The organism is Actinophytocola sp., from assembly GCF_009379765.1.
Taxonomy (GTDB): domain Bacteria; phylum Actinomycetota; class Actinomycetes; order Mycobacteriales; family Pseudonocardiaceae; genus Actinophytocola.
On sequence record NZ_WHTD01000046.1, the window covers coordinates 1 to 50,176 of the forward strand.

55 protein-coding genes and 9 pseudogenes are annotated in these 50,176 nt (G+C 69.6%); 18 read left to right on the forward strand and 46 right to left on the reverse strand.

What is annotated here, in order from left to right; all coding sequences use genetic code 11:
* Nucleotides 1-189, forward strand: a 189-nt coding sequence (locus GEV28_RS16000) for a hypothetical protein (protein ID WP_291412866.1), incomplete at its 5' end; no start/stop codon positions are given.
* A gap of 349 nt (nucleotides 190-538) precedes the next feature.
* Here the strand turns inward: GEV28_RS16000 and GEV28_RS16005 are convergent.
* From GEV28_RS16005 to GEV28_RS16085, 19 genes and pseudogenes are all read right to left on the reverse strand, one after another.
* Nucleotides 539-769: a hypothetical protein gene (locus tag GEV28_RS16005; RefSeq protein WP_291412867.1), complete on the reverse strand. Its 231-nt coding sequence runs from the start codon at nucleotides 767-769 to the stop codon at nucleotides 539-541.
* A 43-nt stretch (nucleotides 770-812) separates the two neighbouring features.
* Nucleotides 813-2,639, reverse strand: a complete 1,827-nt coding sequence (locus GEV28_RS16010) for a phosphoenolpyruvate carboxykinase (GTP) (RefSeq protein WP_291412868.1) — start codon at nucleotides 2,637-2,639, stop codon at nucleotides 813-815.
* A gap of 37 nt (nucleotides 2,640-2,676) precedes the next feature.
* On the reverse strand, nucleotides 2,677-3,012 hold the full coding sequence (locus tag GEV28_RS16015; protein WP_291412869.1) for a helix-turn-helix transcriptional regulator: 336 nt from the start codon (nucleotides 3,010-3,012) through the stop codon (nucleotides 2,677-2,679).
* A gap of 389 nt (nucleotides 3,013-3,401) precedes the next feature.
* Complete coding sequence (locus GEV28_RS16020; protein ID WP_291412870.1) at nucleotides 3,402-3,587, reverse strand: hypothetical protein; 186 nt, start codon at nucleotides 3,585-3,587, stop codon at nucleotides 3,402-3,404.
* A 193-nt stretch (nucleotides 3,588-3,780) separates the two neighbouring features.
* The gene (locus tag GEV28_RS16025) at nucleotides 3,781-4,680 is read right to left on the reverse strand and encodes a hypothetical protein (protein WP_291412871.1); all 900 of its coding nucleotides are present in this window, start codon (nucleotides 4,678-4,680) and stop codon (nucleotides 3,781-3,783) included.
* Between the two features lie 212 nt (nucleotides 4,681-4,892).
* Nucleotides 4,893-5,102, reverse strand: a complete 210-nt coding sequence (locus GEV28_RS16030; RefSeq protein WP_291412872.1) for a hypothetical protein — start codon at nucleotides 5,100-5,102, stop codon at nucleotides 4,893-4,895.
* 169 nt (nucleotides 5,103-5,271) lie between these two features.
* A complete protein-coding gene (locus GEV28_RS16035) occupies nucleotides 5,272-6,819 on the reverse strand; it encodes an NADH-quinone oxidoreductase subunit C (RefSeq protein ID WP_291412873.1) in 1,548 nt (515 codons plus the stop codon).
* On the reverse strand, nucleotides 6,816-8,339 hold the full coding sequence (locus tag GEV28_RS16040) for a proton-conducting transporter membrane subunit (RefSeq protein WP_291412874.1): 1,524 nt from the start codon (nucleotides 8,337-8,339) through the stop codon (nucleotides 6,816-6,818). The genes GEV28_RS16035 and GEV28_RS16040 overlap by 4 nt, the downstream gene beginning before the upstream one ends.
* Entirely contained in the window at nucleotides 8,339-9,001 is a 663-nt protein-coding gene (locus tag GEV28_RS16045; RefSeq protein ID WP_291412875.1) for a hypothetical protein, read from the reverse strand. Before GEV28_RS16045 ends, GEV28_RS16040 begins: the two co-directional genes overlap by 1 nt.
* A gap of 21 nt (nucleotides 9,002-9,022) precedes the next feature.
* Entirely contained in the window at nucleotides 9,023-9,970 is a 948-nt protein-coding gene (locus tag GEV28_RS16050) for an NADH-quinone oxidoreductase subunit H (RefSeq protein WP_291412876.1), read from the reverse strand.
* Nucleotides 9,967-11,985, reverse strand: a complete 2,019-nt coding sequence (locus tag GEV28_RS16055) for a proton-conducting transporter membrane subunit (protein ID WP_291412877.1) — start codon at nucleotides 11,983-11,985, stop codon at nucleotides 9,967-9,969. Before GEV28_RS16055 ends, GEV28_RS16050 begins: the two co-directional genes overlap by 4 nt.
* Nucleotides 11,982-12,473, reverse strand: coding sequence for an oxidoreductase (locus GEV28_RS16060; RefSeq protein WP_291412878.1), 492 nt, complete (start codon nucleotides 12,471-12,473; stop codon nucleotides 11,982-11,984). The genes GEV28_RS16055 and GEV28_RS16060 overlap by 4 nt, the downstream gene beginning before the upstream one ends.
* 104 nt (nucleotides 12,474-12,577) lie before the next feature.
* A complete protein-coding gene (locus GEV28_RS16065; RefSeq protein WP_291412913.1) occupies nucleotides 12,578-12,964 on the reverse strand; it encodes a helix-turn-helix transcriptional regulator in 387 nt (128 codons plus the stop codon).
* A 622-nt stretch (nucleotides 12,965-13,586) separates the two neighbouring features.
* A complete protein-coding gene (locus tag GEV28_RS16070; RefSeq protein WP_291412879.1) occupies nucleotides 13,587-13,811 on the reverse strand; it encodes a pyridoxamine 5'-phosphate oxidase family protein in 225 nt (74 codons plus the stop codon).
* A complete protein-coding gene (locus GEV28_RS16075) occupies nucleotides 13,808-14,569 on the reverse strand; it encodes a sigma 54 modulation/S30EA ribosomal C-terminal domain-containing protein (RefSeq protein WP_291412880.1) in 762 nt (253 codons plus the stop codon). The genes GEV28_RS16070 and GEV28_RS16075 overlap by 4 nt, the downstream gene beginning before the upstream one ends.
* Before the next feature lie 141 nt (nucleotides 14,570-14,710).
* The gene (locus GEV28_RS16080) at nucleotides 14,711-14,902 is read right to left on the reverse strand and encodes a hypothetical protein (RefSeq protein WP_291412881.1); all 192 of its coding nucleotides are present in this window, start codon (nucleotides 14,900-14,902) and stop codon (nucleotides 14,711-14,713) included.
* Between the two features lie 74 nt (nucleotides 14,903-14,976).
* Nucleotides 14,977-15,300: pseudogene (locus tag GEV28_RS42310) on the reverse strand (phosphoenolpyruvate carboxykinase domain-containing protein); the annotation flags it as partial.
* Between the two features lie 55 nt (nucleotides 15,301-15,355).
* Nucleotides 15,356-15,692, reverse strand: a pseudogene (locus GEV28_RS42315) (phosphoenolpyruvate carboxykinase domain-containing protein); the annotation flags it as partial.
* 113 nt (nucleotides 15,693-15,805) lie between these two features.
* The gene (locus tag GEV28_RS16085) at nucleotides 15,806-16,036 is read right to left on the reverse strand and encodes a hypothetical protein (RefSeq protein WP_291412917.1); all 231 of its coding nucleotides are present in this window, start codon (nucleotides 16,034-16,036) and stop codon (nucleotides 15,806-15,808) included.
* On the opposite strand from GEV28_RS16085, the gene GEV28_RS16090 reads away from it, so the two are divergent.
* Entirely contained in the window at nucleotides 15,935-16,408 is a 474-nt protein-coding gene (locus GEV28_RS16090; protein WP_291412914.1) for a wax ester/triacylglycerol synthase domain-containing protein, read from the forward strand. The genes GEV28_RS16085 and GEV28_RS16090 overlap by 102 nt on opposite strands.
* Nucleotides 16,409-16,465: 57 nt before the next feature.
* Here the strand turns inward: GEV28_RS16090 and GEV28_RS16095 are convergent, their stop codons facing one another.
* The 4 genes from GEV28_RS16095 to GEV28_RS16110 form a co-directional block, all read right to left on the reverse strand.
* Nucleotides 16,466-16,987: a 2-oxo acid dehydrogenase subunit E2 gene (locus GEV28_RS16095; protein WP_291412882.1), complete on the reverse strand. Its 522-nt coding sequence runs from the start codon at nucleotides 16,985-16,987 to the stop codon at nucleotides 16,466-16,468.
* Nucleotides 16,988-17,070: 83 nt separating this feature from the next.
* Nucleotides 17,071-17,271, reverse strand: coding sequence for a hypothetical protein (locus GEV28_RS16100; protein ID WP_291412883.1), 201 nt, complete (start codon nucleotides 17,269-17,271; stop codon nucleotides 17,071-17,073).
* Nucleotides 17,268-17,612, reverse strand: a complete 345-nt coding sequence (locus GEV28_RS16105) for an HPF/RaiA family ribosome-associated protein (protein WP_291412884.1) — start codon at nucleotides 17,610-17,612, stop codon at nucleotides 17,268-17,270. Before GEV28_RS16105 ends, GEV28_RS16100 begins: the two co-directional genes overlap by 4 nt.
* Complete coding sequence (locus tag GEV28_RS16110) at nucleotides 17,609-18,352, reverse strand: PhoU domain-containing protein (protein WP_291412885.1); 744 nt, start codon at nucleotides 18,350-18,352, stop codon at nucleotides 17,609-17,611. Before GEV28_RS16110 ends, GEV28_RS16105 begins: the two co-directional genes overlap by 4 nt.
* A gap of 240 nt (nucleotides 18,353-18,592) precedes the next feature.
* Here GEV28_RS16110 and GEV28_RS16115 point away from each other — a divergent pair.
* The 4 genes and pseudogenes from GEV28_RS16115 to GEV28_RS16130 all read left to right on the forward strand — a co-directional run.
* A pseudogene (locus tag GEV28_RS16115) lies at nucleotides 18,593-18,803 on the forward strand (AMP-binding protein); the annotation flags it as partial.
* 76 nt (nucleotides 18,804-18,879) lie between these two features.
* Nucleotides 18,880-19,092, forward strand: a complete 213-nt coding sequence (locus tag GEV28_RS16120) for a hypothetical protein (protein ID WP_291412918.1) — start codon at nucleotides 18,880-18,882, stop codon at nucleotides 19,090-19,092.
* Between the two features lie 111 nt (nucleotides 19,093-19,203).
* Nucleotides 19,204-19,476 carry a hypothetical protein gene (locus GEV28_RS16125; RefSeq protein WP_291412886.1) on the forward strand — a complete coding sequence of 91 codons (273 nt, stop codon included), beginning with the start codon at nucleotides 19,204-19,206 and terminating at the stop codon, nucleotides 19,474-19,476.
* Between the two features lie 145 nt (nucleotides 19,477-19,621).
* Nucleotides 19,622-20,257 (forward strand): hypothetical protein, encoded by a 636-nt coding sequence (locus tag GEV28_RS16130; RefSeq protein ID WP_291412887.1) that lies wholly within the window; start codon nucleotides 19,622-19,624, stop codon nucleotides 20,255-20,257.
* A gap of 326 nt (nucleotides 20,258-20,583) precedes the next feature.
* On the opposite strand, the gene GEV28_RS16135 is transcribed toward GEV28_RS16130, so the two are convergent.
* A complete protein-coding gene (locus tag GEV28_RS16135; protein WP_291412888.1) occupies nucleotides 20,584-22,038 on the reverse strand; it encodes an AAA family ATPase in 1,455 nt (484 codons plus the stop codon).
* Between the two features lie 166 nt (nucleotides 22,039-22,204).
* On the opposite strand from GEV28_RS16135, the gene GEV28_RS16140 reads away from it, so the two are divergent.
* On the forward strand, nucleotides 22,205-22,795 hold the full coding sequence (locus GEV28_RS16140; protein ID WP_291412889.1) for a hypothetical protein: 591 nt from the start codon (nucleotides 22,205-22,207) through the stop codon (nucleotides 22,793-22,795).
* A 666-nt stretch (nucleotides 22,796-23,461) separates the two neighbouring features.
* The gene (locus GEV28_RS16145; RefSeq protein WP_291412890.1) at nucleotides 23,462-24,109 is read left to right on the forward strand and encodes a response regulator transcription factor; all 648 of its coding nucleotides are present in this window, start codon (nucleotides 23,462-23,464) and stop codon (nucleotides 24,107-24,109) included.
* Here GEV28_RS16145 and GEV28_RS16150 read toward each other — a convergent pair whose 3' ends face one another.
* The 6 genes and pseudogenes from GEV28_RS16150 to GEV28_RS16170 all read right to left on the reverse strand — a co-directional run bounded on the left by GEV28_RS16150 (nucleotide 24,110) and on the right by GEV28_RS16170 (nucleotide 28,139).
* On the reverse strand, nucleotides 24,110-25,831 hold the full coding sequence (locus tag GEV28_RS16150) for a GAF domain-containing protein (RefSeq protein WP_291412891.1): 1,722 nt from the start codon (nucleotides 25,829-25,831) through the stop codon (nucleotides 24,110-24,112).
* A gap of 111 nt (nucleotides 25,832-25,942) precedes the next feature.
* A complete protein-coding gene (locus GEV28_RS42320) occupies nucleotides 25,943-26,110 on the reverse strand; it encodes a universal stress protein (RefSeq protein ID WP_367115110.1) in 168 nt (55 codons plus the stop codon).
* Between the two features lie 131 nt (nucleotides 26,111-26,241).
* A pseudogene (locus GEV28_RS42325) lies at nucleotides 26,242-26,790 on the reverse strand (universal stress protein); the annotation flags it as partial.
* Between the two features lie 64 nt (nucleotides 26,791-26,854).
* On the reverse strand, nucleotides 26,855-27,046 hold the full coding sequence (locus tag GEV28_RS16160) for an Hsp20/alpha crystallin family protein (protein ID WP_291412892.1): 192 nt from the start codon (nucleotides 27,044-27,046) through the stop codon (nucleotides 26,855-26,857).
* 489 nt (nucleotides 27,047-27,535) lie between these two features.
* A complete protein-coding gene (locus GEV28_RS16165) occupies nucleotides 27,536-27,883 on the reverse strand; it encodes a CBS domain-containing protein (RefSeq protein WP_291412893.1) in 348 nt (115 codons plus the stop codon).
* Nucleotides 27,884-27,923: 40 nt separating this feature from the next.
* On the reverse strand, nucleotides 27,924-28,139 hold the full coding sequence (locus GEV28_RS16170) for a CBS domain-containing protein (RefSeq protein ID WP_291412894.1): 216 nt from the start codon (nucleotides 28,137-28,139) through the stop codon (nucleotides 27,924-27,926).
* A gap of 48 nt (nucleotides 28,140-28,187) precedes the next feature.
* On the opposite strand from GEV28_RS16170, the pseudogene GEV28_RS42330 reads away from it, so the two are divergent.
* Nucleotides 28,188-28,631: pseudogene (locus GEV28_RS42330) on the forward strand (hypothetical protein); the annotation flags it as partial.
* Nucleotides 28,632-29,304: 673 nt separating this feature from the next.
* Nucleotides 29,305-29,586: pseudogene (locus tag GEV28_RS16180) on the forward strand (respiratory nitrate reductase subunit gamma); the annotation flags it as partial.
* Here GEV28_RS16180 and GEV28_RS16185 read toward each other — a convergent pair.
* From GEV28_RS16185 to GEV28_RS16235, 12 genes and pseudogenes are all read right to left on the reverse strand, one after another.
* Nucleotides 29,562-30,002, reverse strand: coding sequence for a wax ester/triacylglycerol synthase domain-containing protein (locus GEV28_RS16185; protein WP_367115108.1), 441 nt, complete (start codon nucleotides 30,000-30,002; stop codon nucleotides 29,562-29,564). The pseudogene GEV28_RS16180 and the gene GEV28_RS16185 overlap by 25 nt on opposite strands.
* Nucleotides 29,990-30,622: a hypothetical protein gene (locus tag GEV28_RS16190; protein ID WP_291412919.1), complete on the reverse strand. Its 633-nt coding sequence runs from the start codon at nucleotides 30,620-30,622 to the stop codon at nucleotides 29,990-29,992. The genes GEV28_RS16185 and GEV28_RS16190 overlap by 13 nt, the downstream gene beginning before the upstream one ends.
* A complete protein-coding gene (locus tag GEV28_RS16195) occupies nucleotides 30,600-32,162 on the reverse strand; it encodes a putative PEP-binding protein (protein ID WP_291412896.1) in 1,563 nt (520 codons plus the stop codon). Before GEV28_RS16195 ends, GEV28_RS16190 begins: the two co-directional genes overlap by 23 nt.
* A gap of 405 nt (nucleotides 32,163-32,567) precedes the next feature.
* On the reverse strand, nucleotides 32,568-33,029 hold the full coding sequence (locus GEV28_RS16200; protein WP_367115109.1) for a CBS domain-containing protein: 462 nt from the start codon (nucleotides 33,027-33,029) through the stop codon (nucleotides 32,568-32,570).
* 52 nt (nucleotides 33,030-33,081) lie between these two features.
* Nucleotides 33,082-33,150: pseudogene (locus GEV28_RS42335) on the reverse strand (signal transduction protein); the annotation flags it as partial.
* 16 nt (nucleotides 33,151-33,166) lie between these two features.
* Nucleotides 33,167-34,069: a universal stress protein gene (locus GEV28_RS16205; protein WP_291412897.1), complete on the reverse strand. Its 903-nt coding sequence runs from the start codon at nucleotides 34,067-34,069 to the stop codon at nucleotides 33,167-33,169.
* Nucleotides 34,066-35,010: a universal stress protein gene (locus GEV28_RS16210; protein ID WP_291412898.1), complete on the reverse strand. Its 945-nt coding sequence runs from the start codon at nucleotides 35,008-35,010 to the stop codon at nucleotides 34,066-34,068. The genes GEV28_RS16205 and GEV28_RS16210 overlap by 4 nt, the downstream gene beginning before the upstream one ends.
* Nucleotides 35,007-36,002 carry a nitroreductase family protein gene (locus GEV28_RS16215; RefSeq protein WP_291412899.1) on the reverse strand — a complete coding sequence of 332 codons (996 nt, stop codon included), beginning with the start codon at nucleotides 36,000-36,002 and terminating at the stop codon, nucleotides 35,007-35,009. The genes GEV28_RS16210 and GEV28_RS16215 overlap by 4 nt, the downstream gene beginning before the upstream one ends.
* The gene (locus GEV28_RS16220; protein ID WP_291412900.1) at nucleotides 35,999-36,991 is read right to left on the reverse strand and encodes a nitroreductase family protein; all 993 of its coding nucleotides are present in this window, start codon (nucleotides 36,989-36,991) and stop codon (nucleotides 35,999-36,001) included. The genes GEV28_RS16215 and GEV28_RS16220 overlap by 4 nt, the downstream gene beginning before the upstream one ends.
* Before the next feature lie 154 nt (nucleotides 36,992-37,145).
* Nucleotides 37,146-37,592, reverse strand: coding sequence for a hypothetical protein (locus GEV28_RS16225; protein WP_291412901.1), 447 nt, complete (start codon nucleotides 37,590-37,592; stop codon nucleotides 37,146-37,148).
* 632 nt (nucleotides 37,593-38,224) lie between these two features.
* Nucleotides 38,225-38,956: a CBS domain-containing protein gene (locus GEV28_RS16230; RefSeq protein WP_291412902.1), complete on the reverse strand. Its 732-nt coding sequence runs from the start codon at nucleotides 38,954-38,956 to the stop codon at nucleotides 38,225-38,227.
* Nucleotides 38,925-39,614 carry a CBS domain-containing protein gene (locus GEV28_RS16235; RefSeq protein ID WP_291412903.1) on the reverse strand — a complete coding sequence of 230 codons (690 nt, stop codon included), beginning with the start codon at nucleotides 39,612-39,614 and terminating at the stop codon, nucleotides 38,925-38,927. The genes GEV28_RS16230 and GEV28_RS16235 overlap by 32 nt, the downstream gene beginning before the upstream one ends.
* 263 nt (nucleotides 39,615-39,877) lie before the next feature.
* Here GEV28_RS16235 and GEV28_RS16240 point away from each other — a divergent pair, with 263 nt between their 5' ends.
* The 3 genes and pseudogenes from GEV28_RS16240 (at nucleotide 39,878) to GEV28_RS16250 (ending at nucleotide 42,684) form a co-directional block, all read left to right on the forward strand.
* Nucleotides 39,878-40,234 carry a hypothetical protein gene (locus tag GEV28_RS16240; RefSeq protein WP_291412904.1) on the forward strand — a complete coding sequence of 119 codons (357 nt, stop codon included), beginning with the start codon at nucleotides 39,878-39,880 and terminating at the stop codon, nucleotides 40,232-40,234.
* A gap of 63 nt (nucleotides 40,235-40,297) precedes the next feature.
* Nucleotides 40,298-41,614 (forward strand): annotated as a pseudogene (locus tag GEV28_RS16245) (phosphoketolase); the annotation flags it as partial.
* A complete protein-coding gene (locus GEV28_RS16250) occupies nucleotides 41,602-42,684 on the forward strand; it encodes an acetate/propionate family kinase (protein ID WP_291412905.1) in 1,083 nt (360 codons plus the stop codon). The pseudogene GEV28_RS16245 and the gene GEV28_RS16250, both read left to right, overlap by 13 nt.
* A 343-nt stretch (nucleotides 42,685-43,027) precedes the next feature.
* Here the strand turns inward: GEV28_RS16250 and GEV28_RS16255 are convergent, their stop codons facing one another.
* The 4 genes from GEV28_RS16255 to GEV28_RS16270 form a co-directional block, all read right to left on the reverse strand.
* Nucleotides 43,028-43,798 (reverse strand): ESX secretion-associated protein EspG, encoded by a 771-nt coding sequence (locus GEV28_RS16255; RefSeq protein WP_291412906.1) that lies wholly within the window; start codon nucleotides 43,796-43,798, stop codon nucleotides 43,028-43,030.
* A 73-nt stretch (nucleotides 43,799-43,871) separates the two neighbouring features.
* Entirely contained in the window at nucleotides 43,872-45,077 is a 1,206-nt protein-coding gene (locus GEV28_RS16260; RefSeq protein ID WP_291412907.1) for a hypothetical protein, read from the reverse strand.
* Complete coding sequence (locus tag GEV28_RS16265; RefSeq protein WP_291412908.1) at nucleotides 45,077-45,730, reverse strand: DUF3558 family protein; 654 nt, start codon at nucleotides 45,728-45,730, stop codon at nucleotides 45,077-45,079. Before GEV28_RS16265 ends, GEV28_RS16260 begins: the two co-directional genes overlap by 1 nt.
* 4 nt (nucleotides 45,731-45,734) lie before the next feature.
* A complete protein-coding gene (locus tag GEV28_RS16270; RefSeq protein WP_291412909.1) occupies nucleotides 45,735-46,118 on the reverse strand; it encodes a hypothetical protein in 384 nt (127 codons plus the stop codon).
* Between the two features lie 286 nt (nucleotides 46,119-46,404).
* Here GEV28_RS16270 and GEV28_RS16275 point away from each other — a divergent pair, with 286 nt between their 5' ends.
* The 5 genes and pseudogenes from GEV28_RS16275 (at nucleotide 46,405) to GEV28_RS16290 (ending at nucleotide 49,984) form a co-directional block, all read left to right on the forward strand.
* Nucleotides 46,405-46,764: a hypothetical protein gene (locus tag GEV28_RS16275; RefSeq protein WP_291412910.1), complete on the forward strand. Its 360-nt coding sequence runs from the start codon at nucleotides 46,405-46,407 to the stop codon at nucleotides 46,762-46,764.
* Between the two features lie 5 nt (nucleotides 46,765-46,769).
* The gene (locus tag GEV28_RS16280) at nucleotides 46,770-47,816 is read left to right on the forward strand and encodes a hypothetical protein (RefSeq protein WP_291412911.1); all 1,047 of its coding nucleotides are present in this window, start codon (nucleotides 46,770-46,772) and stop codon (nucleotides 47,814-47,816) included.
* Nucleotides 47,817-47,827: 11 nt separating this feature from the next.
* Nucleotides 47,828-49,102 carry a PQQ-binding-like beta-propeller repeat protein gene (locus GEV28_RS16285; RefSeq protein WP_291412912.1) on the forward strand — a complete coding sequence of 425 codons (1,275 nt, stop codon included), beginning with the start codon at nucleotides 47,828-47,830 and terminating at the stop codon, nucleotides 49,100-49,102.
* A gap of 356 nt (nucleotides 49,103-49,458) precedes the next feature.
* Nucleotides 49,459-49,515, forward strand: a pseudogene (locus GEV28_RS42340) (hypothetical protein); the annotation flags it as partial.
* A gap of 292 nt (nucleotides 49,516-49,807) precedes the next feature.
* Nucleotides 49,808-49,984 carry a TetR-like C-terminal domain-containing protein gene (locus GEV28_RS16290; protein WP_291412916.1) on the forward strand — a complete coding sequence of 59 codons (177 nt, stop codon included), beginning with the start codon at nucleotides 49,808-49,810 and terminating at the stop codon, nucleotides 49,982-49,984.
* Nucleotides 49,985-50,176 lie beyond the last annotated feature (192 nt).

The window sequence follows — 50,176 nt, forward strand, 5'->3', positions numbered from 1 at the left end:
CTGCCGCTCATCCAAGTGCGGCAGGATCGTCCCGAACTTCGCCGCCAGGACCTGCTCATCGATCTCCACGACCATGGCCATACCAGAACCATGACAGAACAATCACGACATGTACAAGTTAATTTGAGACAATTCCTAAGGGGTTCCGGTGAGGATGACGACGCGTTGGTAACCGCCACGGTGATGTGATGGTCGTGGACGGTGGCGACGAGTTGTGCTCGATGTCGGTGTCGATGGGTAAGGACACCGCCGGGACGGTAGACACAGTGGGGACGGGGGGTGGTCATGAGGCCGCAGGCGGTGCCGGCGGCGGCTTGATGCAGGCGGGCTCGGGTGCCGCATCGGCCGGCAAGCAGGGGTGGTGCTCGGTGTCGCGGTGGAATGCGAGCTTGGCCAGTGTGTCCACGTCAGACCCGATGCCGACAAGTCGGCCGGTGGCGTTCGATCAGGGTGGCGGTGAGTCACTAGACGGAGGGTCGAGGGAGGCGGTGAAACGCGGTGCGGGTCGTGACGGTGGCCACGGCGGGCTCGGGCATGGTCAGCTTCCGGTGAAGCTGTTGCGCTGGTCGAGCCGGGTGTTGATCCATCGGTAGAGGCGCTCGACGGTGCGGGTGTCACGGCAGGCGCGGGCGGCGCGCAGGTGGGTGGCCGCGGTGGCGAGCGCGGCGTCGAGTTCGGCGATGGGGTCGCTGGTGACGAGCATGTCGAGCCGGTCGGGGATGAGCAGCCGGCGGCTAGTGTCGGGCTGGGCGTGTGACGGTGGGGCCATGTGGCTGCCCCCTGGTGTGCGGGCGCGCGGTGGAGTCGGTCCGTTAGCGGTCCGAGGGTTGGGTGAGGCGGTGGGTGAGTCTGTCGAGTTCCTGGCGTAGGGCAGCAGGGAGCGTGTCGCCGATCGTGGCGAACCACTGGTCGATCCGGGGTAGCTCGGCGCGCCACTCGTCGGGGTCGACGGTGAGGGCGGCCTGGATGTCCTCGATAGGGGTGTCCAGGCCGTCGAGGTCGAGGGCGGCGGCGGGGGGCACCCAGCCGATGGGGGTGTCGACGCCGGGGGCGGTGCCCTCGACCCGCTCAATGGCCCACTTCAGTATCCGGGAGTTCTCGCCGAAGCCGGGCCAGAGGAACCGCCCGTCGTGGCCGCGGCGGAACCAGTTGACGTAGAAGATTTCCGGCAGCTGAGCCGGGTCGGCCCGGCTGCCGGTGCCGATCCAGTGCCGCAGGTAGTCCGCGACGTGGTACCCGATGAACGGCAGCATGGCCATCGGGTCGCGGCGCACCACGCCGAGGGCGCCGTCCGCGGCGGCGGTGGTCTCCGAGGAGAGGGTGGCGCCGAGGAATACCCCGTGCCGCCAGTCACGAGCCTGGGTCACCAGCGGCATGGTGGTGGCCCGCCGGCCGCCGAAGAAGATCGCCGAGATCGGCACCCCGTGCGGGTCGTCCCACTCGGGGGCGAGGGTCGGGCACTGCGCCATCGGGGTGCAGTAGCGGGAGTTGGGGTGCGCGGCCGGCTCGCCGGAATCCGGCCGCCAGTCCTGCCCGATCCACGAGGTGAGGTGTCCGGGCGGCTCGCCCATGCCCTCCCACCAGATGTCGCCGTCGTCGGTGAGCGCGACATTGGTGAACAGGGTGTTGCCCTGGGCGATGGTGCGCATCGCATTGGGATTGGTGTGCCAGTCGGTGCCCGGGGCGACCCCGAAGAACCCGAACTCGGGGTTTACTGCGTAGAGCCGCCCGTCAGCGCCGAACCGCATCCAGGCGATGTCGTCGCCCAGCGTCTCCACCGTCCAGTCGGGGATGGTGGGTTGCAGCATCGCCAGGTTGGTTTTGCCGCACGAGGACGGGAACGCGGCGGCGATGTAGTGCACGGTGTTGTGCGGAGAGGTGAGTTTGAGCACGAGCATGTGCTCGGCCAGCCAGCCCTCGTCCCGGGCGATCACCGACGCGATCCGCAGGGAGTAGCACTTCTTACCGAGCAGCGCGTTGCCGCCGTAGCCGGAGCCGTAGCTCCAGATCTCCCGGGTGCGTGGGAAGTGCGCGATGTACTTGGTGGTGTTGCACGGCCACGGCACGTCGGACTGACCGGGTTCGCGTGGTGCGCCGACGGAGTGCAGGCAGGGCACGAAGTCGGCGTCGTCACCGAAGGCGGCCAGTGCCGTGGTGCCCATACGGGTCATGATGTGCATGGACACCACGACATACTCCGAGTCGGTGATCTCCACCCCCAGCATGGGGTTCTCCGCGCCCAGCGGGCCCATGCAGAACGGGATCACATACATCGTGCGCCCGCGCATGCACCCCTGGAACAGCCCGGTCAAGGTCTCTTTCATCGCGGCCGGCGCCATCCAGTTGTTGGTCGGTCCGGCGTCAGTTTCGTTCTCCGAGCAGATGAAGGTCCGCTGCTCCACCCGGGCCACATCCGACGGGTCCGAGGCGCACCAGAACGAGTTCGGCTTCTGCCGCAACCGCACCAAAGTTCCCGCCTTGACGAGCTGGACGGTAAGCCGTCGCCACTCGTCGTCGGAGCCGTCGCACCACACCACCCGCTCCGGGGTGGTCAGCTCGGCTACCTCGCGTACCCAGGCGCACAGCCGGGGGTGGGTGGTGGGGGCCTGGTCCAAGCCGGGAACAGTCATCGCGGTCATTGTGGCTCCTCGCATGCGGTCCGGGCTGGGTTGGGGGTCACGACGCCTTCTCGGTGCGCAACTCGGCGAGCAGCTCGGTCTGGTTGGTCAGCATCTCGGTGAGGATGCGGCGGGCAACCCGCAGCAGGTCGGCCACCTCAGGGGCGCGCAGCGCGTACTCCACGCTGCCGCCAGCGCGGTGGGCGCCGACCAGGCCGGTCCGCCGCAGCACCGCCAACTGCTGGGACAACCGGGACGCACCGATCGGGAGCTCGGCCAGCAACGACCGGACCGGACGGGGACCGTCCTGCAACAGTTCGAGCACCCGGATCCGCACCGGATGCCCGATGGTACGGAAGAACTCGGCCTTCGCCTCGTAGAGCGGGACGGGCATGGTCAGTCCTCTCGCAGCGTCATCAGGACCACGGGATCGACCCAAGGTCCGGGTATCCACCTCGGTCCGGTCGGCGAACTCCAGCAGGTCTGTCAGCCGCGCCCCATGCAGCTGCGCTTTCTTGGGTTGCCCGGCCGCATGCGCGGTCAGAAGCGCCGTCATCAGCGCGCGCTGAGCCTGCTCGATCCAGCCCCCGCAACGTCGTCACGAACTCACTCATCTGCGCCTGCCCTGCCCACCTAGGAGCACGTGCGTCTCATCGAAACTAGCAAACCCATCATGTCCATACTTTACAAACTCTGCAACTCTTTCGGTGGTGGGGTTGGTCACGTACCCGGTCTCCGCCACCGGGTGATCCGGTACGGGGGCTCGTCCGCGGGAGCGACGGGTTACCGCCGGGCGTCGCGGGCCGCGGCGGCCTGGCGACCTACCGCAGTGCCGCACCCAGCGGGGTAGCCATGCTGGGCCAGGCGGGAGTCGACGCCGCCGACCACGACGGTCAGCGTGATGCACAGGCGGACGACTACGCCGAGCAGGATCGCCCCGAGCATCAGCTGCCAGGACCGCCCCACCACGCGCGCACGATGACCACCAGCACGGCCATGGCCGACGCGAGGTGGACCAGTCCCCGCAGCACGACACGCAGAACCAACTGCGGCAGGTGTCGTCGTGCCGCACCCATTCACGGTAGGCGGCCCGGCAGCGTACCGCCGTACTGGAACCACAGCCACAACACCGGGTTGGGTCGCCTGCGGGCCATGCCGACGGCTACGGGGCGAGTGGGCGGTCGCCGCCCGCCTGGCGAGACTCGTGTGCTCGGGCGTGATCCAAGCGTCGCCGGCCTCGGTGGACGGACCGGTGCCACGTGGGGTGATCGAGTTCCCGGACGGCCGCGTCGGCGACGGCACCGGCCAGATCAGCGTCCGTCAGCTCGGGCAGCAGCCGGGCTGGTGGGGTGGCGGCGGTGATAGCGCGCGCACAGCCGTGAAGCACCTCGATGGTCAGAACCGGGTGCGCCGATTCGGTGAGTGCGCGGAGCAGACCGGGCACGGCGAGTAGGTGGTCGTCTGGCTCGTCGGGGGCAATCACGGCCAGCTGCGGGCGATCCGCGGCGGCCCGGGCAATGTCGGTCGCGCCGCCGAGCAGATCGATGATCGCGTCGGCGTCCCGGGTGACGATCGGCAGCGGGAATCCGGTCCGGTCGGCGGGGTTCCAGCTGATGATATCGCCGATTCCGGCGGCCATCAGCAGGTCCGGCAGCGCCGGCATGGTCTGCGCACCGGCGATGACGACCTGACTGGTTCGCGGCGCGCGGTCGACGCGGGCGAGCACGGTGAGCAGCACGGCAGTCAACGTGACCGCGGTGGTGTCCTGCTCGGTCACCACCACAGGCCCGCCGGCGTCGTGCACCGCCTGTTGTGCGGCGCGCGCCCGGGCAGGGTCGGTGTGAGTCAGGTAGATCGCCCCGATGTCGTCGGAGAGTTCCCGCAACCGCGCGGCGAGTTGCCCGCTGTCGTCGGCGTGCACGGGCAGCGGCAGGGCCCGAAGACCGGTCAGGGTGTGCACCATGGCCGCGTAATCACGCAGGAGGGGCCGCACGGATGCCGGGTGCGGATACCGTCCACGGTGGTGCAGCGCGCTGCCGTCACTGGCCACCGCGACCGACACCGCCCCCGGTGATGCCGACTGACACGACCGGTGCGTGCGGGTGGACTGAGGGGGTGATGCGGGCACCGGATGAGCGCGGGCAGCGAGTGTCATAACGATGCCCTTCGTGGTGTGGGTCGGGACGCTGTGCGGCGCGGCGTCAGCGGGTGTGGACACCTGAGGCAGCGTGCGGTGCGGGGCAGCGCAGACCTGGGCTTCGCGCGGCGGCGGCATCACGCGCAGTGTCCCGCCGCGACATCCAGGACGGCCGGTGCTACCCATCCTGTGGTGTTCACGTCGGTGGCCGCGGCGCGATCCAGCAGATCCAGCAGGCGGGCGCTGTGCCGGTGGATCTCGCGGTCATCCCCGGCCTGCCGCGCCAGCGCCAACCCTTGCTGAGCGGCCTCGATGCGGCTGTACAACACGGTGGTGAACTCGGTCATGATCCCACGGCCCTTTCCGTGACCGCGTGCGGAGCTTCTCCCCGCACCAGACATACATACTATCGCAGTTAAAGACTATTGCAAGTCGTCAACTATGCGAGATGGCGCACACTCGGGGCAGAGTGCGGGCCTGCGCAGCAGGGCCGACGTCAGTGGGTTGCCGGCGGGTTTAGAGGTCGTTGCCGGCGTAGGACAGGTTGAAGCTCTTATTGGTGAGGGGGAAGTCGGGGACGATCGTGTCGGTCAGCGCGACCGGCAGCGCCGGCCAGTTGAAGAAGCTGGGGTCGACGATCTTGACCCGGGTGAGGACGCCGTCCGGTGCGAGCTCGACGCGATGCACGATGGTGCCGCGCCAGCCTTCGACGATCCCCACCCCGGAGCGAACCTGCCCGGGTTCGGTGTCCGCGCCGGTGGTGACGGGTTCGCGGGTGACATCAAGGTCGTCAAGGTCGTCGAGCAGTTGGGTGATCATGGCCACCGAGGCCTGGACCTCTTCGGCGCGCACGGTGAAGCGGGACAGTACGTCGCCGTCGGTGTGCGCGTGCTGGGTGCGGGCGAATCCGCGGGAGCAGAACGGGTGGTCGTGGCGGGCGTCCACGGCCAGGCCGCTGGCCCGGGCGACGTAACCGAGCGTGCCCAGGTCGGTGGCCTGCTGGGTGGTGAGCACGGCGGTGCCGGTGAACCGATCCCGCACCACGGAGTGGCCGAGCGCGAGGGTGACGATCTCGGCGATGTCGGCGCCGATCGCGGCCAGCTGCTCGGGGTCGGGCAGCCGCCGGAGACTGGCGCCGCCGAGACGGATGCCGCCGCGGAGCAGCCGGTGTCCGGTTACCATCTCGTTGAGGCGCAGGAGTTGCTCGCGGACGCGCTGGGCGTGGGCGTTGAGGATGCCGTAGCCGACGTCGTTGCACAGCGCGCCGAGGTCGGTGATGTGGTTGTACAGCCGTTCCAGCTCGAGCAGGACCGCGCGGATCCGCTGCGCGTCTTGCGACACGCCCAGGCCCAGCGCGTCCTCCACGGCCTGGCAGAACGCCAGGGTGTGGCCGACCGCGGTGTCGCCGCTGACCCGTTCGGCCAACTCGATGGCGTCGGCGGGCAGGCGGCCCTCGAAGAGCTTCTCGATTCCTTTGTGGACGAACCAGAGTCGGGCCTTGAGGTTGAGGATGGTCTCACCGACCACCGAGAAGCGGAAGTGGCCGGGCTCGATCATCCCCGCGTGCACCGGTCCGACCGGGATCTCATAGACCCCGGGGCCTTCCACGGTGCGGAACGGGAACGGCCCCTCGGTGTCGCCGAACGCGGGCGGGTCGCCCGCGTTCTTGAGCATCGGGTGCCAGCCTTTCGGCCAGTGGAAGTGCCGCACCAGCCGGCGGGGCAGCGGGTGGTCATCCGGAACGATGCCGTACAGGTCACGCATCTCGCGTTCGAACCGGCCGGCCGGGAAGGAGATGGTGGCCAGGCTGGGCAGGTGCGGGTAGGCGCGGCGCAGGGGCACATGCAGCTCGACCCGCCGGTCATCCACAGGTGAGGTGAACAGGTAGATCGCCCGCAGGATGTCCCCGTCGTCGTGCCCGGCCACCAGCGCCACGCGGAACCCGTTGTCCAGCAACGCCGCGGCCTGCCGTTTCAGCGCGGCGCCGGTGACGGTGAGCGCGGTGCGGTGGAACCCGACCGGCTCACCGGACGTGGGGAACCGGGAGTGCGACACGCTGGTCATGATGTTCCCGTGAGGATGTCGGCGGCCAAAGACAACAGATGCAGCAGCGGGCCCGCCGCCACACCGAGCACGGCGCACACGGCCAGCCCCACGGCGAGCGGGACGGTGGTGCTGCGAGCGGTGCGGTCGGGCGCGGTCGCCGCCCCCGGGCCCTGCGCCGGGACCACGGCCGGGGACGGATCACCGAGCAGCATGTGCCCGGCGTGGCCGAGGAGCGCCGCGGTGATCACCAGCACCAGCACCAGCGCGACGCTGGTGGCCCAACCGGTTCCGGCGGCGTAGCCAGCGGTGAAGATACCGAGCTCGCTGGCGAACAGGCTGAACGGCGGGAACCCCAGCAACGCCAGTACTCCCAACCCGACCAGTCCGGCCAGCACCGGCTCCCGCGCGGCCAGACCCCGCACATTGCTGACCAGCCGCGAGCCGGTCAGCTGCAGGATCCGCCCGGAAGACAGGAACAGCACCGCCTTGGCCAACCCGTGACCAAGAATGTGCAGCAGCACCGCGGCCACAGCGACACGGCTGCCGGCGGCGGTGCCGAGGGCGAGCAGGCCCATGTGTTCCATACTGTGATAGGCCAGCATGCGTTTGTAGTCGCGTTGCGCCAGCAGCAGTGACGTGGCCACCGCCAGCGTGGCCAACGCCATCACCAGCAGCAGGGCGCGGACGAACCCGGCGCCCAGCGCGGCGTCGGCGATGACCTTGACCCGCAGGATCGCGTAGAACGCCACCGACAGCAGCACCCCGGACATCAACGCCGACACCGGCGCCGGGGCTTGGGAGTGCGCGTCCGGCAGCCACGCGTGCAGCGGCGCCAGGCCCACCTTGGTGCCGAACCCGACCACCAGCAACGCCACCGCGATCCGGGTCACCCCCGGGTCCAGATCGGCCGCGCCGGCGGCCAGCCGAACCCAGTCCAGCTCGGCCGGAGCAAGGGTTTGCTCCGATGCGTAGTTGAGCAGGATCATGCCGAGGAACGCCAGCGCGATCCCGACCGAGCAGATCACCACGTACTTCCACGCGGCCTCCACCGATGCCCGGGAGCGGCCCTGCCCGACGAGGAACGCGGTGACGATCGTGGTGGCCTCCACGGCCACCCACACCACCCCGAGGTTCGCGGCCAGCACCGCCAGCGCCATCGCCGCGAGGAAGGATTGCACCAGCAGGCTGTGCCGGGCCGCGGTGCGCGCGGTGGCTCGTCCACTGTGGATCTCCGCTTGCAGGAACGCCGGGCTCGCCGCGGTGGCCAGCAGCCCGATCGCCCCGATCACGATGATCATGAACGCGGACAACGCATCCACCCGGACCAACCCACCCGCCGCGATGTGCGGGCCGTCGGCGGCGACCACGATCCCCAGCCCGATACCGCACACGAGGATCCCCGCCGCGCACACCGTGCCCAACCACGTGGTGTCCGGGCGCCAGCCGAGGAGTCCATACAGGACAGCCCCGATGCCGGGCAGCGCCACCGGCCCGACCATCAGCACGGTAGTCAACAAGGTGGTCAACGGGGTGGCCATCAGTCGCGCAGCTCCCGCAGTTCGTCCAGATCCGTGTTACCGAAGGTGGCGCGCATCCGGGTGGTCAGGATCTGCAACACCAGCACCGCGAACAACACATCCAGCGACACACCCAGCTCGACCACCAGCGGCACCCCGCTCGTGGTGAGGAACCCGATCGCGGTGATCCCGTTGTCCATCAACAGGAACCCCACCAGCTGGGACAGTGCGCGGCGGCGGGTGACCAGCACGAACAGCCCGATCAGCACCACCGTCAACCCGACCGGGATCGCGTGCGTGGCCGGGGAGGGCGCCAGCTCCACCAGCGGGCGGGTGACCGCGTAGGCGATCAACGTCAACACCGCGGCCGCCAGCAGCGAGGCGGAGACGTTGACCAGCGGCGCCGTCTCCCGCTGCGCCTGACCAGCCCCGGCCAGAGCGCGGCGCAGCAACAGCGGCAGCACCCCGGCGCGCAACACCACGATCCCGGCCGCGACCGCCGCCAACTCGACCGAACCCTGGTGGGCGGCCAGCACACCGACCAGCCCCGCGAGCGCTACCCCCTGCAGCGCGAACACTCGGATGATCACTGCGAGCTCACGCCGCCAAAGCACCACCACGGCGGCAAGCAGGAACGCCCCGGCCGCCAGGTTCAGCAACTGGATGTAGAACGTCTCGTTCACCGTGCTCCTTCCCAAGACGGCTCAGGCCAGAAAGAACGACGCGGCCACAGCCAGCAACGACAACAGGAACGACCCGGCCAGCAGCTCCGGCACCCGGAACAGGCGCAGCTTGGCCAGGAACACCTCACCCACCGCCAGCAGCACCCCCAACAGGACGACCTTGGCGGCGAACGCCGCGACCCCCACGGCCAACGCCGCCGGAGCGCCGGCAGTGGCGATCCCCCACGGTGCGAACAAGTTGGCCAGCAACCCGAGGAACACGGTCAACCGCATCATCGACGCCAGCTCCACCACCGCGAGGTCCGGGCCGGCGTACTCCAGCACCATCGCCTCGTGCACCATCGTCAACTCCAGGTGGGTGGCCGGGTTGTCCACCGGCAGCCGCCCGGTCTCCGCGATGATCACCACCACCAGCGCCACCGCCGCGAGCAGACTCACCGGGGAGATCACCCGACCCGGGTCATGCAGAGTCGAGGAGACGATCGCGGCCAGGTTGGTGGAGCCGACCCGCACCGACAGCGCCAGGATCGCCACCAACAAAGTCGGCTCCACCAGGGCGATGATCGTCATCTCCCGGCTGGCGCCCATCCCGCCGAACGCGGTGCCGGTGTCCAACCCCGCCAACGCCAGCGCGACCGTGCCCAACGCCAGCAACGCGACCACCGCGAACAGATCCGCCACCGGGTCCAATCCGGACTCCACGGTCACGAACGGGGCCACGACCGCGACCACCAGCGTGGTCGACAGCAGCACGACGGGTGCGTAGCGGAACACCTCGCTGGTGCCGCGCGGGGAGATCGGCTCCTTGCGGACCAGCTTGCGCAGATCCCGCCACGGCTGCAGGATCCCCGCGCCGGCGCGGCCCTCCAGCTTCGCCCGCACCTGCCGCATCACCCCCACCAGCAACGGCGAGCCGCCCACGACGAGCACCGGTTGGGCCACCGCGCCCACCACCGCCAGCGCACTCACCGGGTCACGGCCAAAATAATCAGCAGCGCGGTCACCGCGTAGAAGCCGTAGCCCAGGTAGCGGTGCACACTGCCGGTCGCGAGCGCCCGCGCAGCCCGGCCCCACACCGCCACCAATGCCAGAACTGGTTGGTAAAGGCGACGTTCGACCCGGTCCGGCACCCGACGCCGGTACTCCACCGCCTGCACCAGATAGGCCGACTCCCGGGCGTGGGTAACGTCCACATCCAACTCCGGCTGCAGCACGTCGTCGAAGACTCGTTGCAGCGGCTCGGCGAATGAGGTCGCGGTGTACTCCATCCGCGCGGTCAGCGGGCCCCCGCCGCAGTCCCACAACTGGGCCGTGCGCCGAGCCCGGCGCGTGGCTGCCGCACGCACCCCGCCCACCACCGCCACCACCCCGAGCAGCAGGGCCGCAGCCAGCAGCAACGGCGACAACGAACCCGCCACTGAGGACAGGCGCAGGGTGACCTCCCCATGCACCGCCGGCTCGCCCGATCCGACCAGCCGGCTGGCCGCCGAACCCACCCCGGGCAGCACGGTCGTGGGGACTAGCGCCAGCACCACACAGGCCGCGCCGGCGATGCCCATCCCGGCCAGCATCGTCCGGGGACTCTCGCCCGCCTCGGTCGCGGCCCGGCTGCGGGGTTTGGCCAGAAACCCCACCCCGAACGCCTTGACGAAGGTGGCCACCGCCAACCCGGCGGTCAACGCGATCGCGGCAACCGCCACCGGCAGCAGGATCGCGCTCGGCACCCCACTCGGCGGCAACCCGTGCACCAGGCTCTGCAACAGCAACCACTCGCTGACAAACGCCGCACCCGGCGGCAGCGCCGACGCGGCCAGCGCCCCCACCCCGAACAACCCGGTGGTCACCGGCATCCCCGGTCGCAGCCCACCCAGCGCGTCCAAGTCCCGGGTGCCGGTGGCGTGCAGTACCGACCCGGCGGCCAGGAACAGCAGCGTCTTGAACGCCGCGTGGTTGATCACATGCAGCAGCGCCGCGGCCAGCGCCAACCCGGCCAGCACCCGCTCACCGGAGCCGGCGAACATCCCCGCCGCACCCACCCCGATCAGCACCAGACCCATGTTCTCCGTGGTGGAATACCCGAGCAGCCGTTTGAGGTCGGTGCTGATCGCCGCCTGCAGGATCCCGTACACCGCCGACACCGCGCCCAGCACCAACACCACCGGCCACCACCAGCCGGGGCCACCACCCAACAAATCCAACCCGACCCGCACCAGCCCGTAGATCCCGAGGTTGACCATCGCCGCGGACATCAACGCCGACCCGTGGCTCGGCGCCTCCGGATGCGCCCGCGGCAGCCACGCGTGCAGCGGCACGATCCCGGCCTTCGCGGCGAACCCCACCAACGTCGCCACAAACACCAGCGAGGCCACCCCGCCGGACAGGTGCGCGCCCGCCGCTCGCAGCGCACCGAAGGAGGCGTCGCCCGCGTGCGCGGCGAACACCAGCAGCCCGATCAGGATCGCGATGAACCCGAGATGGGTCATCACCCCGTACCACAGGCCGGCCTCACCGACCTCCGCCCGGCGACGGTGCTCGGCCAGCACCAGCGGCAGCGACGCCACCGCCATCAACTCCCAACACACCAGGAATGTGCCCACACTGTCCGCCGCCGGCACCAGCACCATCGCCACCACGAACACCGGCAGCACCACCTGCGCCGCCCGCCCGTTCAAGCCGTGCCGGGTGTAACCGATCCCGAACACCCCAGCCGCGACCGCCACACCCCCGGTCACCGCCACGAACAATCCACCCAGCGGGTCGATCGCCAGCTGGAAGCCGGCCAGCGGCAATATCCACGGCGCGGCCAGCGAGAACGATTGCCCGGCCATCGCGGCCACCCCGGCCAGCACCGCCGCCGCACCCGCAGCCGCGGTCCCCATCCCGACCGCCGCGCTCCGCCGATCCGCCCGACTCACCAGCGCGGCCACCACCGCCGCCACGGCACACGCCACAGCCAGCCCGATCCCGAATGCCGCCAGGTTCATCGACCGGTCAACCCGCGCAACGCCGCCACAATCTGCTCCGGCCGCGGCGGGCACCCCTCGATCTCCATATCCACCGGCACCACATCACGCACCGCACCGGCCACCCCATACGCCCCGGCGAACACCCCGCAGTTACGGGCGCAGTCACCCACCGCGACCACCACCTTCGGCGTGGGGACCGCGGCGTAGGTGCGCCGCAACGGCTCGGCCATGTTCCGCGTGACCGGCCCCGTGACGAGCAGCGCGTCCGCGTGCCGGGGCGAGGCCACCAGCCGCGCCCCATACCGGTCTGCGTCATACACCGGGCCGAACGCCGACCCAATCTCCACCTCACAGCCGTTGCACGACCCGGCATCCACATGCCGCACCTGCACCGACCCCGCCAACTCCGCCGCGACCGACCCCTGCGCCGGTGTCGCATACGGACGCACCGGCGCCGGCTCGGCCACCCGCCCGGTCCGAAAGATCTTGCGCCACAACCCCGCCACAGCCTCTGCTCACGCCCTTTCCTGGTCCTCGACGTCCATGAGACGTCCATGAATGGAGCGGTCACCCCGCCGGAAGGGGGAGGGGCGGCGGGGCGACCGCAGCTTCACCCGCCGCCCGCCGTCCGCCGCCCGCCCCGCCGGCCAGGCCCGGCCGGCGGGGACGCGTTGGCCACCCGGAGGTCCTCCAGCAGCCCCATCTGCCCGGACAGCACCGAGGTCAAGATCGTGCGCGCCACCGCCAGCAACTCCGCCACCTGCGGGCTGGTCACCGAATAGAAGACCGTTGAACCCTCCTTGCGGGTCACCACCAACCCCGCCCGACGCAACACCGCCAACTGCTGTGACAGGTTCGCCGCCTCGATCCCCACCTCCGGCAACATCTCGGAGACCGCATGCTCCCGCTCACTCAACAACTCCAACACCCGAATCCGCGCCGGATGCCCCAACGTCTTGAAGAACTCCGCCTTCAACTGATATAGAGGTCTACTCACCGCCACCCCCCATCACCCGAACCACCCAGCCGCCCGCGTCACGCACTCGAGCGCTCATCACCATCGCCATCACCCACCGGCCCTTCCCCAACGCCACGAGCACAACCACACGATCGCATGAGTCAATAATTGCGAACCTTAGCAACTCTTGGACACGCCGCCGCCTCCGGGCACGACCCGGGCCCCGGCCACCCACCGGTTCAGCCGGCTTGTAACGTCGGACGGCCTCGCCCACAGTGTCGACAAGGGTGAAACACCGTCCATGCCGACGACCTCGATGCCACGGCGGGCAACACTCCCCACCGGGGCGACCGCCACCATCAAGCGCGATACCCCGCCGGGTGACCACCGCTGGCAGCGGCGATCAGAAACCCGAGGGCCGGTGGAGCCGAACGAAGGTCACCGTACTGAGATCGGCGACACCGGCCGCTGGCACATCACCACGCCGCCGGAATGGTGTCCCGGTGATGATCTCGGGGTGAATGCGGATGACGTGGCCACTGTGCCGATTGACCCAGGGTTGGGTCAATCGTTCGTAGTGGGCCAGGGGTGGCAGGGTCCTGTTCCAGCGTGACCTTGCCGGTGATGATCACGCTCCAGCGCAGCCGGTCGTCGGGTGTGATCAGGTCGACCTCGTAGGCGACGATCTGCCGATCGCGGTCATCACGGCGGCGTCGCTGTGAGTGCGGATGAACACCTCGCCGGCGTCGACGAGGTGGTTGACCGGCCGGATCTGCGGTAAGGCCCGTTCGGTGAACGAGATCCGGCCGAAGGACACGCTGCCGAGCAGGCGCAGCGCCTCGGTGCGGTCCAGTTCCCGGGTTTGGTGGGGGCGGGTTTCGATCATGCCGGGCCGACCTGTCCGTAGTGGCCGTCGTAGCGGCGATACAGCACCGTGCCCCGTCCCGTGTTGCGGTCGCGGAAGAACCGGTACGGCAGGTCGGTACGGCCCAGCGCCCGTGCCGCCTGAGGCGGTGTTTCGGTCGGCACGGGGTGCACGTTGATCGTTAGTGGGACCGTGGTCGGCGTCGTGGGTGGGGCCATCAGGGAGAGCCGGGCGAGGCGGTAGCCGGTCGGGCCGACCCGGTAGACGACGCTGTCCTCGCCGGTGTCGACGTCGACGAACAGGTGGATGTCGTAGTCCATCAAATCCATCGTCAGCGCCGCCTCCTCCACGGTGCAGCACGCCAGCGGGTAGCACTTGCGCCGCACGATCTCCCGCTGTCCTACCGGCTGGACGCGGGCATGCAGCGGCGCGATGTCTTGTGGCCAGCGCCGTGGCTGGCGTGGCCCGGTCAGCAAGGCGATCTGGTCGCGTAGCCGAGCCCGCAACAGGCGGCTGGCCTCTGCGAAGAACGCCGCCGCCACCTGGGCCCGCACCGCACGTCCGCCCAGCTCCAGGTTGGCTTGCACCAACGCCGGCACCGGCGCGCTCGGGCGCGCGAACGCAGTCAGCCGCACCCGCCCCGGCGAGGACGACTCAGACATCTGGTCGGGCAGCCGGTCGGAGAGCCGCCGCACGAAAGTGGCGAGCTGCCGGCGCACGTACTCCCGCGCACTGTCGAGCACCTCACCCCGCGTCTGCACCACGATGGAACCCGACATCCGACCTCCCAAACGCAACAGACTTGCAAGAATCGCCAATTGCTGACTCTTGAAATTCTATGGAGATCATCTTCCCAGTGGTTCGTGTCGCGCGAATAGAGCCCAAAGTCCCCAAGGCGCACTGACGGCGCAGGCTGGTGATCAGGGTGGGCGATGAACCGTCGCGGACCCGCTGCGTTGGTTCAGCCGCGTGTCCACCCATCGGGTGAGGTATTCGACGACACCGGATACACCGCGTTGGTGCGCGGTCCGCAGCTGGGCGGACCCGATATCCAGCGCCGCGTCCAGTTCGGCGACGGGATCGCTGGTGACGAGCATGTCCGGGGTCAGCATGACATGGGGTTGCGGGACGGTGCGGCCCGGGGGATCTCGGTGATCGGGGTGCGTTGCGGTATCCAGTCATGTCCTTATCTCATGAGGGTGTCGTGGCGAGGCGGTGCCACAGGGCGTCCAGTTCGTCCCACAGACCGCTCGAGAGTCGATCGCCGAGGGTGGCGAACCAGGCTCTCGACCAGCGAGACCTCGGCCCGGCCTTCGTCGGTGTCGACCGCGGACGCTGCGGAGACGTCAGCGGGACCGAAGGCCAGCCCGGTGAGGAACAGCGCGGCGGCGTCGGGCACCCGGCCGATCGGCGTGTCGCGGCCGGTCGTGGTGCCCTCGATCCACCCGATGATCCACGCGAGCACGCGTGCGTCGTCGCCGTGGCCGGGCCACAGGAGGCGGCCGGCCGGACCGTGGCGGAACTAGTTCACCCCGAAGATCTTCGGTCGGCAGCACCGCCGGCCGCGTCATGTCGTCGGTGCGGGTGGTCAGCCAGTGGGCGAGGTGGTCGCCGGCGAGGTAGCCGAGGATGTTCCGCCTGGCCATCGGGTCGCGACCGACCACACCAGTGTCGGTGTCGGTGTCGGTAGAGAGGGTGGAGCGGGAGGAACACGCCGTGCCAACAGTCGCGAGTCTCGGTCACCTGCGGGATGGTGGTGGGGCCGCGAGCGCCGACGAGGACGGCGGAGACGAGCACGCCGTTCGGGTCGTCCCATTCCCGAGCGAGGTCGGACAGTGCGTGATCGGGCTGCGGAACCGGGAGTTGGGTGCGCGGCCGGGCCCGCGACATCACGGCCGGCATCGGGGTTGGCTCTGCGGTCGATGTCGGTGGTCCAGTCGCGGCCGGTCCAGTCGCTCCGGTGTCGACCCGGCCTTCCCTCGGCAGTCAGCACCGGCCAATGTCAGGCGCCATGGTCAGACCTGGTCCGCGCCCGACGTCCCAGTCGATGTATCGGTTGGCGTCACGAGAGCGGGATCCACCCAGCCTGCGGTATCCACGTCAGTGCGCGCGGCCAGATCGAGCAGATCCTCCAGCCGCGCATGATGCAGCGACGCCGCGTACCCGTCGCCAACCCGCCTGGCCTCCACGATCGCCTGCTGGACGGCGTCGACACGGTCGCGCAAGGTCGTCTCGAACTGGCTCATCACGAGAACTACCACACCCGGCGCTCGGCCCTGCCGGCACCGGGCGACGACGACGCCCTGTGCCAACCCGTGGGGCGGGTCATGGGTCAGCGGCTGGACCGGGACCGCCCGCTGTGGGAGTGGTGGGTCATCGAGGGCCTCGCCGAGGGCCGCTGGGCGTTGCTGCTGAAGCTCCACCACTGCCTCGCCGACGGCGTGTCGACCGCCCAGCTGTACAACGCCCTGTTCGCCGCCAACGCCGACCCGATGGCCGCCCCTGGCTGGACCGACGAACCGCCACCAGGGCCTGGCGCCCTCGTGCTCGCTGTGCGTGCTCGCCCGCCGCGCCGACCTGGTTCGTGCCGCGCAGCTTCGACCGGATCTCGCTGCTGAGTACGCCGCGGTCGAAGCCGAGATCGGCCACCGCGGACCACACGTGAGGGCCGAGCGCTACGTGCCGGCGGGCTCGAACGCGGCGGGGTCCGCGCAGTACCGGCGGACCGCATCCGCGAGCCGGACCGCTTGGCCGGCGTCGGCGTAGCGGTGGTCGAAGGTGGCGGTCAGGGTGAGCATCGGCCGAGCTGTCACGGCCCCGCCGATGACCACGGGCCTGGCCTGCACGGCGCCAACGAGCACGAGCACCGGCACCCGGTAGTACCGGGCGAGCGGGGAGAAGGCCCGGGTGACGCCCCACATGCCGACAGACGTGATCATGGCACCACCGAAGGCCTGGCGGGACAGACCGAAACGGCTCAGGTCCAGGTTCAGGTCTGAGGTCAGCCAGGCCGCGAGCCGCAACACGGGCCGGACCAGAAGGCGGAGCAGGCGGGCGAGCACGGCCTTGCCGCGCCCGAGTTGGCGGTCCTCACCCCGGCCGAGCTCTGCGACCCGGCCGTTCACCTCGTCCGCGACCTGCCGGACGGACAGCCAGTCCGCTTGCGCCACCTTCACCCCGCTGAGTTCCCCCGCCACCGAGCGATGAAGAAGACGTCGACGTTCTCGCGGGCATGGACGCGCCCAGGGGGCGAGCCGCACGTTCAGCTCCGGCACCTCGGTCAGCGCGAAGGCGACCGCCCGGCCGACCAGGTGGTCACGGTCGCCCGCCCGCCGCTCACGGCCCGCACCTCGTCCAGATAGGACAGCAACGCGGTGGCGTCGATGTCCAGCTCGCCATAGAACTGTGGATCGTCGGGCGGACCCCAGGTGGCACCCGCCAGGCGCCGCCAGCCGGTCGCCAGCGTCGCAGTCGTGCTCACCGCCGCCCTCCGGCGCGCCGGCGGCGCGGGTCGGGCGGGCTGTCGAGCTGTCTCACCAGCCGGTCGACGACCCGGTCGAGAGCGTCTCGCGCACCGTGCGCATCCGCCTCGGCCCGGACCTGCCTCCCGTTGACGTCCAGGGTCACCTCCACGATGACCGGACGTCCGCCCGCCAGGTTCTCGTGCCTGGTGAGCCGGACGTGCATATCGAGCAGCGGCACGTGTGCGTGCCGTGCCACGGGTGCCAGCTTCCGGGTGACCAGCTCGGCGACATCGACCCCGAACTCACCGCGCACGACAATCCGCGGAACGGGCAGCGTGATGGTTGGTCTTGTCCTCATACCTCGACGCTGCCACGCGCGCACTGGCACCGACGACGACCTCGGTCACCTTCATCCGGGTCGTTCGACCCTGTCGATCCGTCACATTCCGGCACGCGGCGCATCCAGCGGGCCGGGTCCCCGCGGGGTAGGCGACCCGACGGGCAAGGCCGAACGCGTGGTCGGCGTAGCGTTCGTAGTACCGGCCGATCAGCGCCACGCCCACCGCACGCTCGACGTCGCGCACCCGCGGCAGGTCGAACAACGTGTGGTAAAAGCTCCTTCTGCAACCGGCCCAGCTCCGCGTCCTCGCGTTCCAGGCCGGTCACGGCGGTTCCGTCGCGGGTCATGACGGCCCGGCCCGCGGCCGCGACGATCCGCTGCGCGTGGTCGACCATCGCCTGCACCGCAGGCCGCAACTCGGCGGGAACCGCGCAGTCCGGCTGGTGTGCCGACGCGATCTCGGCGACGTGCACGGCCAACTTGCCCATCCGACGCAGGTCGACGCTCATCCGCAGGCACGCCACGACGGTCCGCAAATCGGTCGCGACCGGTTGCTGGCGGGCCAGGATGTCCACAGCAATGGCATCCACTTCGGACTGCAGCGCGGCGACCGCGCCGTCGCCGACGACGTCCGCGAGGCGTGCGTCGACGTCGAGCAGCGCCGTCATGGCCCGCCGCATCGCGTCGGCGACGAGGGACGCCAGATCTCCCAGCCGGGTCGCGAGCTGATCCAGCTCCTCGTGAAACTTCTCTCTCATGCACCGGATGGTGCGCCCGAAACGACTTCACCGAACCCGGCAAACGACTGTGGACACCATGGACCTTCGACCCATGACGCCGACTGCGGTCGTGCGCAGGTTCGAGGCATGAGCACCAAACGTGAGTCCAGCACACCACCCCGGCACCCACCGAACACGGCCGACGACCTGCTGCACAACGCGGCGCACCTGCCCGGTCGCGCCGCGTTTGCCCGTCGCACGCGTGACGGATGGCGGTCGGTCACCTGGAAGGAGTTCGCCGAGCAGGCCACCTCGCTCGCCGCAGGGGCTGGTGACCGCCGGCGTAAACCCCGGCGACCGCGTCGCGATCATGTTGGGCACCAGCCTCGAGTGGGACCGCGCGGACTACGCCATCTGGCTGGCCGGGGCGGTGACCGTGCCGATCTACGAGACGCAGGTGGTCTGGATCCTGCGAGACTCGGGGGCGGTGGCTGCGTTGTCGCCGACGACCGCCTCGGACAGCTGGTCGAGGGTGCGTATCGGAGTCCGTGCGCCACGTGTAGCGGATGTCCGAGCCGGACGCCGATCTGCGGCGCGCCATTCAGGCGGTCGTCGACGACGTCAACCGGGAGGTGTCCCAGGCCGAGTCGATCCGCCGCTCCGATGTCGTGGCCGCGGAGTTCCGGGTGAACGAGGAGCTCACGCCCACCGAGAAGGTGCGGCGCGACCACGTGCTGGTGAAGTACTCCGACGTGGTCGAGTCGATGTACCGCACCTGACATGTGCGGCGGCCCGGAGGGTAGAAGAGCCCTGCCGCATCGGGACCCCTCACTACATCGCCGTGTCATTGGTCGGTATCCGCGGCAGGTGAAGCAAACGAGCCTGGGGGTATGACGGACGACGAGCGGATTTCGCGGAACTCGCCCGCCTGGCAGCGGTACCGGGCGGCGCGCACGTTGGCCCATCACGCCACGGACGCTACGGACCTGGCCCGGTTGCTGGACATGCTGGGCCTGTCGGCGGCCGAAGGACGCGAGCCGCCGGAGGAATCGGCTGCTGCCGACCCGACCCCGCATCCCGTGGCGCTCGGCGAGGACAGCGCCGGCCGGTTGAACGGCCTTCTTCGCGAGGCGTATCCCGCCAGACACCGTCGCGCCGGATGACGACCCCCGCCGAGCGCAGGTACGGGTGCCGGGCGCTGCGGGCGTCGACCAGCTGCCGGTGAGTACGGCTCGCAGCACCGAAGAGCGTACGTAGGCACGAGCGGTCTCGGAGGGCTTCACGCAAGATCGAGGCTAGGGTGACTGGGTGTCTGACCAGGATGAGGACGTACCGGCGCCCCTGGAGCCGCGCATCGCGGCGGCAGTCGTCGATGTCCTCGTCTACGTAGTCGTCCTGAACCTCTTCGTGGAGTACTTCCCCCGAGTGCTCAGCGAGACGTTCACCCTTTCCCTGCTCACGGCGGCGTTGCTGAAGGGGATTCTCGAGGTTGTCGTAGCCGCGAAGAACCGGATCAAAGCAAGGTTCAAAGCAGCGTCCACTCCGATCGGCAAGGTGACTGCCGCGGCTATGCTGTGGGTTGTCCTCTTCGGCAGCAAGTTCCTCGTTCCGGAGGCCATCGACCTCGTCTTCGGCGACCGTGTCAGCCTCGGCGGCTTCTTTTCGGTGACACTGCTGATCCTTACCCTCCTGCTGTCACGGCGGCCGTTCAGCGCCTGCTCCAAGCCACCGGTTCCGTGCATAGGTCCTGACAAAGCAAGGATCGAGCGACCAGAGGAACCGGTCCGGATCGCCGGCCGGGTCCCGGTCGCCGCCTCCACCGTGCACCAGCTCACCCGCGCCGCCACGTTCTGCCTTGTCTGTTCGCGTGTGACCGCGTCAGCGACGAACCGGTCCGCCGATATGTACGCACCGGCCCGGGTGAGCTGGTGCATGTCGATGTGAAGAAACACGGCCGGATCCCCGACGGTGGCGGCCACAAGATCCTGGGTCGCGCCGCCGGCCAGAAGCCGGCCGCCAGCAAGCATTCCCCGACTGGCCTGCCCGTGGCCAGCGGCGATCACGCGAGCGCTACGGGAGCGGTTCTCCCCCGGCCAGCTCGACCATGCGCTCGCTCCGCTGCCGCGGTCCCTGGGAGCCGGCCTGCCCGGCGTGCGGGCCAAGCTCGACGAGAGCCATGCCGTCGAGCGGCTCGAGCTCGCCGTCGCCGCACTGACCGAGGCGGTCACCGGCATCGGAAACGGTGACCAGGACAAACGAGGAGCACTGCCTTATGAGGCTTCCAGCGCACGCATCGCCGCCGCCAGCGCCTCTTCCGGCCGTCCCGTCGTGCGGATCGTGGTCGCGTTCGGCCACGGGGCCGTGTCCGCCGCCATGGCGGCCGCGATGGCCGGGTCGGCGTCGGACATCGAGCCCGTTCGGGTTCTGGTCCGGCGGTCGGCGACGTCGGGCGGGATCACGCAGCGCAGCGGGTGGAAGGCGCTGTGGGTGTCGGCCGCGAGCCGCCGGGCCGTCTCACGGGCCCCGGCATCCATCCACGAGGCGTCCAGCACGACCGACTCACCGCGCGCCAGCAGCTCGCCGGCGCGGCGCAGCAGCTCGCCGTAGGTTCGCTCCGTGTGCTCGGGAGCGTAGATGCCGTGGCGATACCCCGCGCGGGCGTGTGCCAGCGGGTCGACGCCGGCCAGCTCCTTGCGCACCCGGTCGCTCGACAGGAGCACCGCGCCGAGCTCATCGGCCAGCAGCCCGGCCACGGTGGTCTTGCCACTGCCCGGTAGCCCGCCGACGAGCACGAGGCGAACCTGCCCGTGGCGCAGGTGGCGCACCGCGATGTCCGCGTAGGCAGCTGCGTCGAGCGCGGCGTCGCGGTCGCCCTGGGCGTGCCGGAGGCAGGCGACCTTGACCCGGACGAACGCGCGGTAGGCGATGTAGTGGTCCCGCAGGGCGGTGGGTGCCGGGTCGGCGGTGTGCTCGGCATAGCGGTCCAGGAGCAGTTCGCCCAGGTCGGGGGCGCCGAGCCGCTCGAGGTCCATGGCGAGGAACGCGATGTCGTCGAGGCCGTCCAGGCGGCGCAGCTCGTCGTCGAACTCGAGGCAGTCCAGCACCCGCGGCCCGTCGTCGAGCAGGAAGATGTCGTCGGCCAGCAGGTCGCCGTGCCCGTCAAGGATGCGCCCACCGTCCACTCTGGAACGGAACAGCGGTTCGCGCCCGGCCAGGAAGTCGCGGTTGAGTGTCTCGATCTCGGCCAGGACCTTGGCGTCGAGCGCGTCGCCGCGTACCGCCTCGGCCTGCGCGAAGCTCGCCTCCCACCGGCTGGTGAGCGCCTCCCGCGTGCCCTCCGCGTCGATGTCGGAGCCGCGGGCCGCGGTCGTGTGGAAGGCGGCGACCGTCCGGGCGAGCGTGGCGATGTGGTCGGCCAATGGCGCGCCGGAGCGCACCAGCGTGCTGAGCCGGCGGTCGTCCGGCATCCTGCGCATCACCACCAGCGGCTCACGGGGCGCGCCATCCACATCGGACAACTCGGCGACACCGAGGTACACGTCCGGTGCGAGCCGCCGGTTGAGCTCCACCTCCCGGCGACAGGCGGCGCGACGCCGCTCGACCGTGCTGAAGTCGAGGAAGCCCATGTTCACCGGCTTCTTGAGCTTGTACACGCGGTCGCCGACCAGGAACACGACTCCGATGTGTGTCTCCCGAACCGCCGCGAACGGGGCGTCTTCGCCCATACGACCACGCTCCGGCTGTTCGCCGGTCCGGGGACAGGGACCAAAGACCCCGGTCGCCCGGAATTCGTCGGAGACCAACGATTCGGCATTCGGGCCGTTCGACTCCAGATGCGAGCCCGTCGACGCACGACACTTCAGATGACGCAAGCTTCGAAGGAGGCAAACGATGTCCATCAAGGAAAACCCGCTGGAGCACACGAACGTTCCGGTGCCGGGAGCGAAGGAGGCCACGACCACATCCCCCCTCGCGGGCCGGGTGTTCGCCGTCCTGCGGATCGTCATGGGTCTGGTCTTCGCCTGGGCGTTCGTCGACAAGACGTTCGGTCTGGGCTACGCCACCCCGGCGGCCAACGCATGGGTCAACGGTGGATCCCCCACCCAGGGCTTCCTCGGCCACCTCGACCACGGTCCCCTGGCCTCGATGTTCCAGAGCTGGGCCGGTGACGCGTGGGCGGATTGGCTGTTCATGCTCGGCCTCGCCGGCATCGGCCTGGCGCTGCTGTTCGGCGTCGGCCTGCGCATCGCCGCGGTCTCCGGCACGCTGATGATGCTGCTGATGTGGGCGGCGGAGTGGCCACTCGCCCGGTTCACCGATGCGGGCGAGCCGACCATGTCCACGAACCCCATCATCGACGACCACATCGTCTACGCGCTGGTGCTGATCGCACTCGCGGTCGTCGCCGCTGGCAACACGTGGGGCTTCGGCCGCAAGTGGGCCGAACTCGACTTCGTGCGCAGCAACACCTGGCTGCGCTGACCGACTGATCGGTGAGGCTCCGATGCGGACTTACCGTCCACATCGGAGCCTAACGCCGCGCGCTTGCCGGGATCACCGTCGCCGCATACCCGCCCTCATGACCGCGGGTGACGATCCCCCCGCTGGCCGCGGCGATCCGGTCCGCTACGCCGCCCGTGTCCGGACACGACCACACGGCGTTCACCACCTGGCTTGAGGCATGCCGGCGCCGCAGCCATCCCGCGATCTGTTGCGGTGACCACCTGCGTTCCAGCATTCACAGCCCGAATGCCCAGATCAGCCGCAACTGGCTGTGACCTCACGACTGACCGTCGACGGTGAACGCCCCTGACCAGCCGCGGTCGACCGGACCGACCGTCAGCAGCCAACCCGCGCGAGATCTCCGCCCGTTCAATCCACGACAACCGCAACTCCCCACCGAGGACGCGGCGCCAGCAGCACACCACGACAACGCTTCAGCAGGTCACGCACGGTCGAGGGATGACAGCGCACGATTGAGACCGCCCCTGTTTTCACATGTGCCGACCGGTGGGACACTGGCGAGAGCTGGAGCATCGCCAAGGCCGGGACCTTCTACCCTGACCAATCGTGCCGATCGTCTGAGGTGCGAGAACGGCCTGAACGCATAGCGTGGTCTTCGGCAACGAAATCCACGAGGAGGCGGCCGTGACGATTCGGATCCTGCTGGTCGACGATCACGAGATCGTGCGTAGAGGGATCGCCGACCTGATCGGTACCCAAGACGACCTGGAGATCGTCGGCGAGGCCGGCTCGGTCGCGGAGGCACTGGCCCGGGCACCCCAGGTGAACGCGGACGTCGCGATCCTGGACGTGCGAATGCCGGACGGCAACGGCATCGAACTGTGCCGAGAGCTGCGATCCCAGCTGCCGGAGCTGAACTGCCTGATGCTCACCTCGTACGCGGACGATGAAGCTCTGGTCGACGCCATCATGGCCGGCGCTGCCGGCTTCGTGCTCAAGCAGGTGCTCGGCATCGACCTGATAAACGCCGTACGGACCGTCGGCACCGGCGGGTCGCTGCTCGACCCGAAGACCACGGCCGCGCTGATGAACCGGATCCGCCGCGAGCGGGAGGAGCAGGACCCGCTGCACACGCTCACCGACCAGGAGCGCGCGGTGTTCGACCTGATCGGCGAGGGCCTGACCAACCGGCAGATCGGCGAGCGGCTGTTCCTCGCGGAGAAGACCGTGAAGAACTACGTGTCCCACCTGCTGAACAAGCTCGGCATGCAGCGCCGCACCCAGGCCGCGGTGCTCGCCGCCGAGATGCGCTCGACCAAGCACGGGAACTGATCAGGAGTCGGTGAGCGGCACGCGCCACACGAGGCGGGTGCCGCCGTTCGGTCCGGGAGAGATCGACACGGTGCCGCCGCACTCGGTGGCCCGCCGCTCGAGGTTGAGCAGGCCGCTGCGGGCCACGTCGGCCGGCATGCCCACGCCGTCGTCGGTGACATCGACAACGAGGTCGGCACCGGCCTCAACGGTCACGGTGATGTCGGAGGCGCGCGCGTGCCGCACGGCGTTGCTCACCCCCTCCTGCACCACAGACAGCGCGTGCTCGGCCGTAGTGCCGGTGACCAGCGTGTCGACGGCCCCCGATATCCGGACCGCGGGCGACATCTCGGTGTTCGTGCTCAGCTCGGCGACGGCGTCCAGCATCTTGCGGCGCAAGCTGCTCGAGTTCTCCTCCGCGGTGGTGTGCAGGTCGAAGATGGAGGTGCGGATCTCCCGCACGGTCTCGTCCAGCTGCGAGACCACACGAGTCACCCGGCCGCGCGCGTTCGGGTTGGCGATCTGGGTGAGGATGGCCTGCAAGCTCATCCCGGCGGCGAACAGCCGCTGGATGACGTGGTCGTGCAAGCCGCCCGCGATCCGGTCCCGGTCGGCGAGCACGTCGAGCATCCGCTGCTGCCGCTGCCGGTCGGCCCACTCCAGCGCCAGCACGGCCTGGTCCGCGAACGACGCCAGCATCGGCAGGACCTCGCGCGCGAACTGCTGGTCACTCTTGCCCCGCAATGCGAGCAGCACCCCGCTCGCGGCGTCCACCGAGCCGAGCGGAACGACGTTCGCAGGCCCGAACTCGCCGAACACGATGGCCGTGTCCTGTATGACGTGAGCAAAGTCCCGGATGACACTGGCCTGCCCACTCGTCAGCACTTCAGCCATCGACGGCTCGGACGTCGGGATCGTGACATCCATCATCTGCTCATCCACGCCCCCCGCGCCGGCTCGAACCGTGAGCGACTCGCCTTGCTCGTCGGCAAGAAGGATGAGCGCGCACTTCGCCTGCGAGAGCTCCAGCGTCCTCGTCACGATGAGCTCCAGCGCCGCATCGCTCGAGCCGCCGCTGATCAGCAGGGAGTTGACCTCGCCGGAGGCCTGCTGCCAGCGCTCACGCAGCCGCGCCTGCTCGAAGAGGCGGGCGTTCTCGATCGCGACGCCGGCAGCCGCGGCCAACGCCTCGAGCACGACCGCGTCGTCGGCGGTGAACTCGGCCTCGCCCTTCTTCTCGGTGAGGTATAGGTTGCCGAACACCGCGTCTCGCAGCCGGACCGGCGTGCCCAGGAAGCTGCGCATCGGCGGGTGGCCCGCGGGAAAGCCCACCGAGGACGGGTGCTCCGCGAGGTCGGGCAGCCGGATCGGGAACGGGTGCTCGATGAGGTGGCCGAGCAGGCCTTTGCCCTCCGGCAGATGTCCCATCTTGGCCCGTGTCTCCTGGTCGATACCCACGTAGACGAACTCCGAGAGTCCCTCGTCGCCGAGCACGCCCAGTGCTCCGTAGCGGGCGTCCACCAGATCGACCGCGGTCTGCACGATCCGCTGCAGCGTGCCCGCCAGTTCAAGACCCGTACCCACGGCGACGACGGCGTCGAGCAAACCCTGCAGGCGATCCCGAGTCTTGGCGATCTCGGTCATCCGCTCCATCAGCTCGCTGAGCAGCTCATCCAGCCGCAGACCGGCCAGCGGGGCACCGACCGATCTCGAGGGCGCGCGTGGCGTCGACCTGTCGGACACGACACTCTCCCACCTCGTCGGAACCCAACTAGCGCCATGCGAGAGCGCCACAATCACGTCTATACACAGCGTATCCACGGCCGCAAGATGAACAGCGCCGTTCAGGTCTCCTCACCTGCGCGAACAACAAGCAACCGCACACGGTGCGTGATGGAGCAGGTGCTGGCTGGTGGAGCCGAGCAGCAGGCCGCGGAACCCCCCACGGCCGCGGCTGCCGACCACCACGAGCTGGGCGTGCTCGGCACGTCGCAGCAGCGCATGGGTCGGGCGGTCCCGCACGACCTCGCGCGTGACGCGAACGTCCGGGTACTACTCCTGCCAGCCGGCGAGCCGATCGGCGCGAAGTCCAGTGCCGCCGCACCACCGAGATACGCCGCATCGACGACGAGGTCGGTCCACGCGTGCACGGCCACGAGGTCGGCGCCGCGGGCCGCGGCCTCGGCGAAGGCGAACTCGATCGCGGCCTCGCCGACCGGGGTACCGTCGACGCCTACCACGACCGGGCCGTCGGTCGGCGCCTGCTGACCACGCACGACCGCCACCGGACACTGTGGCCGGGCGACGACCTCCACCGCGGTCGACCCGAGCACCAGGCCGGAGAACGCGCCGAGACAACGACTGTCGAGTACCACCAGCGCCGCGTCGCGCGACTCCCTGACCAGCGCTGGCACTGGCGGCGCCAGTGCCAGCACGTGGTCGACCCGCAGCCCCGGCACCGCCTGCTCCGCCGCCGCTCGAGCCTCGGCCAGCCAGCCGCGGCCGCGGTCCTGCATCGCGGTGTACAGAGCGTGCCAGTCGACGACGCGCGGGGCGTAGCCGGTGATGAGCTCGCACGCGTGCACCAGGCGCAGCCCGGTGCCGCGAAGCGTCGCCTCGTCGGCGGCCCATCGAAGCGCGCGCACGGCGCTGTCCGACCCGTCGATGCCGACCACGATGTGGTGACCGGTCACATTGTCCATCGCTTGCCTCCGAACACGCGGGAGAGGTGGCCCGGTCGAGCCGGGCCACCATCCGTCCTGCTCGCTACTTCTTGACCGCGACCTGGATCTGTCGCGTTTCTGCCTCCTCCTTGACCGGGATCGTGACCTCGAGGATCCCGGCGTCGTAGCGGGCCTCGACCTCGACCGCGTCGGTGTCGGCACCGGCGGGCAGCCGGACCGTCCTCGCGAACGAGCCGTAGAAGAACTCGCTGTGGCCCTTGTCGTGCTTGTCCACCGTCCGGCGGTGATGGACAGCTGGTCGCCGGCGACCGAGATCTTGATGTCCTTGTCGGGGTCGAACCCCGGCAGCTCGGCGCGCAGCACGTACCGGCCTTCGTCGACGTATTCCTCGATCCGAACCGGGTGGTGGTCACCGAACGCGGCGAACGGCCACCCCTGCTCGAGATACCGGAACAGATCCGGTATGAGCGCCGGTCGTGGGATCAGACTCGCCATGGTTCTCCTCTCGCCGTCTACCCTTACATCTCCAGCGAATCTCGTCGTGCGGCACACCCACAGGGCGGCAGGTCCCTACCCGGCGGGACTTTCGTCGCCGTCCACAGCAGACCCTGGCCAGCCAGTGAGCACGAGGTCGATGAAGCCGGGATCCTCGTGGGAAAACCCGTTGTGGTGCGCGAAGAGTCGCGGCGAGCTGGCGGTTACCTGCCACAGCATCTCGCTGTCGGGTCGGCGCGCCGCTAACGGGAGATCGGCAGGGTCCTGGTCACCGGTCGTCCTCCTCGTGGACCGCGATGGCCTGTGCGCGGACGACCCCGGGCACCGACTCGGCGATCACGGTGGCGACGTGCCGGTCGGCCTCGTCGTCGAACTGGTCGCCGATGGTGACGACACCGTCGCGGCAAGCGACCCGCCAGCGGCCCTTGCCGCCGTAGACCTCCAGGCGGTGGCGGACGTCGTCCGCGACGGTCGCGTCGTCGCGCGCCACGGTGGCGACGATGTCCCGCCGGGTCACGATGCCGACGACCCGGGAGCCGTCGACGATCGGCATGCTGCGCTGCCGAGCGTCCAGCAGCGCCGTCGCCAGCTCGGCGACGTCGGTGCCGGAACCCATGGCGGTGACCGGGTGCTCATCACCTCGGCGACGGTCGTGGTCACCGGTCCGGTGGCCGCCTGGTAGCCGGCCGGGATGTGGGCCCGCGGGTCGTCACCAGGTCGGCCTCGGTGACGATGCCGATCAGCCGGTCGTCGTCGGCCACCACCGGCAGGGCGGTGAACCCGTGGGTGGCCAGGAGTCCGGCCGCCGCCTTGATGGTGGTGTCCGGGCGGACGGTGATCACTGGGCTGGACATGATGTCGCGCGCACGCATGGTCTTCGTGTCTCCTTCAGCTGGGTCAGGCGCGCAGCCTGAGTAGGTATGGGTCCACCGGTTCGCGGGGCGCCAACCGCACCCGCGCGTCAAGCACCTGGCAGCCGCCGGGGCGCACGACGAGCACGGGCTTCACCGAGCGCGGGCGATGGGCGCAACCGCGGTGACCGGGTCGGCGAGCGCGGTCGGCACGCCCGCGACCAGGACCGCGTCGACCTCGTCGGCGGCGAGCAGCACCTCCAGGCACGCGCCGAAGGTGTCCGCGTCCACTCCGGCGGTGGTGTCGATCGGGTTGGCGAGGCTGGCCTGCGCCGGCAGCAGCCGGGCGAGCGCCTCGCGGGTGTCCGCGCCGAGCTGGGGAAGGCGAGTCCGTTGTGGACGCACGCGTCGGCGGCGAGCACCCCGGCGCCGGCGGCGATCACCGTCGAGGCAACAGCCACCGTGGTGCACGCCGCCCGCCTGCTCAGCAAGCACAACGTCAAGCGCCTCCCCGTCGTCGTCGACGACGACGACGGCAAGCTGGTCGGGATCGTCAGCCGCAAGGACCCGCTGACCGTGTTCCTGCGCAAGGACGAGGACATCCGCGACGACATCATCACCAACGTCTACGAGCTCGGCCTCGGCATGCCGGACAACCCGGCCACGGTCCGCGTCACCGTCCACCACGACAAGGTCACTCTCGGCGGCCAGATCGAGATAAAGAGCCAGCTTCCCCTCGTCGAGCAGATGACCCACCACATCGACGGCGTCGTCGACGGCGTCGACGTCGACATGTCAATGACCTACCTCCGCGACGACACCCACACCCACCTCCCACCCTCGATGGGCGTCGACATCACCCACGAACGCTGGCGCCGGGGTCGAGTTCGACAGCACGGAGCTGCCCGACTTCCTACCCGTCGTGCTCGAGTTCGCCGCCACCGCAGACCTGGCGGCTGGCCTGAGCCTGCTACAGGAACACCGGGCCGGCCTCGAGCTGCTCCGTCTGGCACTGCTCGATGCCGCCACACCTTATGCCGCCCGTGGAAGCCGTGTGCGCCCTTCTTCCCGGGCCGTCCCCTTCGGACGTCCAGGCCGCCAAGGCCATGGCGCGTACCGGTCCGCCCCGCGAGCAGGTCGGCCTGGAGCTCGCTCCGTTCGGCACCGTTCCCACCGGAGGTCCGCGATGAGCTGGCTGGACATCCTGCTGTGGGGTATAGCGCCGTACCTGATGGTCGTCGTGCTCGTCGGCGGCACGATCTGGCGCTACCGCTACGACAAGTTCGGGTGGACCACCCGATCCTCCGAGCTCTACGAGTCACGGCTTCTGCGAATCGGCAGCCCGCTGTTCCACTTCGGACTGCTCGTGGTGATCATCGGCCACGTCATCGGTCTGATCATCCCCAAGAGCCTCACCGACGCGGTCGGGCTCAGTCAGGACGCCTACCACGTCCAGGCCCTGGCGATCGCGTGGTGCACCCTGATGTAGCAGCCGACCCGGCGGTCCGGCAGGCCGGTCAGGAACCAGATCTCCCACAGCGGCCGGTACCGGTCCAATGGTCGGCGACGGAGTCGTTCGGCGGCCGGCAGGACATACGCATAGGGCACGTCGACGGCCCGCACGTGGTGCCCGAGGTCGACATCGGCGGCGTCGACCCACAGCGGCCACCCCAGACCCAGGCGTGGCATGTTGACGGTCTGTCGGAACCGCGGCACCAGCGTCAGGCGCTCCTCGACGGCCTTGCGCGCGGCCTCGATGCGGAAGCGGCCGTCAGGATCGAACAAGGTGGTGCCGTCGAGGATGCCGATGGCGCCGATGTCCTGTGGCCAGCCGAGGTCGTCCGGCCACGGCATGCTCAGGTCCTGCGCGCTCAGGCGGTCCATCGTGCACCGCCTGACTGTTCGACCCGGGACTTCACACCGTGCGGCATCGAGGTCGACATCAGCAGGTCTGCCGGGACGACAACGGCCCGGCAGCCCGCGACGAGCCACCACGGCTCGCCGTGCAGCCGCCACCGGCAGACGAACCTGGTCCTGCCCGGGCCGTCCGGCAGGAGGTTGAACGACCAGGTCCAGTCGACGGCGGCGATGCCCGCCCGGCGCCAGCGCAGCGGCAGGTGCGACGTGGAGTGCAGCACGAGGTGGCGGTCCACGAGGAGATCCGCGACGACGAAGCCGCACTCCGTCTCAGGTGGACCGTCGGGGGCGAAGTCGCCCACCGCGAGGTGCTGGAGCTCCGGCAGGATCCGGGTCGCACTCGGGCGGTTCGCGGGGAACAGCAAGCGGTCGACCCAACGTGCCGTATACCACCCACCGCGGTGCCAGCCCATCTGCACCAGCCATGGCCAGATCCGCTCGGGCGGCGCGCCCACGGTGGACGCCCACGTGACCACGACCTGCGCGTCGCGGACGAGGTCGTCACCCGGCAGCGCCCTCGCGCGGTCCGTCCGGGCGGCCCGGCCCCACCGCATCGCGAGGCGGTCAGCGGGTGTCGGCGGTGCCATCGGTCTCGCCGATCGCGGCGCGACCGGCCTCCAGCCGAGCGACCGGGACGCGGAAGGGGGAGCAGGACACGTAGTCCAGTCCGACCTCGTGGAAGAACTGGATCGACTCGGGGTCACCGCCGTGCTCGCCGCACACACCGAGACCTATGTCGGGCCGGACGGCCCGGCCCCGCGCGACGGCCAGGGCGATCAGGCGACCGACGCCGTCGCGGTCGAGGGTCTCGAATGGCGAGACGGTAAAGACACGCTCGGTCAGGTAGGTCGGGAAGAACGAGGACTCCACGTCGTCGCGCGAGAAACCCCACGTCGTCTGGGTGAGGTCGTTGGTGCCGAACGAGAAGAACCGCGCCGTCTCGGCAATGCGGTCGGCGGTGAGCGCGGCCCGGGGCAACTCGATCATCGTGCCGATCTCGTGTGGTGAGTCCACACCGGACTCGGTCGCGACCTCGTCGAGGACGCGGTACGCGCGTTCGGCGACGATCTCCAGCTCACGTGCGTCGCCGACGAGCGGGATCATGATCTCCACGTGCGGGCTGCCACCGGCGCGTGCGCGGGCTGCCGCGGCCTCGGCGATCGCTCGGACCTGCATGTCGTACAGGCCGGCGATGACCAGGCCGAGCCGGACGCCGCGCATGCCCAGCATCGGGTTCTCCTCGTGCAGCCGGTTGACCGCGCGCAGCAGCCGCTGCGACGGGTTCGGCTGCTCGAGCGCCTCGGCGACCGCCGCCCGGGCGGTGAGCTCGGTGCGGTCGGGCAGGAACTCGTGCAGCGGCGGGTCGAGCAGCCGGATCGTGACCGGCAGACCGTCCATCTCGGACAGGATGTCGACGAAGTCGGCCCGCTGCAACGGCAGCAGCGTTGCCAGGGCATCGTCGCGTTCGGCGGCGTCCTCGGCGAGGATGAGCCGCTCGACGAGCTCGCGACGCTCGCCGAGGAACATGTGCTCGGTGCGGCACAGGCCGATCCCGGTCGCACCGAGGCGGCGTGCCCGGTGGGAGTCGGCCGCGGTGTCGGCGTTGGCACGCACCATGATCCGGTCGACCGCCCACACGAGGTCGTCTGCGTCGGAGGCGCGACGACCCTCGAAGTACTCGACGACCGGCGACGACACCACCGACACCTCGCCGAGGTAGACCAGTCCGGACGTGCCGTCGACGGAGATGACGTCGCCCTCGGCCACGACGGTGCCGTCGGCCGTGGCGAACCGGCGGGCCGCGGTGTCGATGTCCAGCGACTCCGCCCCGCAGACACACGTGCGGCCCAGTCCGCGCGCCACGACCGCGGCGTGGGAGGTCTTGCCGCCACGACTGGTCAGCACGCCCCGAGCGTGGATCAGGCCGTCGAGGTCGTCGGGGTTGGTCTCGCGGCGGACCAGGATCACCGCCGCGCCCTCGGCCCGGGCGACGGCGGTGGCGGAGTCGAACACCACCTCGCCGACTGCGGCGCCAGGGGAGGCTGCCACTCCGGTCGCGATCGGACGGACCTCCGTGCCGGTGGCGAAGCGCGGGAACATCAGCTGGGCGAGCTGGGCGCCGGACACCCGGCGCAGCGCCTCGTCGGCGTCGATGAGCCCCTCCTCGCGGAGCGCGTGCCTGCGCCACTCCAGGCGCCCGGTCGTTCTCGTCCCCGTGACCGACTGACCTGTACCCCATCAGTGAATCGTGATGTCCCAACGGCGTCGAGGTCGAGCCGCTTGGCGAGCCGCGCAGTGCTCGACGCATCCACCCCGCCACGCAGGAATCCCCATTACGCAGATACTCCGCTCGTGGGTCGGATCAGCCCGGCGTGCAGCTGGATCGTGGTGGGCTTGCCGACACCGTTCTGGCCCCCAGGTACCGAACAGAACACCGCCGGCACGTCGAGGTCCGGATCAACGAGTGCCCGTTTGCCACACAGCGCTTGGTCAGGTCCTGTGGTGTCGATGACCGTATTCACGAGTGTGTGTCTAGTCGTCCCAGCCGATCGACACGGGGGTCGTGGTGGTGAGCACGACGGCGGTCACGCCGGGGACGGTGCGGGCGAGCGCGGCGACGACGTCGCGTTCCGCGTCGTCGGCGAAGTCGCCGCTGACGGCGACGGCGCCGTCGGTCACCTCGATCGCCCAGCGCCGCCGGCTGCCGGCGTAGTCGTCGAGCAGCCTGCGCAGGTTCGCCTTGATCACGTCGTCGTCGCGGACCAGCGTGCGCAGCAGATCACGACGGGCGACCACGCCGATCAGCAGGCCCTGCTCCACGACCGGCAGGCTGCGTAGGCGCCCGGCGAGCATCCGCTCGGCGATCACGCCGATCTCGGTGGCCGGACCGACGACCTCGACCGGGCTGGCCATCGCGGTCGAGACCAACGCGTCCCGGCCACCCTTGCTGGAGTCGACGCGCAACGCGTCCGACTCGCTGAAGATCCCGACCACCGTCGGCGACGACCGGCACGGCGGCGAAACCGTTCTCCGTCAGCACGGTGGTCGCCTCCCGGACAGTGGTCCGCGTGTCGACGCTGACCACCGGCCGGCTCATGACATCTCTTGCGCGCATGATCCTTCTCCTTTGCTCAGCCGGGAGAATCCGTGTGAACCACGGCGACCGGGCATTGTGCGTGATGCAACAGGTTCTGGCTCGTCGAGCCGAGGACGAGGCTGCGGAACGCGCCGCGGCCCCGGCGACCCACGACGACCAGCTGCGCGGTCGGCGAACAGCGACGCAACGCCCGGCCCGGCCGGTCGTGCACCACCTCGCGCTGGATCCGTACATCCGGGTACTTCTCCTGCCAACCCGCCAACCGCTCGGCGATCGTCTCGTCCGCCTCCTGCGCCAACCGGGTGAGGTCCAACGGCGCGTTGGTGCCCGAGAGCGAGAGCGCGAACAGCGACTCGGTCCAAGCGTGCACCGCCACCAGGTACGTACCCCGGGCGCACGCCTCGGCGAACGCGAACGCCACCGCCGCCTCACTGACCTCGGTGCCATCCACGCCGACGACGACCGGGCCGGTGTCGAGGGGCGGGCGGTCGGCCGCGACGCCGCGGACGATCACGACCGGGCTGTGGGCCCGGCCCGCGACGGCGACAGACGTGCACCCGACGAGCAGGCCGGTGAGTGCGCTGAGCCCGCGGGTGCCGAGGACGAGCATCGAAGCGTTGTCGGACTCGTGGATCAGCGCGTTCGCCACCGGCATGGCCTCGAGCACGATCTCGACGGGCAGGGCGGGGTCGATCTCGGCGGCGGCCTTCCGCGTCTCGGACAGCCATCGCCTGCCCTGCTCGCGCATCCCGTCCAGGAGCGACTTCTGCAGGGTGATTCCCGACGGCAGGCCGAGCGGGAGCTCGTAGGCGTGCACCAGCCGCAGCGGCACCCGATCGCGGATGGCGACCTTCGCGGCCCAGCGCACCGCCTGCAGCGCGGAGGCCGAGCCGTCGACACCGACAACGACGGACCGGGAGTTGTGGTGGGTGGTCATGACACCTCTCCTCGGGTGAGATCGGGCCGCTCGGAGGGCGCCCGCTTCTCCCTGCGGACGACCACGACGGGGCACTCGGCGTGGCGCAGCAGGGATTGGCTCACCGAGCCGAGCCCCAGCCCGGTGAGGCCGCTACGACCGCGAGAGCCGACGACGACCAGCTGGGCGTCGGCGGCGTGCTGGAGCAGTGCGCGACGCGGACGGTCGCGCTCGACGACGCGGCGCACCTCCACGTCGGGGAACTTGTCAACCCAGCCGGCGAGGACGTTGTCGAGTAGCCGGGTCTCCTCGGCCTCGACCCGGTCCCAGTCGATGGTCCGTGGCAGCGCGGCCCATGCCCCGGCCATGTCCACGTCGACCCAGGTGTGCACGGCCAGCAGCGGAACCTTCCGGGCAGCGGCGGCCTCGAACGCGAACTCGACCGCGGCCTCGCTGAGCGTGGAACCGTCGACGCCGACCACGACCGGCCCTGCCTCAGGTGGCGGACGGTCCGCTGTGGACGCCCGGACGACCACGACGGGGCAATGGCTGTGCGCCGACAGCGCCACCGCGACCGAGCCGACCAGCAGTCCGGTGAAGCCGCCGAGACCGCGGGAGCCGAGCACGACCAGCTGCGCCGTCGCCGACTCGCCGACCAGGACGTCAGCGGTGATGCCGTCACGCAGGTCGGTGCTCAGTGCGAGGTCGGGCACCGCGGTTCGTGCCGTGCCGGCGGCCTGGTTGAGCCAGTGCCGACCCTGCATGAGGATGGCGTCGTGGTACGCGGGCGGCGGGGCGACCTGCGGCGGGTGCCGCACCGGGACCAGGTAGCACACGTGCACCAGCCGCAGCAGGGCGTGGCGGCGCTGCGCCTCATGCGCGGCCCAACGCACCGCGCGCAACGCGGACGCGGAACCATCCACGCCCACTACGACGGGGTGTTGTTCGGCGTTCGTCGTCACGAGTCCTCCTCGGTCCGGCCGCGTGACGCGGCGTGCTCGGAGGTCGGGTGCCCGAAGCGCAGGAGAGCCTGGGGAAACCCGGCCAGGAACAGTCCTTCGATCAGCCCTGCCCGAACTTCGGCCAGGTGGAAGGGCTGGGTGAGGATCGAGCCCACGAGGCCGGCCGCGGTCGCGGCCAACCAGGTGGCCTGCGCGGCCATGCCCGCCCGGACCTGGTCGAGCCGGCCGTCGTCGGGCGTCTCGACCAGCAGCAGACACTCGCGGCTGAGCCGGGCGGTGAGTGTGACCTCGTCCGGGATCCTGGTCGACCGGCGGATCAGCCCCGCCCAGGGCAGCGTGGCGAGCGGCCTCGGCACGTCGGCCACCCCCTCACCCGGTGCCGGGTTCGGACCTGGCGCGGTCCACGCCGACAGCTCGCGCTGGTAGGCGCGATCGGCCCGCAGCACGAGTGCGGCATGGTCGAACACCTTTGCCAGCACGGCGGTCTCCTCGTCCGTGCGGACCGGCCGTGTCTGCACGCCGTCCGTGTGGGAGGCGGACACCAACCGGCGCAGGTCGGTCGGGCTCACCGGCATCGCGGCGAACGGTTGGCGGTGGCTGTGCCGCCGCGACACGGCCGCGTAGCGGTCGAGGTCCACTTCGGACGGTGATCGACGGGTCCGGGCTCGGACCACGGCGACCTCGTCGCGCCGGGTGCGGTTCGGGAGCAGCTCGAGCTCCGGCTCCCAGCCGAGGATCCGCATCGCGAGTACCAGGTTCTCCACCGCCGCCCCACACGAGATCAGCTGGTCACGGCCGAGCGGGTCGTGCCGAGGCAACACGCGGTCCAACCGCTGGAACAACGACGCCCCGTGCGCGTCGTCGTGGAACTCCAGCACCCACGGCTGGGTGTTGTGCACCGACGGCGCCGCCCGGACCGCCGCCCGCACGACCTCAATCTCGCCCCGAGTCCACCGGCCCTGTGGCACTGGTTCGCTCGCACGCTCACTCATGACGTCACCCCGTGACTCGTCGGGAAGGTGGCCACCGCCGAGACGGAACGGCGCGGGGTGGGGGCGGCCGGGTCGCCGTAGCCGATGCGGAGCGCGGTCTGCGGGTGGCGCCGCCCGCCGAGAAGGGTCCGCACGGCGGCCCGGATGTAGGGCACCTCGATCGGCTGGGACAGGAACGACACGCCCAACCCGGTTGTGGTGGCGCTGAGCAGGACGCGCTGCATTGCCTGGCCGGCGCGAAGCCGGTCCCGGATGGTGTCGCCGGCCGACGTGAGCACCGCGACCAGCGGCTCCTGCTCGAACTCACGTCGCGGCGTGGTAACCCCGTGGTGGTAGTGGCGCAGCTTCAGCAACTCCCCACCGATCGGCCGCGGACCACCCGCTGACCGCGGCACGCCGTCCGGCCGGCCCGGCACGCCGGTCGTCCACATACGAAGCTCCGCTTGGAAGGCCGGATCCTCTTCTTGCAGGTGATCGGCGCGGCGCAACAGGTCGGCGAACGTCTCGAGCGCTCGCGGTGTGTCGAGCATGGTCAGCTGGGCGCCCTCCTGCTCGGCCGCGTGGACGAGGGCCTGGCGAAGGGCGGCAGGCACCGGCCGGTCGTGGAAGGGCCGGCGGTTGGTCGCCCGCCGGTGGATCGCGGTCGCGAGCGAGCGGATCTCCGGCGACGGCATCCGGTACCCGCCGATCCGGACCGTGGCCAGGTGGTCCGGCCGAGTCGGATCGGGCAGCAGGTCGGTCACCACGGCATGGTCGGCCGCCCGCAGCGCGAGGGTCAGGTTGAGCAAGGCCGCGCCGCAGGACAGCTGCGCCTCCCGCGCGTCCGGGTCGGCAACCGACAGCACACGCTCCCGATCGAGGTGGAGCTCGACCCGGGGCGGGGCGACGACGAAGCGCCACGGCTGGGTGTTGTGCACCGAGGGCGCCCTGGTCGCCGCATGCAGCGCACGGTCGATGACCTCGTGCGGTGTGGTGTCGCTGGTGCTCATCGGCTCAGCTCCTGAGTGGTTCGCGGTCTTCACTTGCAGCGTCGTCCCTCGACCGGCCGCGCGGCAGCGGCGAGATTCCCTGATCAGCAGGGCACTTCGTCCCATCCGGTCAGGAGCGGTGGCCGTGCCAGTCGGGCTCCACCTGTGCCCACTCCTAGCCCCAGCTGCGATAGCGGCGGCGGTTGAGCAGGTGGTGCAGGCCCACCTGGCACGACGCGAGCAGACCTGCGACGGTCAGCCAGCCGACCGCGGCGATCATCACAGCGGCGAGTCCGGCATCAGCCGAGCTGACGGGTGGGCCGACGACTCGGCCGCCCTGGTCCAGCCAGATCTCGACCTCCGCACCCGACTTGAGGCCCTTGTTGGCCCGGACGAGGCCCGTCTGCGTGGAGCCGTCCGGTAGCTGCCACTCGGCCCGCACGTCGGACTTGCCGGTGGCGGCGATCCTATGACCGCCAGGCTTGGCATCGGCGTCGACGATCAGAGTGGCGACCGTTTCGTGCCGGGTCCGGGCATGCTGCTCACCTTTCGCGGAGATGTCCGCTGGGCGACCGAGCATCAGCATGATCGGCAACAGGAGCAAAGCGGCCAGCACGACCAAGACCAGCACGAGGCTTTCCAGGCGGTCGCCCCTGGGACACAGGATTGCCGTGTGGCCGCATCAGCCTGACCAGTCGCATCATCGGTGAGCTCGCGATGCCGTTCATGACCGTCTCCGGTGTTCCGCGATCTCTCGCTGAACGTCCGCGGCCCGGGTAGAAGCCCGCGCTCCGGCGACTCCGAGCTCGTCCTGGGTCACGACGTGGGCGTCCGGACCGGGGAACACGAGTGCCTCGTGGCCGCGCCGGGCCGCGTGATCGACATTGGCCTGCTCGACAACCAGCCAATCTCCTTGTTGGGCGTACATCGTCCGTCCTCCGACCCTGCGCAGACGTTCAGTTCTCACTCATTTTCAGGGAACCGCTCAGGCCCGGCAGGGCCCGAGGTCCCCGATGGACGGGCCAAACGCACTCAGGTGCGCGGCCTGCGGGGACAAGCGGCGAGCCCGAAGTGGCGACGAAGCTGATGTCCGCTCGCACGTCGAGCCACCGCGTGGCGCCCCGCGGCACCGCGGGCCCGAGCAGCAGGAACAGGACGCCGATGATCAGACACAGTTCGACAGGCCGGGCCTGACGCCGAGACGGCGGCTAGGTCCGACCTGTCGAATCTGGTTCTCGAGCCCGACACCTCGACTCACATCGCGGAGCTGACCGTGTCGTCCAGCTCGTAGCGGATCTTGTTCTTCACGCCGATCACACCGGGGACCTTCTGAGTCAGCTGGCCGGCGATCTGCGCGGTGGTGCGATGCTCGACCGAACCCTCCAGCGTGGCCACCCCCTTCGAGACCTCGGCGGCCAACGTCCCCGGGAACAGCCACATGCCACGACGGAACACGTGCTCCTGGATGTCGGCGAGGATCTGCTCGTCCTCGCGCAGGTACGTGCTGATGATGTCGCGGCGCGACACCACCCCGACCAGCGCGCCATGGAGGTTTACCACGCACAGCCGCCGCACCTTCTTCTCGGCCAGCAGCCGGGCGGCAGCGGTGACCGACGCCTTCTCGCTGATCGTGATGGCCGGCGCGGTCATCAGCTCGAAGGCGGAACGACCAGCCGACTTACGCCAGTGCGCGCGCCGCTTCCGGTTGAACACCAGCGGCATCCGTGCCATACCACCTTGGTATTCCTGCTTGGCAAGGGTGTCCGCCTCGGACACGACCCCGACCGGCATGCCATCGTGGTCGACGATCGGAATACCGCTCACCCGATGCTCAGTCATCAACGCGACCAGGTCCTTGAACCGGGTGCTCTCTCCCGCAGTCACGACGTCCTTCGTCATCACCGACTCAACTGTTGGTTCCCACATCTCGACCTCCGTCATCGATTCCGTCGGATCACGGCTTGAAGCCGGTCCACACCCCGCCACGACCGACGATGTCGTCGACCACGTAGCGAAGGTTGTTGCGCATTCCCACCACACCGGGCGTCGCCAGCACGATGCGGCTGACGTCCTCGACCTTCTGCCTGCTGTTCAGCAGCCCGTCAACGGTGGCCATACCGTCGACGACGGCGACCCCGACGGTCTTCGGCGGAACGTCCATTGCAGGCGAGGCCAGCACGGTCTCGATGTCCGCACGGATCTCCTCGTCGGTACGACGGTAGACCTTCAACAGATCGCGCCGGGAGACGACGCCGACCAACCGACCCTCGTCATCGAGCACGAACAAGCGGCGCATCTTCACCTTGGCGAGTTGGTGCGCCGCGGCGCTGACGGGCTCGTCGGCCCCGATCGTCCGCACCGGGCTGGTCATCAGCTCCCCCGCCGTCCGCGCGAGCGACCGGTACCACCGGTCCCGGCCCGCACGGTCGTGGTGCGGCAGTTCGTCGTGCCCGCCGTGGAACTCCTGCTTTGCCAGGGCATCCGCCTCGGACACGACCCCGATCGGCCGACCGTCGTCATCGACCACCGGCACGGCGCTGATGCCCTGCTCGGTCATCGTCACGACCATGTCCTTGAACGGCGTCTCGGGCGTCGCCGTCGTCACCGTCTTCGTCATCACCAATGCCACGTTCAGCTCACGCACAACAGCCTCCCTTCGGCTTTGTCTCAAGCAAACCGGGCGTGACCGTTCGGGCACAGAGCATCAGTTCCTGGCTGGACGGGACCAAGGGCCCGGACCGGCACGCGCGAACGTCTCCGTGGGAAAGAGAAGGTCGCCGGTGTCGGCGTCATCCGCCCATCGCGACGATGGAGACAACGCCACGAGGTGACGTGAAGGAGCCAGGTCATGTACTCGCAACACAGCACCCGAACTGTCACCTCCGTCCCGCTCTCGCGCCGGCTACCGTGCGGCCCGTCGTCGTGCGAGAGCGCTACGCCGATCTCACGGACCTGCGCCTCGCGCTCGCGCTATCCACCGAAGACAGCGCTGAGGAGAAGAACGACCTCGATCCGCTGGAGCGGACCACCTGCTACACCCACCGCCGCTGGCCGCACCACCGCGACTCCTCGCCGCTGCACGTGCTCGTCGTGACCGGTCACCGCTGGTGCCGCCGCTGCGAATGCGCCGTCTCGGTCGCCATCGACGAGCTCGTCGGCGACGTCTCGCTGACCTGCCCGAAATGCGGTGAGATGCCGGCCAGCGCGGCCAACCGCCAGGTCATCCGTTGCTGCCGGGCAAGCCTCGCCGCCGCAACCGAATGAGGAGGAACCGATGACCGAAGCCAAGCACTGGACGATCGACGTCTACATCGGCTGCTCGCCCAGGTCCCGAGCGGCGACCGCAGGATGGGCGCCAACCCGCACGCCAACGGCGGCCTGCTGCTGCGCCCGCTCGAGCTGCCCGACTTCCGGCGCTACGCCAGCGAGCTCGAGAAGCACGGCAGCACCACCTCCGAGCCCACCCGGGCACTCGGCCGCTTCCTCCGCGACGTGGTTCGCGACAACGCCGAGGCACGTAACTTCCGGATCTTCGGCCCGGACGAGACGGCGTCCAACCGGCTCGACGCGGTGTACGAGGCCACCGACAAGCAGTGGCAGGCCGACATCCTGCCGGTCGATGAGCACCTGGCCCGTGAGGGCCGGGTGGTCGAGGTGCTGTCCGAGCATCTGTGCCAGGGCTGGCTCGAGGGCTACCTGCTGACCGGCCGGCACGGCCTGTTCTCCTGCTACGAGGCGTTCGTCCACATCGTCGACTCGATGTTCAACCAGCACGCCAAGTGGCTCAAGACAAGCAAGAAGCTGCCGTGGCGCCGACCGGTCGCATCGTTGAACTACCTGCTGACCTCGCACGTGTGGCGCCAGGATCACAACGGCTTCTCCCACCAGGACCCCGGCTTCATCGACCACGTCATGAACAAGAAGGCCGAGGTGATCCGGGTCTACCTGCCACCGGACACCAACACGCTGCTGTCCGTGGCCGACCACTGCTTGCGCAGCCGCGACTACGTCAACGTCGTCGTCGCCGGGAAGAACGAGACCCCGGACTGGCTCCCCATGGACGAAGCGGTCCTGCACGCCACGCGCGGTGCCGGCACCTGGGACTGGGCGGGCAACGAGGACGGCGGTGCGCCGGATGTCGTGCTGGCCTGCGCGGGTGACGCACCCACCATGGAGGTCATGGCGGCGACCGAGATCCTCCGCGAACAGCTGCCCGAGCTGCGTGTCCGCGTGGTCAACGTCGTGGACCTCATGCGGCTGCAGCCCCACACCGAGCACCCGCACGGCATGTCCGACCCGGAGTTCGACGCTCTGTTCACCACGTCCCGACCGGTGATCTTCGCCTACCACGGCTACCCGTGGCTCATCCACCGCCTCACCTACCGGCGCGCCAACCACGACAACATCCACGTCCGCGGCTACAAGGAGGAAGGCACCACGACCACCCCGTTCGACATGTTGGTGCTCAACGATCTCGACCGGTTCCAGCTCGTCATCGACGTGCTCGACCGCGTGCCCGGCCTCGGCGCGCGGACGGCGTTGCTGCGCCAACGGATGCTCGACCTGCGCGCCAGACACCACGAATGGACCAGAACGCACGGCGAGGACCTGCCGGAGGTCCGCGACTGGGTGTGGCCGTTCTGATGACGCACGTGCTCGTCGTGAACGCCGGATCGTCCAGCCTGAAGCTGGCGCTGCTCGACGACACCGACGAGGTCGTCGACTCGGTCACGCTGGACAGGTGGTCCGGCGAGGACGAGACCGAGGACATCAAGCGGTTCGTGGCGGCCCTGCCCCACGTCGACGCGGTCGGCCACCGCATCGTGCACGGCGGCACCGACTTCATCGGGCCGACGCGTCTCGACCAGGACGTGCGGCACCGCATCGCCAGCCTCTCCGACCTGGCACCGCTACACCAACCCCGCGGGATCGCCGGCATCGACGCCGTCGGCACCGTTCTGCCCGACACGCCGGCCGTCGCGTGCTTCGACACCGCGTTCCACCACGAGCTGCCCGCCGCGGCCGCGATGTACGCGCTGCCCCGGACGTGGAACGACCGGTGGGCGCTGCGCCGCTACGGCTTCCACGGGCTGTCCCACGCGCACGTCGCCCGCCGCGTCGCGGAGCTGCTGGGACCAGGGCAGCGGGTCGTCAGCTGCCACCTCGGCTCCGGCGCCTCGCTCGCCGCCATCCGCGACGGCCGCTCGGTCGACACGAGCATGGGGTTCACCCCACTGGCCGGCCTCGTCATGGCCACCCGCTCCGGCGACGTCGACCCAGGTCTCGTGCTGTGGCTGCTCCACCACGGCGGCGTCGACGCCGACGAGCTGTCGGACGTCCTGGAGCACCGCAGCGGCCTCGCCGGCCTCACCGGCGGCACCGGTGACCTGCGGGACGTGGTCGGCAATGACGACCCGACGGTCAAGCTCGCCCTGGACGTCTACCTCCACCGCCTGCGGCGGGAGATCGCGGCCATGGCGGCGGCGATGAACGGTCTCGACGTCCTCGTCTTCACCGGCGGGGTCGGCGAGCACCAGCCGGCCGTACGTGCCGCCGCGGCCGACGGCCTCGCGTTCCTCGGCGTGCGTGTGTCCGCGGCAGCCAACGCAGCGGGCGACACCGACATCACCGCCACGCCGGCAACCGCGAGGACGCTCGTGCTTCCGGCGCGCGAGGACGTGGAGATCGCCCGACAGGTCCGTTCTGTGTTGTGAAAGAAGGTTTGGTCCGGCCGACCGCAGAGATCACCCTGCTGCAGCACGCTTGCCACCGACCTGCGGGAACGCAGGCCGGCGATAGCCGGCGGTTTACCGCCGGCCATCTCATGTCCACACAGGACGAATGATGTCGGACTATCCGGTGTGGCGGCGGGGGTTCTTCACCGCGCGTTTGCACGCGGTTGCCGACACCGCCGACCGCATGGACTTCCACGGTGTACCGATCGTGTGGTCTGTGTGCTGCCGGGCCGCCGTCCTCGACGCTGATCGCACGGAGCCCTTCTGGTCTCCTGTGGTCTGGTGCGACCAATGCGTGTGCCGGGCCGGTCCACCGCCCGTGTCAACCGGGCAGTGAGCGGTGCATCCGTGTGAGGATGCGGATCATGCTGTCGCGGCTGGCCGGCTCGACCCGCACCTGGGACTGACCAGCCACCGTGGTGACCACGGTGGCGACGCGGCCGTCGGTGGTGTCGGCATACCGCAGCGGCTCCTCGGCGCGGTGGCGATGGCCCCACTGGTCCCGCGTGGCCGTCGACAGCTCTCCGTACCCGCTGACCGGCAACGCGGCCAGACGCTGCGCGAGCCGCGCTTCCGCGCTGGCGCGGCGCACGGTCACCCCAGATGGGGTGCGTTGCCGCCCGCTTCGGTTGGTGGACCGCACCTCGTCCGGCGACACCGTGAACGGTTTCGCCGTGCCGGCCGGCACGTCCGGGGTCTGCGCGACCAGCCGCGCCGCCATCTGCGTGGAGTTGATGTTGTTGAGCCACACCGTCCCGTCCGGGTGGCGTACCGCGAGGACGGTCTCTTTGCCGATCCTGCCCGCGAGTACCCCTATGGTGTCGCCGTCGCGGGCGATCCACCCGTAGAACTCCTCGGCGGGGCGGCACAGAACGGTCAGCGACGCCACGACCTCACGCTCCAGATCGCCGTGCCGGTCCCGCCAGCCCTGCACGAGCAACAGCTCCTGGGCCTGCCCGCGCAGCACGTCATGCTCCGCTTCCGGAAACCACTTCGCCTCCGGCAGCAGCGTCTTGTGCAGCTCGCCGAGGCGGTACTCGGCCACCAGCCACGCCAGCAGATCCGCCGGAACCTTCGCCGGCGCCTGTAGCACCACTTACTCGTTCCCCTCGCGACCGTCCCGCTCGCGGCGGTCCGGCCGGTGACCGTCCACTGTGGCCATGTCGCTAGTCGTCGTCCGCGCCGATCGCGGGCGGCGCGGTCTTCTCGTCGGTGTCGAAAAGCTCATCCGGGTCCCCGCCCTCCAGATACGCCGGACGCGTGCGCTCGGTGTCCTCACCGTCACGGCCCCGCCCCGCGGCACCCATCGGGACACCGCCCATCCCCGGGCCACCTCGACCTGGCGCGCCGGTCACACCGCCCGATGACGGCCCCGGCCGGCCTGCGGGACCGTGTGGCTCGGCACCCACACCCGGACCACCCAGCACACCGCCACGTAGCCCGGCCCCGCCGCGAGGTCCAGCACCCCCGCCGCCGGCACGTCCGCCACCAGAGTCAGCGCCTGGCGAGCCACCCAGACCGGGTCCGCCGAGCACGCCAACACCCGGCACGAGGCCACCGGGCGGCCGTCTCGCCCCCATACCGGAGTCTGTGCCCGCGACCACGGGTGCGACCGGGGTCGTCGTGCTTGGGGTGAAACTTCCTGGCGTCGTTGCCCCGGCATCCGGCGTCACCGTGCTCAACCCATCGCCGCCTGGCGAGGGCGCTCCGCCGCCGGAAACCGCTCCACCGGTGTCGCCGCTGCCAGGCCCCGGCGCAGGAGACCCGCCACCGCCGCCGCTGTCGCCACTGCCGTCGCCGCCCGCGGTGTCGGCGAAGTCCTCGGAGTCGATCGTGGTGGTGTCCGGACCGACGCTGATCCCGGACTTGTCGTCGGTCAAGGTCCCGTAACTGGAGGGCAGTTCGCGGATGTTGTAGCCGGACGCGCCCTCGTAGCGGTTCATCACATCCACGTTGTGCTGGGCCGCCGCGTTGTACTCATCCACCTGATCCTCAAACCGCGCCACCCCGCCCGGCACGGTGAACACCACCATCGGGTTGGACATCTCCGGCTTCGGCGGCACCGGCATGACCGCGTTCTTTGCGTCCGTGTAGGAGCCGGCCTGACGGTTCGTCAGATCCTGCGCGGTCGCCAACGACGGACCAGACAGTTCATGCTCGGACGCCATCGGCCCCGCACCGCGCTGCGCCGCCCCAGCCGCCTCGCCCTCCCACGCCGACTCCATCCGCCCCACCAGCTCGCGGACCTGCCGCGACCGCGCCTCATAATCGCTCGCGACCTCGTTCACGATCGCCGCACCACCGACCATCCCCTCCGGCCCCACACCCTCCTGGAAGTTGTCGTAGATCTGCCGGCCGTTCATAAACAACATCAGCCGCCCCCCGTCAACGTCGCTAACGCCGCCGTCGCCACGGCCAATGCCCGATCACACGACCCCTGCGCGTCAAGCCGCCCCTGCTCCGTCGCGTTGAACGTCAACGAATCCGAGATACCCACCACGATCAGGCAGTCTCCGGAGGCACGAAGATCAGGGCTGCTGGCGTACACCGCCGGATACTCCTCCACGGTGGTCGGCTCGAAGTACTCGAACTGGCCGCGGCCCCGATAGGTGTCGGACAGGCCGTTCTTGTTCCCGGTCAGAAACCCCACACCGATCGTGCTTCCCAGGTCCGGGTTGGCATGCCAGGTGCAGAACGGCCCGGCATTCTCCGCGACGGCCCCGGTCGTCGTCGGGATCCCCGGACGGCTCACATCGAACGCCGCCAACTGCGTCTGACTCAGCACCGCGCACGGCTGCGTGAGAAACGCGGTCGCGTCCAACGGGGTATCCACCGCAGGCGCGCCATACGTCTCGTCCTCACTCGGCGCGGACGACTCCGACGAGGGCTCCTCAGAACCCGACTCCGACACACCCGTGGTGGGCTGCGGCGTCGGATTACCACCCGCTTCGGACGTACAACCCCCGGCAGCCATCAGCACAAACGTCACCAGACCCACGACCAGGCCGGCCAGACGCCCCTGCACTCGCTCATCCCCCATCAACACTCCGCATACGGGCGGCGGCCTGCTCGTCGTCAGCCCCATACTGGGCACGCGCGGCCTGCAACTTCTGCACATAACCGTCCGCGTAGTCAGCCATCGCGGCGTTGTGTCCGATCGCCTTGGTCAACGACTCGTTCATCGCCGCGGGCTGAAGCTGGCTCATCAAATCCTTAGCAGGCGCCACGATCAATTGCTGCGCCTGCAGCAGCTTGCGCCCGTCCGCCTGGACGCCGTCGCGGATGGCGGTCCACTCGTCGATGATCGCATCCAACTCGTCGAGGTCGGCGAACACGTAGTTGCCGCCAGCGCCACCTCCGCCGCTACCGATGACTACATACCCGGCGTTCCTCGCCAGCGTCCCTTCACCCACCGAGACACCTCCCCAGAAATCTTACCGCAAGTAGTCGTGCCGCCACTCCCTGGCCGCACCCCGGAACACGATACGGCAGATCTCAACGCGGCTACGGTCCTCTCGCATAGGAGCGACATCGCCGCGCTCGCTGGGCAACCACCCGCAGGCGTACTCGCACCTCGGTCTGATCCACTGCGCGCGGCTGCTGTCCCAGTAGTCGCGAACCGCTTGTAGCCGACCACTCGGTGTGACATCCTCGCGGCGGGGCGATCCTGCTGGGGGATCGGGGGACTGGGAAGTGCCGATGGATTTCACCGTGAACACTGACCTGGTGCGCCAAGCAGCAGTTGTCGCGGGCGATGCGCACCAGGTCTTCAATACCACGTTGGCCGGGTTGCAGGAGATTGTCGCGGACTCGGCGGACACGCCGTTCGTCGGCGGCTATGGACAGACAGGGGCCTATCAGAGCGGGCTGACCAGGTTCGACAACAAGTTCCGTGAGGTTCTCGGACAGCTTGTCGACGACGAGACGCGGTTCGGCCTGTTCCTCGAAGGGCTACATGCGCGGCTCAACCAGAACGCCACGCTGTACGACGCGACCGAAGATCGGAACACACAGCGGCTCACCGCCATAGCCAACCAGCTCGACGGGCGGGAGGACTGATCACGATGACACACCCGGCCGGCGGAATATGGCGCTACGAGCCGAATCACGATTATGTCGCGCACCTCGACGATGTCTTCAGGTTGGGCAACGCCCCTCGGCTGGCCGGCATGTTGTTGAGCCTGGCCAACCCGAGCAACCTCACCGGAGCGGCGACGCCGTGCTACCTGGACATACCCGCGATCGTGGTGGTCGCACCCAATGACGGCGAGTTCACGTCGCACGAGGTGACCGGCAGCGGGCAGATCGAGGCCGAGGTCCACTCGATATTGCAGGGTTCAGCCCGATCGGACCCGCAGCCCGACTTGAGCGTTGAGCAGTTCTTCTACCACGCTGACGTGCTCTCCGGTCAGGATGTCGGCAAGGTTCGCGAACATCTCGGCACGAAGCTGGACAGCCTGGATCTCACGGACGGTGGATTCGTCGAGCGAGCGGTCACGGCACTGGACGGCGCCAGAACCGGAGATGCGACAACCTCCTGGACTCACCTGTTCGACATGTTCGGAGTCAATTCGGAGCTCTGGAACCAGTGGACTGGCCAAGCTTCGGGCGCGGCTAACGAGGAATTTGGACAAGTCCGATTGTGGTTCAACAAGGAAGCCAGCGACGGAGTATTTCGCCAGGACGCGCTTCGCAACATGTCCGGTATCCTGATCAAATATTCCGCGACGATCCACGGTGCCCGAATGAATCTCGACAATCTCATGGGCGAGTTGGTCGACCAGGTCAACGAATGGAACGACAAGGCGGGTTCTGGCGGCTCGTCCGGAAAATGGGTGGCGCTCGGCGATATCAAGAACCTGGCTGATTCGTCGGGACTGGGCCACGTGTTCAAGGTGATCGACGCCGTAGGGCAGGCCGCTTCGTCGCTCACGGCTGAAAAAAAGCTCACGGGCGACCAAGTCTACCAGAAGTTGAAATCGTATCTCGATGCTGCCGACACCATCGTCCGGGATGCCGTCGGCGAGGTCGACGCCATGACCACAGAGCTGGAGCGGACGCTGAGCAACCGGATTGACGAAGGCGTCAATATTCCCGTGTGGGACGAGTGATGTTGCGTCGAGTGAAGACAGTCGCTGTTGGCTTTGCCGTCGCCACGGCCGTAGCCTCGTGCACGGGCGCGGATCCTGACGAGGGATCGGAGAGTTCGCGTAGCTCGGAGCCGGAGAAAACCGCGTCCGGTGTGGAGCGCTTCGCGCTGGCGGCGGAGCCGGTCTGGCGCGGCGATACGGGCGGTCTTCCCGAGATCATGACGTCAGGTTGGCATTCCGCACGGTATGTCGACGATGTACTCCTTCTTGAATACTCCGATGCGTCGACGGCTGTGGTTGATCCCGAAACCGGTGAGCCGTACTGGACCGCCGACTCGGAGCTGATGGCCGGTAACGGTGCGAAGAACGGCGATGTGGAGTTGTCGAGCACGACCGGATACGCGCCCCTCTCTCGGGTACGGGGCGAATGGGCGATGTTCGTCACATATCGCACCGGTTACCACACCGAGGGCGCGGAACGTGGACGGTGGACAGCGGCGGTGCGGGTGAAGGACGCCAGTCTGCTCTGGAAGGTGCCCGCGCTCGTCGAGCCTTACGACATCGTGGACTCCGACGAACGGATCGTGCTGCTGGCGATCGGGTCGCTCGACGACCGGCCGGTGGCTCGTGCGATCAGCACGGCGGACGGGTCGACCGTGTGGGAGACGAAGGACGTCTGGGGGCGGTTCTTGGCGGGTGAGCACGTCCTTGGCACGGTCAGCTCGCAACCCCCGGAACTGGCGGCGGATGACTCGTATGTGGTGGGTCTGGACGCGGAGACGGGTCAGCGGCGGTGGAGCCTCGAGGGCCGGTACCACCGCTCGGAAGTCGGCTTCGTGGTCGGCGATGTCGCGCTCGTCTATGTCCGGCCCGTCGCCGCCTCCGACCAGGAGGAGGTCGTGCTCGTCGACGTGGCGTCCGGCGCGGAGATAGCCAAGCTGGGTTGGGACTTCGGCGGGAAGAACTCATGCGCCGGTGACGACAGCCGGCTGATCGCGTGCACGCTCGACGATAAGCCGGACAGTCCCGAGGGCGACCGACTGGTGACTTTCGACGTGGCCCAGCGGGCCAAGCACGTCAGCCCGCCGGAGCAGGACGTAGGCCGGTTCAGCGTGAAGAAGGTGGAGGGTGACTACGTCTTCGTGGACGACGACACCTCTGGTGGTGACGACTGGTGGGCGGTGGACCGGGACGGCGTCGTCGTGTCGGACAAGCTTCCCGGCGTGCTGATCGGGATCTCCGAACAGTACGCCGCCTTCACGCTCCCCGACGGCAACATTCCGGCCGTCTACCAGCGCGAACAGTGAGCCCGTGAACGCTAAGAGGGCGGCCACGACGGGCGTGATCAGGTCCGGCTCCGCGAGGAGGAGCGTCGGCCAACGGCCTTGATCACGACCTCTGGTCCGTCGGCCAGCACCTCGGAGTTCTTATGGATTGACGTTAGCTCCACCTAACTGACAGCGTGGCGATCGGCGAGAACTCGCGCAAGGGCAACTGCCGACAACGAAACTGTTCAGCGCCATGGCGCCGCTCTCCGGCCGAACGATATCGTCTCAGCGAGAGAACTAGCGCGCTGACCAGCGGGAACGTATGTACCCCAAGAACGAACTTGACGAACGACGCGTTCAGGGCATCGGGGGCCGGGCTCTCCACCGCCGCGGTCGTGGAGGCCGCGCTCGGGGTCATCGACGAGCAGGGGAGCGGCGCGCTCACCCTCGCCGCCGTCGCGGCGCGGACCGGCGTCGCCACGCCGTCCCTGTACAAGCACGTCGCGGGGCTGGCGGAGCTCCGCGTGCTGCTCGGCGTCCGGGTGCTCGACGAGATGACCGAACGCTTCACCAAGGCCGTGCTCGGACGCAGCCGCGACGACGCGGTCACCGCGCTCATGCACGCTTACCGCGCCTACGTCACCGAGCACCCCGCCCGCTACGCGGCCATGCCCCTCGACCCGCTGCACGACCCCGGCCCTGGCCGCCGCGGGGGGCAAGCTCATCGGGGTCGTCCTCGCCACCCTGCGCGGCTACGGGCTCACCGACTCCGCGGCCGTCCACGCCACCCGCCGCCTGCGGGTCGTGGCGCACGGGTTCGCCTCGCTCGAGGCCGGCGGCGGGTTCGGCCTGCCGGAAGGCCTCGACGAGACCTACACCCAACTGATCGACACCGTCCTCACCAGCCTGCCAAGAACCTAGTGCAGCCCTTCAAAAGTCCGTGAGGGCCGTGTCTTCGGGTGTCTGTTCACTGTGAGTTGGGGTTATGCGGTCTGTGGGAGATTGGTGTCGGTGGTGTCGACAGCCGGGGCGTGGCGGGCGAGATAGCGGGCGTGGTCAGTGTCGGCGTCGTAGGTCCAGGTGTAGGGGTGTGCCGACTTGTTGTACCGGATC

Bases quoted from the DNA above. Each gene is read 5' to 3' on its own strand.
- GEV28_RS16005 (WP_291412867.1), bottom strand. From the start codon at position 769: ATGGCCCCACCGTCACACGCCCAGCCCGACACTAGCCGCCGGCTGCTC.
- GEV28_RS16010 (WP_291412868.1), bottom strand. From the start codon at position 2,639: ATGACCGCGATGACTGTTCCCGGCTTGGACCAGGCCCCCACCACCCAC.
- GEV28_RS16015 (WP_291412869.1), bottom strand. From the start codon at position 3,012: ATGCCCGTCCCGCTCTACGAGGCGAAGGCCGAGTTCTTCCGTACCATC.
- GEV28_RS16030 (WP_291412872.1), bottom strand. From the start codon at position 5,102: ATGACCGAGTTCACCACCGTGTTGTACAGCCGCATCGAGGCCGCTCAG.
- GEV28_RS16035 (WP_291412873.1), bottom strand. From the start codon at position 6,819: ATGACCAGCGTGTCGCACTCCCGGTTCCCCACGTCCGGTGAGCCGGTC.
- GEV28_RS16040 (WP_291412874.1), bottom strand. From the start codon at position 8,339: ATGGCCACCCCGTTGACCACCTTGTTGACTACCGTGCTGATGGTCGGG.
- GEV28_RS16055 (WP_291412877.1), bottom strand. From the start codon at position 11,985: ATGAACCTGGCGGCATTCGGGATCGGGCTGGCTGTGGCGTGTGCCGTG.
- GEV28_RS16070 (WP_291412879.1), bottom strand. From the start codon at position 13,811: ATGATCGAAACCCGCCCCCACCAAACCCGGGAACTGGACCGCACCGAG.
- GEV28_RS16075 (WP_291412880.1), bottom strand. From the start codon at position 14,569: ATGTCGGGTTCCATCGTGGTGCAGACGCGGGGTGAGGTGCTCGACAGT.
- GEV28_RS16080 (WP_291412881.1), bottom strand. From the start codon at position 14,902: ATGCTGACCCCGGACATGCTCGTCACCAGCGATCCCGTCGCCGAACTG.
- GEV28_RS16090 (WP_291412914.1), top strand. From the start codon at position 15,935: ATGCAGCGACGCCGCGTACCCGTCGCCAACCCGCCTGGCCTCCACGAT.
- GEV28_RS16085 (WP_291412917.1), bottom strand. From the start codon at position 16,036: ATGAGCCAGTTCGAGACGACCTTGCGCGACCGTGTCGACGCCGTCCAG.
- GEV28_RS16105 (WP_291412884.1), bottom strand. From the start codon at position 17,612: ATGAGGACAAGACCAACCATCACGCTGCCCGTTCCGCGGATTGTCGTG.
- GEV28_RS16110 (WP_291412885.1), bottom strand. From the start codon at position 18,352: ATGAGAGAGAAGTTTCACGAGGAGCTGGATCAGCTCGCGACCCGGCTG.
- GEV28_RS16120 (WP_291412918.1), top strand. From the start codon at position 18,880: ATGTCCGAGCCGGACGCCGATCTGCGGCGCGCCATTCAGGCGGTCGTC.
- GEV28_RS16125 (WP_291412886.1), top strand. From the start codon at position 19,204: ATGACGGACGACGAGCGGATTTCGCGGAACTCGCCCGCCTGGCAGCGG.
- GEV28_RS16135 (WP_291412888.1), bottom strand. From the start codon at position 22,038: ATGGGCGAAGACGCCCCGTTCGCGGCGGTTCGGGAGACACACATCGGA.
- GEV28_RS16140 (WP_291412889.1), top strand. From the start codon at position 22,205: ATGTCCATCAAGGAAAACCCGCTGGAGCACACGAACGTTCCGGTGCCG.
- GEV28_RS16165 (WP_291412893.1), bottom strand. From the start codon at position 27,883: ATGGGTTCCGGCACCGACGTCGCCGAGCTGGCGACGGCGCTGCTGGAC.
- GEV28_RS16170 (WP_291412894.1), bottom strand. From the start codon at position 28,139: ATGCGTGCGCGCGACATCATGTCCAGCCCAGTGATCACCGTCCGCCCG.
- GEV28_RS16185 (WP_367115108.1), bottom strand. From the start codon at position 30,002: ATGGACCGCCTGAGCGCGCAGGACCTGAGCATGCCGTGGCCGGACGAC.
- GEV28_RS16190 (WP_291412919.1), bottom strand. From the start codon at position 30,622: ATGGCACCGCCGACACCCGCTGACCGCCTCGCGATGCGGTGGGGCCGG.
- GEV28_RS16205 (WP_291412897.1), bottom strand. From the start codon at position 34,069: ATGACCACCCACCACAACTCCCGGTCCGTCGTTGTCGGTGTCGACGGC.
- GEV28_RS16215 (WP_291412899.1), bottom strand. From the start codon at position 36,002: ATGAGTGAGCGTGCGAGCGAACCAGTGCCACAGGGCCGGTGGACTCGG.
- GEV28_RS16220 (WP_291412900.1), bottom strand. From the start codon at position 36,991: ATGAGCACCAGCGACACCACACCGCACGAGGTCATCGACCGTGCGCTG.
- GEV28_RS16260 (WP_291412907.1), bottom strand. From the start codon at position 45,077: ATGTTGTTTATGAACGGCCGGCAGATCTACGACAACTTCCAGGAGGGT.
- GEV28_RS16275 (WP_291412910.1), top strand. From the start codon at position 46,405: ATGGATTTCACCGTGAACACTGACCTGGTGCGCCAAGCAGCAGTTGTC.
- GEV28_RS16280 (WP_291412911.1), top strand. From the start codon at position 46,770: ATGACACACCCGGCCGGCGGAATATGGCGCTACGAGCCGAATCACGAT.